The organism is Rhizobium subbaraonis (assembly GCF_900220975.1).
Classification (GTDB): domain Bacteria; phylum Pseudomonadota; class Alphaproteobacteria; order Rhizobiales; family Rhizobiaceae; genus Mycoplana; species Mycoplana subbaraonis.
Map to the genome: position 1 here is coordinate 1 of NZ_OBQD01000025.1, position 56,907 is coordinate 56,907.

56 protein-coding genes and 1 pseudogene (1 of these 57 only partly in view) are annotated in these 56,907 nt (G+C 63.9%); 45 read left to right on the top strand and 12 right to left on the bottom strand.

Features of this window, described 5'->3' with window-relative positions; genetic code table 11:
• Positions 1-264: 264 nt before the first annotated feature.
• A complete protein-coding gene (gene ltrA / locus CRO48_RS26715; protein WP_097142801.1) occupies positions 265-1,791 on the bottom strand; it encodes a group II intron reverse transcriptase/maturase in 1,527 nt (508 codons plus the stop codon).
• A gap of 692 nt (positions 1,792-2,483) precedes the next feature.
• On the opposite strand from ltrA, the gene CRO48_RS26720 reads away from it, so the two are divergent.
• The 5 genes from CRO48_RS26720 to CRO48_RS26740 all read left to right on the top strand — a co-directional run bounded on the left by CRO48_RS26720 (position 2,484) and on the right by CRO48_RS26740 (position 7,267).
• Entirely contained in the window at positions 2,484-3,446 is a 963-nt protein-coding gene (locus tag CRO48_RS26720; protein ID WP_035224529.1) for an ArdC family protein, read from the top strand.
• A gap of 251 nt (positions 3,447-3,697) precedes the next feature.
• A complete protein-coding gene (locus CRO48_RS26725; RefSeq protein ID WP_035224693.1) occupies positions 3,698-4,090 on the top strand; it encodes an A1S_2505 family phage non-structural protein in 393 nt (130 codons plus the stop codon).
• The gene (locus CRO48_RS26730) at positions 4,087-4,428 is read left to right on the top strand and encodes a hypothetical protein (protein WP_035224532.1); all 342 of its coding nucleotides are present in this window, start codon (positions 4,087-4,089) and stop codon (positions 4,426-4,428) included. Before CRO48_RS26725 ends, CRO48_RS26730 begins: the two co-directional genes overlap by 4 nt.
• 106 nt (positions 4,429-4,534) lie before the next feature.
• On the top strand, positions 4,535-6,688 hold the full coding sequence (locus CRO48_RS26735) for a ParB/RepB/Spo0J family partition protein (RefSeq protein WP_035224535.1): 2,154 nt from the start codon (positions 4,535-4,537) through the stop codon (positions 6,686-6,688).
• 102 nt (positions 6,689-6,790) lie between these two features.
• Positions 6,791-7,267: a hypothetical protein gene (locus CRO48_RS26740; protein WP_035224538.1), complete on the top strand. Its 477-nt coding sequence runs from the start codon at positions 6,791-6,793 to the stop codon at positions 7,265-7,267.
• Between the two features lie 324 nt (positions 7,268-7,591).
• Here the strand turns inward: CRO48_RS26740 and CRO48_RS26745 are convergent, their stop codons facing one another.
• Both CRO48_RS26745 and CRO48_RS26750 read right to left on the bottom strand, forming a co-directional pair.
• The gene (locus tag CRO48_RS26745) at positions 7,592-8,287 is read right to left on the bottom strand and encodes an alpha/beta fold hydrolase (RefSeq protein WP_202903081.1); all 696 of its coding nucleotides are present in this window, start codon (positions 8,285-8,287) and stop codon (positions 7,592-7,594) included.
• A complete protein-coding gene (locus CRO48_RS26750; protein WP_035224541.1) occupies positions 8,284-9,087 on the bottom strand; it encodes a helix-turn-helix transcriptional regulator in 804 nt (267 codons plus the stop codon). The genes CRO48_RS26745 and CRO48_RS26750 overlap by 4 nt, the downstream gene beginning before the upstream one ends.
• 97 nt (positions 9,088-9,184) lie before the next feature.
• On the opposite strand from CRO48_RS26750, the gene CRO48_RS26755 reads away from it, so the two are divergent.
• From CRO48_RS26755 to CRO48_RS26780, 7 genes are all read left to right on the top strand, one after another.
• Positions 9,185-10,654, top strand: a complete 1,470-nt coding sequence (locus tag CRO48_RS26755; RefSeq protein ID WP_097142802.1) for an MFS transporter — start codon at positions 9,185-9,187, stop codon at positions 10,652-10,654.
• Between the two features lie 506 nt (positions 10,655-11,160).
• Complete coding sequence (locus CRO48_RS31670) at positions 11,161-11,325, top strand: hypothetical protein (protein ID WP_102026018.1); 165 nt, start codon at positions 11,161-11,163, stop codon at positions 11,323-11,325.
• A gap of 187 nt (positions 11,326-11,512) precedes the next feature.
• Positions 11,513-12,166: a hypothetical protein gene (locus tag CRO48_RS26760; RefSeq protein WP_237681038.1), complete on the top strand. Its 654-nt coding sequence runs from the start codon at positions 11,513-11,515 to the stop codon at positions 12,164-12,166.
• Positions 12,135-12,536, top strand: coding sequence for a hypothetical protein (locus tag CRO48_RS26765; protein ID WP_097142803.1), 402 nt, complete (start codon positions 12,135-12,137; stop codon positions 12,534-12,536). Before CRO48_RS26760 ends, CRO48_RS26765 begins: the two co-directional genes overlap by 32 nt.
• Before the next feature lie 9 nt (positions 12,537-12,545).
• On the top strand, positions 12,546-12,740 hold the full coding sequence (locus CRO48_RS26770; protein WP_035224544.1) for a hypothetical protein: 195 nt from the start codon (positions 12,546-12,548) through the stop codon (positions 12,738-12,740).
• 72 nt (positions 12,741-12,812) lie between these two features.
• Entirely contained in the window at positions 12,813-13,229 is a 417-nt protein-coding gene (locus CRO48_RS26775; RefSeq protein ID WP_035224547.1) for a hypothetical protein, read from the top strand.
• A complete protein-coding gene (locus tag CRO48_RS26780) occupies positions 13,222-13,866 on the top strand; it encodes an antitoxin (RefSeq protein WP_035224550.1) in 645 nt (214 codons plus the stop codon). The genes CRO48_RS26775 and CRO48_RS26780 overlap by 8 nt, the downstream gene beginning before the upstream one ends.
• Before the next feature lie 81 nt (positions 13,867-13,947).
• On the opposite strand, the gene CRO48_RS26785 is transcribed toward CRO48_RS26780, so the two are convergent.
• Positions 13,948-14,346, bottom strand: a complete 399-nt coding sequence (locus CRO48_RS26785) for a hypothetical protein (protein WP_035224552.1) — start codon at positions 14,344-14,346, stop codon at positions 13,948-13,950.
• 261 nt (positions 14,347-14,607) lie between these two features.
• On the opposite strand from CRO48_RS26785, the gene CRO48_RS26790 reads away from it, so the two are divergent.
• The 3 genes from CRO48_RS26790 to CRO48_RS26800 all read left to right on the top strand — a co-directional run bounded on the left by CRO48_RS26790 (position 14,608) and on the right by CRO48_RS26800 (position 21,277).
• Entirely contained in the window at positions 14,608-18,966 is a 4,359-nt protein-coding gene (locus CRO48_RS26790) for a strawberry notch family protein (RefSeq protein ID WP_035224554.1), read from the top strand.
• Positions 18,966-20,012 carry a DUF7146 domain-containing protein gene (locus CRO48_RS26795; RefSeq protein WP_035224556.1) on the top strand — a complete coding sequence of 349 codons (1,047 nt, stop codon included), beginning with the start codon at positions 18,966-18,968 and terminating at the stop codon, positions 20,010-20,012. The genes CRO48_RS26790 and CRO48_RS26795 overlap by 1 nt, the downstream gene beginning before the upstream one ends.
• A 326-nt stretch (positions 20,013-20,338) precedes the next feature.
• Positions 20,339-21,277: a DUF2493 domain-containing protein gene (locus CRO48_RS26800; RefSeq protein WP_035224700.1), complete on the top strand. Its 939-nt coding sequence runs from the start codon at positions 20,339-20,341 to the stop codon at positions 21,275-21,277.
• Positions 21,278-21,392: 115 nt separating this feature from the next.
• Here CRO48_RS26800 and CRO48_RS26805 read toward each other — a convergent pair whose 3' ends face one another.
• On the bottom strand, positions 21,393-22,118 hold the full coding sequence (locus CRO48_RS26805; protein WP_141402129.1) for an alpha/beta fold hydrolase: 726 nt from the start codon (positions 22,116-22,118) through the stop codon (positions 21,393-21,395).
• A 278-nt stretch (positions 22,119-22,396) separates the two neighbouring features.
• Here CRO48_RS26805 and CRO48_RS26810 point away from each other — a divergent pair, with 278 nt between their 5' ends.
• Both CRO48_RS26810 and CRO48_RS26815 read left to right on the top strand, forming a co-directional pair.
• A complete protein-coding gene (locus tag CRO48_RS26810; RefSeq protein WP_035224560.1) occupies positions 22,397-22,813 on the top strand; it encodes a hypothetical protein in 417 nt (138 codons plus the stop codon).
• Positions 22,814-23,533: 720 nt separating this feature from the next.
• A complete protein-coding gene (locus CRO48_RS26815) occupies positions 23,534-23,935 on the top strand; it encodes a single-stranded DNA-binding protein (RefSeq protein ID WP_035224563.1) in 402 nt (133 codons plus the stop codon).
• A 204-nt stretch (positions 23,936-24,139) separates the two neighbouring features.
• Here the strand turns inward: CRO48_RS26815 and CRO48_RS33060 are convergent.
• Positions 24,140-24,226: pseudogene (locus CRO48_RS33060) on the bottom strand (hypothetical protein); the annotation flags it as partial.
• A 288-nt stretch (positions 24,227-24,514) separates the two neighbouring features.
• On the opposite strand from CRO48_RS33060, the gene CRO48_RS26825 reads away from it, so the two are divergent.
• From CRO48_RS26825 to CRO48_RS26955, 27 genes are all read left to right on the top strand, one after another.
• Entirely contained in the window at positions 24,515-24,763 is a 249-nt protein-coding gene (locus CRO48_RS26825) for a helix-turn-helix domain-containing protein (protein ID WP_035224566.1), read from the top strand.
• Between the two features lie 97 nt (positions 24,764-24,860).
• Positions 24,861-25,142, top strand: coding sequence for a DNA -binding domain-containing protein (locus CRO48_RS26830; protein WP_051796303.1), 282 nt, complete (start codon positions 24,861-24,863; stop codon positions 25,140-25,142).
• Positions 25,143-25,245: 103 nt separating this feature from the next.
• Positions 25,246-25,470 carry a transcriptional regulator domain-containing protein gene (locus CRO48_RS26835; RefSeq protein ID WP_035224568.1) on the top strand — a complete coding sequence of 75 codons (225 nt, stop codon included), beginning with the start codon at positions 25,246-25,248 and terminating at the stop codon, positions 25,468-25,470.
• Positions 25,471-25,753: 283 nt separating this feature from the next.
• Positions 25,754-26,020, top strand: a complete 267-nt coding sequence (locus CRO48_RS33065) for a DUF2285 domain-containing protein (RefSeq protein WP_237681051.1) — start codon at positions 25,754-25,756, stop codon at positions 26,018-26,020.
• Positions 26,021-26,161: 141 nt separating this feature from the next.
• Positions 26,162-26,443, top strand: coding sequence for a helix-turn-helix transcriptional regulator (locus tag CRO48_RS26845; RefSeq protein WP_035224573.1), 282 nt, complete (start codon positions 26,162-26,164; stop codon positions 26,441-26,443).
• A gap of 18 nt (positions 26,444-26,461) precedes the next feature.
• Positions 26,462-27,625, top strand: coding sequence for a replication initiator protein A (locus CRO48_RS26850; protein ID WP_035224576.1), 1,164 nt, complete (start codon positions 26,462-26,464; stop codon positions 27,623-27,625).
• Positions 27,625-28,278: a ParA family partition ATPase gene (parA, locus tag CRO48_RS26855; protein WP_035224579.1), complete on the top strand. Its 654-nt coding sequence runs from the start codon at positions 27,625-27,627 to the stop codon at positions 28,276-28,278. Before CRO48_RS26850 ends, parA begins: the two co-directional genes overlap by 1 nt.
• A complete protein-coding gene (locus CRO48_RS26860; RefSeq protein WP_035224581.1) occupies positions 28,275-29,018 on the top strand; it encodes a DNA-methyltransferase in 744 nt (247 codons plus the stop codon). Before parA ends, CRO48_RS26860 begins: the two co-directional genes overlap by 4 nt.
• On the top strand, positions 29,015-29,269 hold the full coding sequence (locus CRO48_RS26865; protein WP_035224583.1) for a hypothetical protein: 255 nt from the start codon (positions 29,015-29,017) through the stop codon (positions 29,267-29,269). Before CRO48_RS26860 ends, CRO48_RS26865 begins: the two co-directional genes overlap by 4 nt.
• Entirely contained in the window at positions 29,266-29,784 is a 519-nt protein-coding gene (locus CRO48_RS26870; RefSeq protein WP_035224585.1) for a DUF2840 domain-containing protein, read from the top strand. Before CRO48_RS26865 ends, CRO48_RS26870 begins: the two co-directional genes overlap by 4 nt.
• Positions 29,781-30,326, top strand: coding sequence for a S26 family signal peptidase (locus tag CRO48_RS26875; protein WP_035224588.1), 546 nt, complete (start codon positions 29,781-29,783; stop codon positions 30,324-30,326). Before CRO48_RS26870 ends, CRO48_RS26875 begins: the two co-directional genes overlap by 4 nt.
• 45 nt (positions 30,327-30,371) lie before the next feature.
• A complete protein-coding gene (locus CRO48_RS26880) occupies positions 30,372-30,707 on the top strand; it encodes a DUF736 domain-containing protein (protein WP_035224591.1) in 336 nt (111 codons plus the stop codon).
• Positions 30,708-31,475 carry a lytic transglycosylase domain-containing protein gene (locus CRO48_RS26885; RefSeq protein WP_051796306.1) on the top strand — a complete coding sequence of 256 codons (768 nt, stop codon included), beginning with the start codon at positions 30,708-30,710 and terminating at the stop codon, positions 31,473-31,475.
• Positions 31,476-31,718: 243 nt separating this feature from the next.
• Positions 31,719-33,458 (top strand): relaxase/mobilization nuclease domain-containing protein, encoded by a 1,740-nt coding sequence (locus tag CRO48_RS26890; RefSeq protein WP_097142804.1) that lies wholly within the window; start codon positions 31,719-31,721, stop codon positions 33,456-33,458.
• 24 nt (positions 33,459-33,482) lie between these two features.
• Positions 33,483-35,465, top strand: coding sequence for a conjugal transfer protein TraG (locus tag CRO48_RS26895; RefSeq protein WP_035224595.1), 1,983 nt, complete (start codon positions 33,483-33,485; stop codon positions 35,463-35,465).
• A gap of 5 nt (positions 35,466-35,470) precedes the next feature.
• Positions 35,471-35,899 carry a hypothetical protein gene (locus CRO48_RS26900; protein ID WP_035224596.1) on the top strand — a complete coding sequence of 143 codons (429 nt, stop codon included), beginning with the start codon at positions 35,471-35,473 and terminating at the stop codon, positions 35,897-35,899.
• 190 nt (positions 35,900-36,089) lie between these two features.
• Complete coding sequence (trbB, locus tag CRO48_RS26905) at positions 36,090-37,070, top strand: P-type conjugative transfer ATPase TrbB (protein WP_035224598.1); 981 nt, start codon at positions 36,090-36,092, stop codon at positions 37,068-37,070.
• 83 nt (positions 37,071-37,153) lie between these two features.
• Positions 37,154-37,477, top strand: coding sequence for a TrbC/VirB2 family protein (locus tag CRO48_RS26910; RefSeq protein WP_035224710.1), 324 nt, complete (start codon positions 37,154-37,156; stop codon positions 37,475-37,477).
• Positions 37,477-37,758, top strand: a complete 282-nt coding sequence (locus CRO48_RS26915) for a VirB3 family type IV secretion system protein (protein WP_035224601.1) — start codon at positions 37,477-37,479, stop codon at positions 37,756-37,758. Before CRO48_RS26910 ends, CRO48_RS26915 begins: the two co-directional genes overlap by 1 nt.
• A 14-nt stretch (positions 37,759-37,772) precedes the next feature.
• Positions 37,773-40,229, top strand: a complete 2,457-nt coding sequence (trbE, locus tag CRO48_RS26920) for a conjugal transfer protein TrbE (RefSeq protein WP_035224604.1) — start codon at positions 37,773-37,775, stop codon at positions 40,227-40,229.
• Positions 40,226-40,993, top strand: coding sequence for a P-type conjugative transfer protein TrbJ (gene trbJ / locus CRO48_RS26925; protein WP_035224607.1), 768 nt, complete (start codon positions 40,226-40,228; stop codon positions 40,991-40,993). Before trbE ends, trbJ begins: the two co-directional genes overlap by 4 nt.
• Before the next feature lie 21 nt (positions 40,994-41,014).
• The gene (gene trbK-alt / locus CRO48_RS26930; protein ID WP_035224611.1) at positions 41,015-41,302 is read left to right on the top strand and encodes a putative entry exclusion protein TrbK-alt; all 288 of its coding nucleotides are present in this window, start codon (positions 41,015-41,017) and stop codon (positions 41,300-41,302) included.
• A gap of 3 nt (positions 41,303-41,305) precedes the next feature.
• Positions 41,306-42,667 (top strand): P-type conjugative transfer protein TrbL, encoded by a 1,362-nt coding sequence (gene trbL / locus CRO48_RS26935; protein WP_035224613.1) that lies wholly within the window; start codon positions 41,306-41,308, stop codon positions 42,665-42,667.
• The gene (gene trbF / locus CRO48_RS26940) at positions 42,664-43,353 is read left to right on the top strand and encodes a conjugal transfer protein TrbF (protein WP_035224616.1); all 690 of its coding nucleotides are present in this window, start codon (positions 42,664-42,666) and stop codon (positions 43,351-43,353) included. Before trbL ends, trbF begins: the two co-directional genes overlap by 4 nt.
• Positions 43,350-44,333 (top strand): P-type conjugative transfer protein TrbG, encoded by a 984-nt coding sequence (gene trbG, locus CRO48_RS26945; protein ID WP_051796310.1) that lies wholly within the window; start codon positions 43,350-43,352, stop codon positions 44,331-44,333. Before trbF ends, trbG begins: the two co-directional genes overlap by 4 nt.
• Complete coding sequence (locus CRO48_RS26950) at positions 44,330-45,487, top strand: TrbI/VirB10 family protein (protein ID WP_035224618.1); 1,158 nt, start codon at positions 44,330-44,332, stop codon at positions 45,485-45,487. Before trbG ends, CRO48_RS26950 begins: the two co-directional genes overlap by 4 nt.
• Before the next feature lie 2 nt (positions 45,488-45,489).
• Entirely contained in the window at positions 45,490-45,711 is a 222-nt protein-coding gene (locus CRO48_RS26955; protein WP_035224620.1) for a DUF2274 domain-containing protein, read from the top strand.
• Here the strand turns inward: CRO48_RS26955 and CRO48_RS26960 are convergent.
• The 6 genes from CRO48_RS26960 to CRO48_RS26985 form a co-directional block, all read right to left on the bottom strand.
• Complete coding sequence (locus tag CRO48_RS26960) at positions 45,708-46,664, bottom strand: LysR family transcriptional regulator (RefSeq protein WP_097142805.1); 957 nt, start codon at positions 46,662-46,664, stop codon at positions 45,708-45,710. The genes CRO48_RS26955 and CRO48_RS26960 overlap by 4 nt on opposite strands.
• 68 nt (positions 46,665-46,732) lie before the next feature.
• Positions 46,733-48,475, bottom strand: coding sequence for a PHA/PHB synthase family protein (locus tag CRO48_RS26965; RefSeq protein ID WP_035224716.1), 1,743 nt, complete (start codon positions 48,473-48,475; stop codon positions 46,733-46,735).
• 91 nt (positions 48,476-48,566) lie between these two features.
• Entirely contained in the window at positions 48,567-50,897 is a 2,331-nt protein-coding gene (locus CRO48_RS26970) for a DUF3141 domain-containing protein (protein ID WP_080723203.1), read from the bottom strand.
• Positions 50,898-50,963: 66 nt separating this feature from the next.
• Positions 50,964-52,148 carry an acetyl-CoA C-acetyltransferase gene (locus tag CRO48_RS26975; RefSeq protein WP_035224622.1) on the bottom strand — a complete coding sequence of 395 codons (1,185 nt, stop codon included), beginning with the start codon at positions 52,146-52,148 and terminating at the stop codon, positions 50,964-50,966.
• 78 nt (positions 52,149-52,226) lie between these two features.
• Positions 52,227-52,973 carry an acetoacetyl-CoA reductase gene (gene phbB, locus CRO48_RS26980; RefSeq protein WP_035224625.1) on the bottom strand — a complete coding sequence of 249 codons (747 nt, stop codon included), beginning with the start codon at positions 52,971-52,973 and terminating at the stop codon, positions 52,227-52,229.
• Between the two features lie 3 nt (positions 52,974-52,976).
• Positions 52,977-53,426 carry a phasin family protein gene (locus CRO48_RS26985; protein WP_097142806.1) on the bottom strand — a complete coding sequence of 150 codons (450 nt, stop codon included), beginning with the start codon at positions 53,424-53,426 and terminating at the stop codon, positions 52,977-52,979.
• Between the two features lie 1,337 nt (positions 53,427-54,763).
• On the opposite strand from CRO48_RS26985, the gene CRO48_RS26990 reads away from it, so the two are divergent.
• Positions 54,764-56,907, top strand: the 5' portion of a protein-coding gene (locus CRO48_RS26990) for a phosphoketolase family protein (RefSeq protein WP_035224630.1). 214 nt of this gene lie beyond the right edge of the window; the window shows 2,144 of its 2,358 coding nt (coding positions 1-2,144); its start codon is at positions 54,764-54,766; its stop codon lies off the right edge, out of view.

A 56,907-nucleotide genomic window follows, 5' to 3' on the forward strand; every position in this document is an offset into this window, starting at 1 on the left:
GAGGACATTGACCGAACCAAAGCTGACTCGCCGGGTCGCCACTTGGGCGTAGCGTCCAAGCTCAGCGACATCAGGATGAGTTTCTGCACAGCCTGCCCCGCAACGCCCCCTGAGAGTGAGAGTGCGGACGGGTTTGCCGGTAGAGTAGGGATGAAGCGCCTTACCTCGTCACCGAGGCAGGTTTCTTCATCCCCCGCTCCGAACCGGACGTGCGAGTTTCCCCGCATCCGGCTCTCCATGCGTGGCATGTGCCACGGGTGGCCCTCATAATGTTTCGAGGGCGCGGGTTGCTTCCCAGAATTTGTCAGCTCCCTTCAGGAAGCGCTCATCCGGGTCGTCCCATCCGTTCGGTATGCGTAGGCCTCGGTCCGGGTATCGCAGGCGTTTGGTGTCGGCGAACCGGGCGAGTTTCTTCGCGCCCGATTGCCAACCGCCGTCTTTCCCGGTTCCCGGCACGGTATATATACGACGCAATGTCCTTCCAGACGCCTTGCCGTGTTTCTTGCCGAGCCAGGATTTCAGGCGCCAGTACAGCCACCAGTCGAGCTTGCCGAACTCCTTCCCTGATCGTGTAGCGTATCGGTAGTAGTTTCGCCAGCCGACGATGACCGGGTTGAGGTTATCAACTAGTGCGGCAAGGGTGACGCCAGTTGGCGTTTCCCGCACTCGGGCCTTGATCTTGTCGCGGAGGAACTGTGGCTTGCCCTTCGGAATGAAGAGCATGCCGACATACCGTCCTGTGGATGGCATCTTTTCCTGCGCAACCCGGTAGCCGAGAAAGTCAAAGCCTTCCCGGACATCGGTGATCTTGGTCTTCTCCATCGATAACTCCATGCGCAATTCCTCTTTCAGGAACTGCGCCAGCGCCAGACGCTCGTCTTCGGCATCCTTCTGAGTTCCCTGCACGAGGACGACAAAGTCGTCCGCGTATCGCACCACGTAGAACCCCGGACGACCACGTTGGTAGTCGGTCTGTAGGCGCTGTCGCGCCCGCACCGGTGTTTTATCCCGTGGATTGGGAATCCAGCGCCGGTATCGCTCATCGATGGCCGTCAGGTAGACATTGGCCAAGAGCGGCGAGACGATGCCCCCTTGCGGGGTTCCGGTTACCGGATGCCGACGATTGCCCTCGATCATGATGTCGGCTTTCAGGAAAGCGAGGACGAGTCGCAGGACCTTCCGGTCCCGAATGTGTCGTCGCACCCGTTCCATCAGCACATGATGATCGATGGCGTCGAAACACCCCTTGATGTCCCCTTCAATTACAAACCGGGTCCGTGAAGGACCAGCCTTTGTCGGGTCCAGTCTGTGACGCACCTTTGCGAGTGCGTCGTGGGTGCTCCGACCGGGGCGAAAGCCGTATGAGGTCGAATAGAAATCCGCCTCGAAGATCGGCTCCACCACCAATTTGAGCGCCATTTGGACTAGTCGGTCTTTGAGCGTGGGAATGCCTAAGGGGCGGAACTTTCCCGGTTTGCCCGGCTTCGGGATCAACCTCTGCCGGACAGGTTCAGGCCGGTAAGTTCCCTGCCGCAGGTCTTGCCGGATTTCCTCCAGAAAGCCTGCGACCCCATCGGGACGCCCTTCGACCGCCTTACGCGTCACGCCGTCCGTGCCCGGTGTGTTGCTGCCCCTGTTACGGGCCAGCCGTTGCCAGGCATGAAGCAGCGTGCCGCGGTCGCATACGATATTGAACAGATCCGCGAACCTCCTTTCGGGGGACGCGGCACTCCACCGATACAGCTTGCGCTGCATGTCGAGAATGAACTCGGTATTCACCGTGTCGGACATTGACGTCCATCTCCTGCTTGCAAAATGTATCCACTGCCCGCCTTCGCCATGTGGACGGCTTTCCCGCCCTCGGACTACTACGCGGGCTCCGCCCCCGCTGCGCGCGATCGCCGGTCGCTTCGGCCAGCCGTCCCGGAAGGACGGCAACGCGTGCGGGTTCCCAAGTTCCACCAACTGCCCCTTGTCCGCTGTAGGAGCCGACTCTACCCCGTGTGGAATCCGGCTTCCGGGCCTTGCAGGCTTTCCCGGAGGCTGACACCGGGTTGCTCCGATGTCCCTGACGCGCGCCCATCAATCGCGCGTCGGCGCTCCACAAGTCTTTCGACTGCCCCACCCACTTCCGAGTCGGTGCGGCGCCCTCTGACGGGGCTTCGGCCATCGGTTCGGTTTCCCTCTCCATGGCGGACTGGCTGGCCGGGCCGTTATCGGGATCGGAAGTTCCCTCACGCCCGGCGTTAGCGGGTTCTGCTGATTTATGGCCTTCCGGAAGCACCCGGACGGCCTCACCCGCTCGCTTCGCGCCCCACGCTGCACCGTGTGGCGGGAGGGTTTCTCACCCCTCGGGGTTGGTTGGTAGCTTTGCCTCTGTGTTAAAACTCCTTTCCTTTCAAAGAGTTAGAGGGCTGTGCTTGGCGCACTGACGGGTTGAGGACTGGAGGAGAGGCCTCCGGCGCCCGTCGCGGAGAACCGCGATGTCCAGACATGACCGCACCACGCGCACCGGCCAGGACCGGGCGAACCTCTATGACGAAATCACCGGCAAGATCGTCGCCGAGCTCCAGGCTGGCCGCTTCCCATGGGTCCAGCCCTGGGGCACGTCGGCCGCGAAAGCCCCGCTCGGCCTGCCGAGGAACGCCAGCAGCGGCCGCAATTACAGCGGCATCAACATCCTGATCCTCTGGGGCGCAATCGTTCAGCACGGCTTCCCCGGACAGGGCTGGCTCACCTATCGCCAGGCGGCGGCGCTCGGCGGCAATGTCCGCAAGGGCGAGCGCGGCACCACCGTCGTCTATGCCGACCGCTTCGTCCCCGAGGACGAGAAGCGGCGCGCCCGCGAGACCGGCGAGGACGCGCAGGCGATCCCGTTCCTCAAACGCTTCACCGTCTTCAACACGGCGCAGTGCGAGAACCTGCCCGACGACATCGCCGTCGCGGTCCCGCCGCCGCCTCCCGGCCTGATCGAGCCGAGGGTCGAGGCGCTCATCAGGGCGACCGGCATCGACTTCCGCATCGGCGGCGACCGGGCCTTCTACGTCCCGGCCGACGACTATGTGGTCGTACCTCCGCCTCAAGCCTACTTCGACCCGATCAATTGGCACCGCACGGCCCTGCATGAGATCGGGCACGCCAGCGGCCACCACAGCCGGTTGAACCGCGATTTCTCGACCTCCTTCGGCACGAAGAAATACGCCTTCGAGGAGTTGGTCGCGGAGATGAGCGCTGCTTTCTGCTGCGCATCGCTCGGCATCGTCCCGACCGTGCGCCACGCCGACTATATCGGTTCCTGGCTGGACGTCCTTCGCGAGGATTCCCGCGCCGTCGTCCGCGCCGCCAGCCAGGCCAGCAAGGCGGCCGACTGGATCTTGTCTTTCCTGCCGGAAGACGACGCCGGTTCGATCGCTGGCGAGCCCTCCGTCGACAGGAGGGCGGCATGATCCTCGCGACACGCCCGCCGCGCCGACGCCTGCTTGCCGATGGTTGCCAGGGCGATCTCGACCATGGCGCTGCCGCCGCTCACCACAACCGATACTCTTCCATCGTGCCGCCAGCCCCCGCGCAGTGCCAACGGCGTTGCCGTTCCCTCACGGGACGCCTTTGGCCGCCCGCCTCGGTGACTCTCCGCAGATTCCTGGGGCCGCTCGGAGCCGTACCGCTCGCGGCGAGCGGAAGCAGGCAGGAGGTCTCCATGCGTAGCTCGACGACCATCGAACCCGTCTTCGTTTTCGGCTCCAATCTCGCGGGTCGCCACGGCAAGGGCGCGGCCCTCTGGGCTCGCCGGCACCGTGGCGCGATCTACGGCCAGGGCGTCGGGCCGCAGGGACGCGCCTATGCGATCCCCACCAAGGATCGCGGGCTGCGCGTCCTGCCGCTGGCCGTGATCCGCGGCCATGTCGACGACTTCCTCGGCTACGCCCGCGGCCTCGCGAATACGCGCTTCGAGGTCACGCCCATCGGCTGCGGTCTGGCGGGCTATCGCCCGGACCAGATCGCCCCGATGTTCGCTGACGCGCCGGCGAACGTCATCCTGCCGGACGCATTCCGCGCCGTGCTGGCCGCGTCGCCACGGAGGAGGCCATGATGACGCGGGAGGCGCTGCGCGCCGCCTTGGCGCGCATGGAAGCGAGCCTCGCCGACAGCCGGCGCAATCTCGCGCTCGCCGAGAGCGCGTTGTCGCGCCGCGCCGAAACCGAGGCCATCCGTCGGCGGCCGAAGGCGCGGCATTATCACCGCCGGATGAGCCGATGGACCGGAGCCGACGAGGCCGAGTACCGCCGCATCCTCGACGGACTGCTGGCGATCGCCGGCCCCGATCTCGACCGGCTGCGGCGCAGGATCGGCCGGCAGGACGCCGCGATCGCGGCGCTGCGCCGGAAATACGGGGTGAACGAGCCGCTGCCGTCTCCGCCTGCCTGGTGACGCGGTGCGGGCGGCGGCGTTCGAGAGTGAGAGAGGGGATGGGGATTTCGTGACGGGTTGATAGCGGAGAGAGAGGCTCTCGGCGCCCGTCGCGGAGTAACCCATCATGGCCCGAGCCAAGAAGAAGCCCGTCCTCGAATTGATCGAGTTCTCGCGGGCGCGCGACATCCCCTTCAACCGCATTCGTCTGTCGAACGACAATGTGCGCGAAACCGACGTGGAAGCCGGTCTCGACGATCTCGCCGATGACGTCGAACGCCGCGAAGATCTGATCCAGGGCATCAATGTCCGTGCTATTCTCGATGCTGACGGCAACGAGACCGGCGATTTCGAGACGCCCGCCGGCGGCCGCCGCTTCCGCGTGATAGCCCGCCTCGTCGAGAAAGGCCGCTTCGCCGAGGACGGCCTGATCCCCTGCATCGTGAAGAAGGCCAATGCCAAGACTTTGGCGGTCGACGACTCGCTCGCCGAAAACACGTTCCGGCTTGCCCTTCATCCGCTCGACCAGTTCAAGGCGTTCAAGCGGATGGTCGATGGCGGCATGACCAAAGCGGAGGTCGCGAGTGCTTATTTCACTACGGAGCGCTATGTCGATCAGCGCCTCGCGCTTGCCAAGGTCTCGCCCACGCTCCACCAGGTCTATGCCGAAAACGGCATGACGCTCGCGACGCTGGAGGCGTTCACCGCCCACCCGGATCACGCGCGCCAGGAGCAGGTCTGGGATGCCATCAGGCAGTCCCATTATCGCGAGCCCTGGCGCATCCGGAACATGCTGACCGAGACCAGCGTCGCCGCCTCCGACAAGCGCGCCCGCTTCGTCGGCCTCGACGCCTACGTGGCGGCGGGCGGCCCGCTCTTGCCGCGCTATCTCTTCGATGACGACGAGGAAGGCTGGCTGGACGACGTGCCGCTCCTCGATCGACTGGTCACGGAGAAGCTGAAGTCCGTCGCCGAGGAGATAGCCGCCGAGGGCTGGAAGTGGATCACGGTCGATCTCGAGCTTCCTTACGGCTACGACTACGACCTTCGCGCGATCACCCCCACCTTCGCCGAACTAACCGGTGAGGAGCGGGCCGCTCGCCAGACGCTCCGCGACGAATATGACCGGATCGAAGCCGAACATGAAGCCGACGACGAGCTGCCGGACGAAATCGATCAGCGCCTCGGCGAGATCGAAGAGCAGCTCGAAGCCTTCGAGCGCCGCCCTGCCATCTTCGATCCCACCGACATCGCCATCGCCGGCGTCTTCGTCACCGTAGATGAGGATGGCGAACTCGTTGTCGATCGCGGCTGGGTCCGTCCGGAGGACGAGCCGACCGCGACCGTCGAAGGCAAAACGCCGGAGATCGAGGGCGACGGGGATGCGGGCGGGGTTTCCGCGCCCGACGTCCGGCACACCGCCATCACGGTCGGCGGTCAGCCGGTCGAGTCCGACGAGGAAGAAGACACGATCAAGCCTCTTCCCGAACGTCTCGTGGCGGAGCTGACGGCGCATCGCACCGTGGCGCTGGCCGATGCGGTGGCCGCCAATCCGCACATCGCCATGACGGCGCTCCTGCATCGGCTCGTGCGTGATCGCTTCAAGCAGTCCACGAAAGGCTCAGCCGTCCGGGTTTCCGTCCAGGAGGTATATTTCCCTGAGCAGGGCATCGACCTCAAGGACAGCCCTTATGCGAAGTCGGTCGCCGAGCGGCACGCGGGATGGAAGGCGGACGTGCCAACCGATCCCGATGCGCTGTGGGATTGGCTGGACGCGCTCGATGACGCCAGCCGCATGGCGCTACTCGCTCATTGCGTCTCGTTCGGCATCAACGCGCTCTACGAGCGGCCGAATCCGCACAGCGCGACCGGTATTTCCGAATACGACCTTCGGAACCGCATGACCGAAGCCGACCGCCTTGCACGCGCGACCGGGCTCGACATGGCGGAAGCCGGTTTCCGGCCGACCGTCACGAACTACCTCGGCCGCGTAACCAAACCTCGCATCCTCGACGCCGTTCACGAGGCGCTTGGTGAGGAGAATGCCCGCCTGATCGACCATCTGAAAAAGGCCGACATGGCGCGGGAGGCCGAACGTCTCCTTGCCGACTCCGGTTGGCTGCCGGAACCGCTTCGCCTCCTCGTTGAGGAACCGGGCGTCGAGACCCCGGTGGATTCCGACGAGGACGACGTCGCCCTGCCGGAATTCCTCGCCGGTGACGATGACGCGGGCGCGACCGATGCGACCGACGATCCGGCGGTTCTCGTCGCCGCCGAATGATGCGCTCCAGCGGGGCGGCTTCGGTCGCCCCGATTTTCCTTCCCCTTCCACTCCAAGGCCCGGCATCCCGCCGGGCCGTTTTCGTTTCAGGAGACCTTGTTCATGTCCGCTGCTCTCATCTTCGACGTCGCGCCGCTCGGTTCACTCGTCGCCTATTCCGACGGTACGGCCAAGCCGCCGGCTCGTTTCACCAGGAAACTCGCTGCGTGGGAACGCCGTAACGGCGCCGGCCGCCTCGTGCGCAAGGAGCCGGCCCGCGAGCGGCCGACCTATTCGAGCCCGCCATGCTTCACGCTGCACGAAGGCGATTTCGGTGAGGGTGGCATCATCCTCGTTACGATCATGCGGACTTACGGCATCGACAGCGACCTCACTTTCCGCGTGGTCGAGCGACCGAAGGTCGGCCAGGTACGCGTGCTGCAGCACGTCGGCGAAAACGCCGAGCTGATCCACCTCGCGCAGAACCGCGAAGCCGCTGAGCTCTGGCTGGCGAAGGCCGGATACAGCCGCGCCCGCCTCGAAGAGGTGACGGCCGACGAGATCGGCGCCGATGACGTTGAAGGTCGGGCAGCCGCCTGATCAGCGACGGCGAGCCAGACAGGCGATTTCATCTTTCGGCCCGGCTCTCCACAGGAGACCGGGCCTTTTCCTGTTTCAGGAGGCTACCATACGTTCATAGGCGATGAGCCGGAGATGCTGCCCGCCATTCACGGTGAGCTAGGAGTGATCGAAATCGACGGGCTGTTACGATACCAACCGAACCGATGCGCAGTGGGAGCCGGTCGCGCCGCCTATGATCCCGGACGTCTGGCCCGAAGCACCAGGCTTCCGTCCAACCCAAGGCTTGGCGAGACGGCCCAAAAACCTTCCTGGCACGGGACGAGGCGTTCGCCGCGATGTGGTTCAACTCGCTCCATCGGCGATTACTGCCGCAAGAAGCTCGGGATGTGTGAGCATTGCATCATGTGGCGCATCGATCTCGACATAACGCCAACCATCGGCGCGGGCGCGAAATGCCGATCGCTCCAGAAGAGCGCCAGGGGCCTGCGTGCAACGGATATAGGTCCTGTCTGGAACCGAGAGCGGCGGCAGGCGGATCGGCTCGAAATAGGTTCCGACCGGCTGCGCCGTGAGCCGTTCATCGACCCATGCACGGTCCGCATCGGCAACGCCGAAATTGACCGATGGTAACGGCGGAATATGCCAGTTCTCATCGCGCGATGCATGGGCCGTGTAGGCCTCGATCAGGTGCGGCGCGTGGTCGAGGAGTTTTTCGCCATCTTGCGGCAGGAAGGCGTCGAGCAGAACGAGATGGGATACGAGATCGCCAAGCCGGGCGGCGGCGGCTGTTGCCGGGAAACCACCATAGCTATGTCCCACCATCGTGATGGCTTTCCAGCCGGAAGCTCGAACATGGGCGATGACGTCCTCGATATGGGCGGACAGATCGATCTGCCGGGACAAGAGATCGGCGCGTTCGGCAAGGCCGGACAAGGTGAGCGCGCCGGCATCGTGCCCCGCCGCGCGGAGGTGATCGATCACCCGCTGCCAGCACCAGGCGCCATGCCATGCACCATGAATAAGGACGAAGGCAGTCACGATGCGTCCTCCGACCCATCGACCCGCGCATAGACGACGAGCCGCAGATGCTGCCCGCCGTCGACGGTGAGCGAGGTGTGCTCGAACTCCACAGGCTGTCCCTCCACCCTGATCGTGAGTGTTCCCGTGCAGGGCGCATGAACGTCCTGATCGCGCCACCAGCCCTTGAACTCAGGCGAAGCCGCTTCCAGCTCCGCGATCAGTCCCTTGGCGTCAGCGTCATCGCGCGCGGCCGCGAAATCGCGGCGGAAGCTGGCGAGCATGGCCGGGGCCTGTGTTTCCCAATTGACGAAGGCATCGCGCAAGGCCGGATCCGTGAACAGCAGCCAAAGGAGATTGCAGCGCCCGGAGACGTGTCGGCCGAAGCCGAACAGGCAGTCGGCGGATGGGTTGAAGGTCAACACGTCCCATCGCAGGTTGATGATGTAGGCTGCATGAGGCGCAAGATCGTCCACCAGCCTGCCAGCCAGTGAGGGCACGGTGCAGAAGGTCTTGCCGGGCTCCGCTGGCGGGCGCTCGTGGGCAAGCAGGAACAGGTGTCGCCGCTCAGCCGCATCGAGCTTTAGAACGCGGGCGAGATTGTCGAGGAAGTCGGCGGACACGCCGATCTCGCGCCCCTGTTCGAGCCATGTATACCAGGTGACGCCGACGCCTGCGAGCGCCGCCACCTCCTCGCGCCGCAGCCCCGGCGTGCGCCTGCGCCTGCCGCCGGGCAGACCGGCATCTTCCGGCGTCAGCCGCTCCCGGCGGGTTCGCAGGAACCCCGCCAGTTCGGATCGGGTGCGGTCAAGTGCGCGCATGGCTTAGCCTATGACAGAAAGTAACAGCATAAGAGGGTAAATTGTAACCGAATGAAGTTCATGGAATCCCTACTGCGTCATTACCAGAGGACGCAAGATGAATTCCGACGCCTGCACAGCCGAACCGCTTTCTTCCGTATCTGCTGAGACCACCCGACGGCCGCCATGGCTCGGTTTGTCGATCCTGCTGCTTGCGGGGTTCGTGACGATCTTCGACCTCTTCGTGGTCAATGTCGCCATTCCATCCATGCAGGCAGAGCTTGGAGCGAGCCTGTCGCAGATCGGTTTCATCGTCGCGGGTTACGAGCTGGCCTTCGGCGTCCTTCTCGTCACGGGCGGAAGACTTGGCGATCTTTACGGACGACGGCGGCTGTTCATGGTCGGCATGGCGGGTTTCGCCTTGGCGTCGTTCCTCTGCGGGATTGCACCGACCGTCGAGGTGCTGATCGGTGCGCGGGTAGCGCAGGGGCTGGCGGCGGCTCTGCTCTTCCCGCAGGTCTATGCCTCGATCCGCGTGAACTTCTCCGGCGACGACAGCCGCCGCGCCTTCGGCTTCTTCGGCATGACGCTCGGCCTTGCCGCCATCGCCGGGCAGATCGTCGGCGGGTTTCTCGTAGAAGCGAACATCCTCGATCTCGGCTGGCGCACCATCTTCCTCATCAACGTGCCCATCGGGGCCATTGCAATGCTGATGGCACGCTTCATCCCCGAAACGATTTCCCCCGACCGCCCGGCGCTAGACTGGCCGGGCGTGGCGCTGGTCAGCCTCGGTCTGACGCTCTTGCTCGTGCCGCTGATCGAAGCCCCGAGCTATGGCTGGTCGCTCTGGAGCTTTCCCGCGCTCGCCGCGGCCGCCATCCTGCTTGTCGCCTTCTATCGTCATCAGGAATGCCGCCGCAAAGCCGGCCACCAGCCGCTGGTGGACATGGCGCTGATGCGCCAGCCGCGCTTCGCGCAAGGCGGTCTTTTGGTGCTGCTGATTTATTCGACGGCTTCCTCCTTCTTTCTCTGCTTCGCGCTTCTGGTGCAGACCGGCTTCGGTCTCAGCCCATTCGAGGCCGGCAGCGTCTTTGTCCCGTGCTCCATCGCATTCGTAATCCTCTCACTCAGCGCACCGCGCCTCGTCGCGCGCTTCGGAACACCCGCGATCGCCGCAGGGGCGCTGGTCTATGCAGTCTCGTTCGGCGTGCTTATCGGCCAGGTCTGGATCACCGGGGCCGATCTCGTCGTCGCGCATCTCATCCCGGCACTGATCGTCATCGGCGGAGCGCAGGCAATGATAATGACGCCGCTGCTCAATCTCGTGCTCGGCTTTGTGGAGGAGCAGCAGGCCGGCATGGCGTCAGGCGTCATCTCGACTCTCCAGCAGGTTGGCGCGGCGCTGGGCGTGGCCGCTGTCGGCATCCTCTTCGGCATAGGGCTAGAGACGGGATCGGACGGACAAGCCGCGCTCTACGCTTCGGCCTTCGTCTCGGCCATGAGCTACAACGTCGCCGCGGCCATCATCGCCGCCGTTCTGCTGTTGCGCCTCGCAGTCCACGGACGCCAGACAAATCTGGCCTCATAATCTGACGATGCGCCGTCAGACGGAAACCACATCGGGCCGACGATGTGCAGGCGTTCATGCTGATCGCACAGGAATATTGCGCCTGTAGGGGCCGGATCGAAATAATAGCGTCCTTGGCCGGAGACGACACACCAGCGGCCAATCTCGCGTTCGACACTCCGGCGCCATCGACCACGCGGATGGCTGGCAACGGTGCAGCGGCGGCCCGGAACATTCGTCCTTCCCTGGATCAGCATGGCGACAAGGCTGACGGGCGGTGCATCTCGCACAGAGGCTGGCGGCTCCCGTCACCGGCAAGACACCACCCCCGCTTCCATTCGCTAACCTTGGTCCGATCCGGGTCTTGTTCAATCAACCCGTGAAGGGTCGGCTTACGCAAGCGTGCCGCCCTCGGGGATTCGGAAAGAGTCCGAACGCCCGAGGGTGATTGCAGCCCCGGTCAGACACTTCGGGCGCCTGTCGCGCGGGGGACGGTCCCCCGCCTCCACAGACAGGAGCCGAAACCCATGTCCTACGCAGACGCCACCGCCTTCGCCACCAGCCTCGCCGCCACCCTGATGGTCTCGATCGTCGTGTTCCAGGCCGGGGACGGCACCCACGGCGCCGCACCGGCCGGCGAGTTCGACGGCGACGAAGACATGATCGAACTCGAAATCGACCCTTGGCAATGAGGCGCTTGCGCCTCAACGACTGCCCGGATCGCCAGCGCGACCGGGCCTTCCATCATGCGGCGGCAGACCGCCGCAAGCATCGGCGCCGGGCCATCGCCCCGGCAGGAGAGGAAGAGGTCGGGCCGGTTGGCCGTGACGGGTTGAAAGGTGGAGGAGAGGCTTCCGCCGCCCGTCGCGGAGTGATCCGATGACCCGTTCCCACCCTGAAACCTTCCGCTCGATCGGACAGGTTCTCGCCGGCCATGTGCTTCCCCGCCTTGAGCATGCGCAAAAGCGCCCGCTGCGCGTCTCCTGCCTTGGCACGATCAGCTATGACGGCGCCACCGAGGCCGATTGCGTGGACCGCAGCATCCCGATCGGCGAGGCCGCTTCGCCGCAGGACGCCATGGCGCTTGCGGCCACCCGCGTCGCGCGCGGCGACATCCGCGCCATGCCCGACGACACGCTGCGCTTCCGGCCGAGGCTCATCGTCGTGCAGGACAGCGCGTCCGGCCTGGTCCTCGCCGGTGAAATCCGCGCGGGCGTCATCCTCTGGCAGCAGCCCGTCGCCAGCAAGGCCGAAGCCACCCGGATCGTGCTCGATGCCACCCGCCTGCGCGGCAGGGCCTTCGCCGCCACCGGCCGGGGCGATCACGCCGCGGCCCGCGACCTCCGGTTCCAGGCCGCCCGGCTCGAAGCGCGACTGGTCGATCCCGTCTGGCGCGAGATCGCCGCCGAACTCCGGCTGCCCGAGGCGGCGTGCCCCCGCTTTCCCCAACCAACCTTTCCGGCCCGGCCATGCGCCGCGCGCCGATCCTATGGAGTTTCCCATGCCCAGATATGTCGTCAGCAAAGGCCATGACGCCTTCGCCTACTACGAAACCGTGGTCGAGGCCGACACACCCGAACAGGCGCGACGCCTTGCCACCAGCCACAACTATGACGGCGAATGGCTCGCCACCGGCTATGTGCAGGAGTTCGACGACTACGAAATCGACGAGCACAGCGGCGTGCGCCTGCTCGAACCGCGCGAGACCATCGAAGCGTTTCAAACCATCACCGTGACGGCCCGCGAGCGCGACGCCGTGCTCGCCGGTCTTTCCACCCTTCAGCTTGCTCTTATCAATGGGCCGCTCGATCCGGTGTTCATGGACGACCTCACCAACAACGGCGCGCACGCCGGCCTCGAACTTCACGAGATCGACGAGCTGCGCCGACGCTTCAAGGTCTAGGAGGCGCCGGTGTACGCGACCTATCTCCGTCTCGACATTCTGGTCTGGGACAGCGACCGCGCCGTCATCCGGGCGGCGCGTCGCAAGCTGTCCCGCTCAGCCTGGAACGAGCCCCACAAGCGGGAGGCGCGAAAGCGCTTCTATCGCGAGATGCTAGGCCACCACGCCGAGGCTCAGCGACTTGTGGCGCACTTCCGCCTCTGACCACGACACCACCGTATCCATCGACCATCGCCCGGCCGTCGCGCCGGGCTTTCTCATTTTCAGGAGCCCGACATGGCCGACCACTTCACCCATTTCTCATGCCTGCTGGACGTCGGCACACCCGACAATGCCGCCCGCGCGCTTGCGCTCTACAATCAGCTTTCCGAAGACGGCGCATCCGAAGATCCGCCCTCGGACGGCTTCCTCTTGTCAATCCAGCCCGAGCACGGTGGCAGCAAGCTCTGGATGCGCGACGACGTCACCGGCGATCCGGAACGCCTCCTTCAGTTCGTCAGGATCTGCGCCGCGGAGTTTGGCCTGAAAGGCCGCTGGGGCTTCCATTACGCCAACTCCTGCTCGCAGCCGCGTGTCGACGCCTTCGGCGGCGGCGCGCATGTAGTCGACCTCACCACCGGCAAGACGATCGCATGGACCTACACCGATGGCTGGCTTGCGCGGGTCCTCGGCGGAGGCGATCCCGATGAGTAAGGTGATCGAGACGAAGGTCTATCAGCTTGCCGAGCTATCCGACGCCGCCAGGGAGAACGCGCGAGCATGGTATCGAGAGGGCGGCTTCGACTATGATTGGTACGCTACCATCTTCGATGATTTCGAGCAGATTTGCGAAATCCTCGGCGTTCGCCTTAAAGCCCGCGCCGTCCGGCTGATGGGCGGCGGAACCCGGCAGCAGCCACGCATCTACTTCACCGGCTTCTGGTCGCAAGGGGACGGCGCCTGCTTCGAGGCGTTCTATTCTTACCGGAAGAACGCCTCGCGCGACATCCGGGGCCATGCCCCGAAGGACGACCGCCTGCATGCCATCGCCGACGGTTTGCAGACCGTCCAGCGACGGAATTTCTATCAGCTCCACGCTGATGTCAGCCACCGTGGCCACTACTATCACGCCTATTGCATGGCGATCTCCGTCGAGCGGGACAGTCCGACCTGGCAGGGCATGACCGCCGATGCCGGGGAGATCGTGACCGAGGCGCTGCGCGATCTCGCTGACTGGCTCTACCGGCAGCTCGAACGCGAATACGAATACCTGACCTCGGATGAGTCCGTCGAGGAAACCATCATCGCGAACGAATATACCTTCACCGAAGCCGGCCGTCGCTTCGGCTGATGCTATCGAGCGTCCCGTCTCCAAGCCGGGACGCTCCTGCCATCGTCGCGTTGGCTCGCCTGGCGGGTCGTTGGGGCCGCGCTACCACTCACCCTTACCCTCATCCACCGCGTATTCGAAGCGCAGCGCCCACGGCCGGATCGCCAGATCGTCATCCGTCCGCGTCACGCGCAGGCGCGATATCCCCGGAACGCGCGTCGGCGCCGCGCCGAAAACGACGGGGATCGTATAGAACTCTCGCGCCTGACGGTTCTGGTAGCGGGCTTCCGCTTTGATGATGACGGAAGGCGCAATGTCCCAGATTTCTGACAGCGCCGCGAGAACGGCGGCAACCGCGATGACACAGCCCCGGACTGCGATCGAGATCGACCAATGCTCCGGCCCGAAATCCGGCAAACTTGAAGCGATTATCGAAGCGGCGAACGCGAGGATGACAAGCCAATAGAACCTTGGCGCTCGCGGGAGAAGTGACTTGGTCACGAGCTTATTCCCTCCAATATAGCGGGCTCGCTTTTCGACCTGCGAAGTCGAATTCGCCCGATATCCGTTCCTCTAAACAATAGATCAAAGCCGTCGCCACCACGAGGTGACGGCCGGAAACCGCCGGCGGCGATCGGTGGTCTTCGGCGACGTGCCTTTTGCGACGAGAGCGAGAGTGGGGCCGGGACGGGTTTGAGCCGTTGCGGTCGAGAGAGAGCGCTGCGCGGCTCGATCCTGTCCGCTCTCCCGAGGTTCCCCATCATGAACGTTTTATCCGCAACCGCGGCCGCCGAGATCGCTGCATCGCTTCCGCCCGTCGTCGCTTCCGGCACGGCATCGGCGATCGTCGCGGCCGCGCAGCTTCTTCTGCCTCACCTCGAACGCGGTCAGCCTATCAACGCCGCCGTGCTGCGCGGCGCGATGGAATCCGCATTCGGAGCTTCCGACACCGCCGGCGCTTGGGATTGGAAAACGGCCTACGAGGCATGCGAGGTCGCGACCGTCCTCATGCTGCGCAAATACGGAAAGCCGCTTTTCCGCAAAGCCGGCTCTCCGCAAGCGATCCTGTCGCAACTCTCCAAGATCGCCGGCCTAGTGCCGACGCACACGCGCCGTTCCGACGAGGCGCAGAGCTTCCAGCAGTTCTCGACGCCGATCCCGCTCGGCCTGGCGACGTCGGTCGCCGCGGCGATCACGCCCGCCGACCGCGTGCTGGAGCCCTCGGCCGGAACCGGGCTTCTCGCAATCCTGGCCGAGATCGCCGGGGGCTTGCTCCTGCTCAACGAGCTTGCCGACACCCGCGCCGATCTTCTCTCCCTCCTCTTTCCGGCCCTTCCCGTTACGCGCTTCGACGCTGCCCAGATCGACGATCACCTTGATCCGGCTCTCCTCCCGACCGTCGTTCTCATGAACCCGCCGTTCTCGGTGTTGGCGAATGTCGAGGGACGCATCGCTGACGCCGCCTTCCGGCATGTCGCCTCGGCGCTGTCGCGCCTCGCGCCCGGCGGCAGGCTCGTGGCGATCACCGGTGCGAACTTCGCGCCCGACGCGCCGGCATGGTCTTCGGCTTATGCCCGTCTGCAGGAACGCGGCCGCGTCGTCTTTTCCGCCGCTATCGACGGCTCGGTCTACGCCAAGCATGGCACGACCATCCCGACGCGGCTGACCGTCATTGACAAGCTTCCGGCCGACGATCCGTCCGGTTTTCCGGCCGCACCGGGGGTCGCGCCTGATGTCGCCACGCTTCTTGGATGGCTGGCCGACCATCTCCCGGCGCGCCTGCCGGTCGATCCGGCGATCGCTGTGCCGGTCGCCGCGCCTGTCGCGGCCCGGACCGTGCGCGCCTATGTCAACCGGGCGGCCAGGGCGGCACCTGCTGTGACGCATTCTCAGCCGGAGTCCGTTCCGCTCGCCTATGAGACCGTCGACTGGAAGCCCGCCGAGGCCGGACGCCTCTCCGACGCGATCTATGAGGAATACGGCCTACAGACCATCCGGATTTCCGGCGCCACGGCGCATCCAACCCAGCTCGTCCAGTCGGCGTCGATGGCGAGCGTCGCCCCGCCGAAGCCGAGCTATCGCCCGACCCTGCCGGCGAACGTGCTCGGTCTGCTGTCGGACGCGCAGCTCGAAACCGTCATCTATGCCGGCGAGGCGCATGCCGACTTCCTCGCCGGCGCATGGACGGTCGACATCACCTTCGACAAGCTGTCCGCCGCCGCCGAGGACGCAAAAGGCGCTGTCCGTCTCCGCCAGGGCTTCATGATCGGGGACGGCACCGGCGTCGGCAAGGGACGCGAGTCGGCCGCGATCATCCTCGACAACTGGCTCCAGGGCCGGCGCAAGGCGGTCTGGATCTCCAAATCCGACAAGCTGATCGAGGACGCGCAGCGCGATTGGAGTGCGCTCGGCATGGAGCGCCTTCTGGTCACGCCGCTGTCGCGTTTCCCGCAGGGCAAGCAGATCGCGCTGAACGAAGGCGTCCTATTTTTAACCTACGCCACGCTGCGCTCCGACGACCGCGGAGAGAAGGTTTCGCGGGTCAAACAAATCGTTGAATGGTTGGGCTCCGACTTCGATGGAGTGGTGATTTTCGACGAGGCGCACCAGATGCAGAACGCCGCGGGCGGTAAGGGAGAACGCGGTGATGTCGCCGCCTCGCAGCAAGGCCGCGCCGGCCTGCGCCTCCAGAATGCGCTTCCGAACGCCCGTATCGTTTATGTCTCCGCCACCGGCGCGACCACCGTCCACAATCTCGCCTATGCGCAGCGGCTCGGGCTATGGGGCGGCGAGGATTTCCCCTTCGCCACGCGCGCCGAGTTCGTCGAGGCGATCGAGGCCGGCGGCGTCGCGGCGATGGAGGTGCTCGCCCGCGATCTGCGCGCCCTCGGCCTCTACACCGCCCGCTCGCTTTCCTTCGCCGGCGTCGAATACGAGCTCGTCGAGCATGAGCTCACGGCCGAGCAGATCCGCATCTACGACGCCTATGCCGCGGCCTTCGCCGTCATCCATAACAATCTCGATGCGGCGATGCAGGCGGCCAACATCACTGGCGGCGGCGAAGGCGGGTCGGGCACGCTGAACAAGCAGGCCAAGTCCGCCGCCCGCTCCGCCTTCGAAAGCGCCAAGCAGCGCTTCTTTGGCCATCTGTTGACTTCAATGAAGACGCCGACCCTGCTGCGCTCGATAGCCGCCGATCTGGAGGCGGGACATTCGGCCGTCATCCAGATCGTCTCGACCGGCGAGGCGCTGATGGAACGGCGGTTGGCAGAGCTGCCGACCGAGGAGTGGAACGACGTCCGCGTCGACATCACTCCGCGCGAGTACGTTCTCGATTATCTCGCCCATTCCTTCCCCGTCCAGCTCTACGAGCCGTTCACGGATTCGGAGGGCAATCTGTCATCGCGCCCCGTCTATCGCGACGGCCAGCCGGTCGAAAGCCGCGAGGCCGTCGCCCGCCGCGACGCCCTGATCGCCAAGCTCGCCAGCCTGCCGCCGGTTCCCGGCGCGCTCGACCAGCTCGTCCAGTATTTCGGCACGGACCTGGTTGCCGAGGTGACGGGCCGGTCGCGACGGATCGTGCGCAAGGGCGGCGGCAGCGTCGCCGTCGACCGGCTTGTCGTCGAGACGCGCGCCGGAGCCGCCAATCTCGCCGAGACCCAATCCTTCATGGACGACGCCAAGCGCGTGCTCGTCTTCTCCGACGCCGGCGGCACCGGGCGCAGCTACCATGCGGAGAAGTCGGCGAAGAACACGCGGCTGCGCATCCACTATCTGCTCGAGGCAGGCTGGAAGGCGGACGCCGCCATTCAGGGCCTCGGCCGCACGCACCGAACCAACCAGGCGCAGCCGCCGCTGTTCCGGCCGATCTCGACCAATGTCAAGGCGGAGAAGCGCTTCCTTTCGACCATCGCCCGCCGCCTCGACACGCTGGGCGCGATCACGCGCGGCCAGCGCCAGACGGGCGGCCAGGGGCTGTTCCGCCCCGAGGACAATCTGGAAAGCCATTACGCCCGCGATGCGCTGCGCCAGCTCTACCTTCTGCTGGTGCGCGGCAAGGTCGAGGGTTGCTCGCTCGACCGCTTCGAGCGGGCCACCGGCCTAACGCTGATGGATTCGACGGGCATCAAGGACGAGCTGCCGCCGATCACGACGTTTCTCAATCGCATGCTCGCTCTCACGATCGAACTTCAGGGCATCCTCTTCACCGCCTTCGAGCAGCTCCTGACCGCCCGTATCGAGGGTGCGATCGCGTCTGGAACCTATGACGCCGGGCTGGAGACGCTGCGCGCCGAGAGTTTCGTCGTCGTCGATCGCCAGACGATCTACACGCATCCGCGCACCGGCGCGGAGACCAGCCTGCTCACGATCAACGAGCGCAGGCGCAACCGGCCGGTGACGCTCGACGCAGCTCTCGCCGAACTCGGCGATCCGCGCGCAAAACTACTCATCAACGAGCGCTCCGGCCGAGCCGCCGTCCAGATCCCCGCGAGCAGCGTCATGCTTGATGATGGCGAGGTCGAACGGCGCGTCCGCCTGATCCGCCCGACCGAGGCCCACAATATCCCGGTGCGCTTCATGGGCGAGACCCACTGGGTCGAAACCGACCGGAACACCTTCGCCTCAGCCTGGAGCGCCGAGATCGCCGAGGTGCCGGAGTTCACCGACGCGACGCTTCACATGGTCACCGGACTGCTTTTGCCGATCTGGAAACGGCTGCCGAACGATTCGACGCGCGTCTACCGGCTCCAGACAGACGAAGGCGAGCGCATCATCGGTCGCAGGGTCTCGCCGGCATGGGCGGCGACCGCCACCACGACCGGCTCGGCCACGATCACGTCGGACGACGCCTTCACGGCGCTGATGGACGGCCGGACGATCCTCGACCTCGCCGAGGGCCTTCAGCTTCGCCGCGTCCGCGTCATGGGCGCAAACCGCATCGAGCTGTTGGGCTTCGACGACACGATGCGCGAGCGCCTGACGGCCTACGGCCTGTTCCACGAGATCATTTCGTGGAAGCTGCGCATGTTCGTGCCGACCCACACGAATGGCCCGGTCGTGCTTGCCAAAGTGCTCGACCGCTTTCCGGTCGAACGCATCGGCGAACGGGAGGCCGCCTGATGTCCCGTCACGACGCCTCCGAACTGGCAATCCGCCTCGGCCATCACGCCGAAGCGGTTTGCCGCCAATACCTGTCATCCGGCCGGCGCGCCGGACGGTACTGGCAGGTCGGCGACGCCCGCAACAGCCCCGGACGCTCAATGTTCGTGCGCCTGACCGGGCCTGAAACCGGCAAGGGCGCAGCCGGCAAATGGACCGACGCATCGACGGGGGAACACGGCGATCTCCTCGATGTCATCCGTGAGGCGCTCGGCCTCATCGACTTCAAGGACGTGGCAGAGGAAGCGCGCCGGTTCCTCTCTCTCCCTCATCCCGAGTCGCAGATGACAAGAACGCCGACCGGCAGCATCTCCAGTGCGGCGCCGGCGGGATCACCTGAAGCGTCCCGGCGGCTCTTCGCCATGTCGGAACCAATCAGCGGCACCCTTGCGGAAATCTACCTCAACGGGCGGGCGATCACGTCCCTCTCCGGCGCCGCCGCGTTGCGCTACCATGGGCGGTGCTACTACAAACCGGACGCGCATTCGCCCACCGAGATCTGGCCGGCGATCGTCGCGTCGGTCACCGATCTCGACGGCAGGCAGACCGGCGCGCACCGCACCTGGCTTTCACCGGACGGTTCGGACAAGGCGCCCGTCGATTCACCGCGGCGGGCGATGGGCGATCTTCTCGGGCACGGTGTCCGCTTCGGCGTCGCCGGTGAGGTGCTGGCGGCCGGCGAAGGCATCGAGACCGTGCTGTCGCCCCGTCAGGTCTTGCCCCACATGCCGATGATGGCGGCGCTTTCGGCCGCACACCTCGCCGCCATCCTGTTCCCACTGAGCCTGCGCAGGCTCTATGTCCTCCGAGATCGCGACCCGGCAGGAGACGGCGCGCGAGACAGCCTGGTCGCCAGAGCAACGAGCCTCGGGATCGAGGCGATTTCCCTGTCGCCGAAGCTTGAGGACTTCAACGATGATCTGCGCTGGCGCGGCGTCGACGCCCTCCGGGCGACCCTGTTGGAGCAGGTTCATCCCGATGACGTCCGTCGTTTCGTGGAGGGCTGAGGCGATCGGCAGGGGACGTGGCGCGGTAAAGGCGTCTTCACCTGCCGTCTCCTCTCATCACCGCAAGCGACCTTTGCTGTCCGAGAGCCCGCAGCCACGGCCTTCTGAGAGGGCGATCGGCCCACAAACGGCCCGGCCGGGCAATGGCGCGGCGCCCGGCTATTTTCCGCCGGCGGCTGCGCCGCCTTTGCATCGCGAAGCAAAATAGCCGGGCTTGGCCATCGAGGCCCTCGCGAGAGACGAGGGCTGCCAGTCCGGTCCGCCTGTGGGCGTCGACGCCTGCGAAGGCCGCGATGGTCGCGGTCTCCAGACGAAGGACGCTCACGATGACGAACGAAGACGAAACCGCAGGCTACGAGCCGATCCACACCTCGTCCCCCACCGATCATGTCCTCAACGAACTCCAGCTCTACGGCTGGCGGCCGTATCAGGACGAACCCGATCCGAGGCCGCTTCCGGAGGGCAACGCCGTCGCCGCAGCCGTCGCCGATATCTTCGACGCCCTGATCGCCACGCTCGGCGACACGCGCCTCGAACCCGATCTCGAAGAACTGCTCTGGGGAGCCGTGAATCTCTTCCACCGCGCCACCGCTCGGGTGGAGCGCGAGCTGGACGACAACGAGCTTGCGCAGCGTCGCCTCCAGAAAGAACAGGACGGCAGCGAGGTGAAGTCGGTCGAGCTCGAACGCCTCACGGCAGAGGGCCAGACCATGATCGAACGGCGCAACAGCATGGAGCTCTTCCGCGATGTCTCCGCCGAGGCCTTCGAGCACCACACCGGCAGCGCCTGGCGGCCCCGCACCGGCTCGAAGGTCAGCCATCGCAACCTGACAGCCGCGATGATCGACTCCAGAGACTACCTTGCCGCGAAGCGCCGGGCTGAGAAGGAGGTGCTGCTGCCCGCCGGTCCGAAGGTCGCCGTCTCGGGCGGAACCAACTTCAACGACCACACCCTGATCTGGGCCAAACTCGATCAGGTCCATGCGAAGCACGCCGACATGGTGCTCATCCACGGTGGCGCGAAGACGGGCGCAGAGCGCATCGCCGCCCGCTGGGCAGAAAACCGCAAGGTGCCGCAGATCGCCTTCACGCCGGACTTCGAGAAGTATCCGGCGAAACAGGCTCCCTACAAGCGCAACGACGCTATGCTGGAGGTGCTGCCGGTCGGCGTCCTCGTCTTCGGCGGCGGCGGCATTCAGGGAAACCTCGCGGACAAGGCCCGCAAGCTCGGCATCCCGACCATGCAATTCGATGGCGGCGCGTAAGCGCCGCCTTTGCCGAGGTGCACCACTTCGTTCCTGAAGCTGTCGCCTTATTAACGACAGATCTGCTCGCCGACTATTGTGGCTCTTCGCAGCCAAGTGCGGATTGGTCCAGCGTTCAGGAATTGCCCGACGAAGCCAAGCTGTTAGCGCGATCTATAAGCGCGGAGGCTGTCGGCCACCAGACATCGAGATCGAGCAAATCCATATGCCGCCGGCCCCGTAACATTTTCAGGGAAATGCGCTCGCCAGCCAGTGGATATGCGTCCGATAGCGCTGCCTTGAACCGTGTCACACCATCCAAGGGAATATGATTATCAAATTCACACGAAATGAAGTTCAGCCATGGCCCCCTCGCATATCGGTCCAGATGCGTTAAAGGATTGAGCTGATCATAGAAGAACTGCGCGTATAGGTCCGCCTCACCGGACGCCAGCAGTTTCGCGGCGTCGACAACATCGTGCATTCCCGGCCTTTTCCAATCTGGCGTCGAGCCGACCGCAACGACAAAGGAAATCCGGGAATCGAGACCGGCAGCGGCGACCGCGATGTCCCCGCCGAGCGAGAGGCCGCTTACAAACACCGGCGCAGTTAGATTGAACTCTGCCAGCCCCCAATCGATCACCCGAGATACATCCAGTGTCGTTTGTCCGAGAATTGGCCACATATTCCGCCGGAAATTCCCGAACACGCGCGTCGTGAGCTGGTCTCGGCTTTCGCGGCCCCGTTCGCCTTGCTGCCATGTATCCATTCCGATCGCCGTAAAGCCCTTTTCGGCTAGATGGTCGAGAACCGGCCTTGTATCCTCTTTCTTTTGGCCAAAAGCAGGCAAATGAAGGAACAAGCCGCGAGCCACTCCCTGGGGCTGACTGCAAACAATCGGAACTCCATCAGGCGATATCATTTGCACGTTCCAAAAAGGGCTTTCGCTTGTCTTTCGCAAAGAAACATCAAAGCCCTCATACGTTCAACTGGTTCTGGCAAATGTAAGAACTTGACCATCGACGGTGTCGATGACTTTAATGAAGAACCCTTGCAGAACCGGCGCAGTAGCACAGTCAGAGACAGAGCCAAATCACCAGTAGCCTGTCTTGATCTTCAACCGTTCATCTGGAGGTTTCGATGTCGCTGATCCTGCTGGCTATCTCGCTGACGATAACGCTCTGCATCATCGCCTACAACTTTGCCATCTACGCCTTGCCCTTCATGGTCGGCCTCTCGGCCGCGCAGTACGCCTGGGGGGCCGGCGCCGGGGTCTTCCTGTCCGGTCTTGCCGCCATCGGCGCGGCCTTGTTGTCGATCGCGCTGGTGATCGGGGTTCTCGGCTTCGCCAGGAATCCGGCCCTGCGCCTGATCGCGCTGGCGATCTTCGCGATCCCGGCCACCATTGCGGGATACGCCCTCGTCCTTGGCCTCACAAAGAACGCGATTGACTCGACGATAGTGCTCAATCTGCTCGGCGGCGCGGGCGGTCTGTTCATCGGCATAGCCGCGATGGTCAACCTCAACGCCCTCGGCGTCTCGGTGTTTTCGCGCTGACCCGTCGACCGCGACCATCACTGCCACAAGAAAACCAGGGCGGCTTGCGCCGCCGGATGTCCGGCTTTCCCGCTCAGGTCAGGCATGGAGCGTCGACGCTGCGGCCCCGTGCCGCCGTTTCCCGTCAGCATCACCCGGTCGCTCGGGATCGCCCGACCATCGGCATGAGTCCCGGAGGCCGTGAACGTCTGTCGCCCCGCCGGTCAATCCCCTTCGCGCCGTGAAAGCGAGCCGCGATCACCTTCATTCCCACCCCCTCGCAATTCTGTCGGATCGCACCTTCCGCCATCGAAGCGGGTGCGTCGCCATTCCGTGCCATTCGGCCCGATAGCCTTGTTCGTCCTCGTCCCGGACAGCTTCCGCGAGCGAAGAGGCGGGTGGCCGGAAATGGAGGACCGAAGGCGCCGCTCTGAGCGGTGCAAGCTCATCGGGCCTGCCGTTTCGCTGCTGCCGGCAAGGACGATGGTTCGGCTGTGCGTCTCGGTTCGTATGCGTTCAGAGGCACCAATCCCTCCGACTGACTGATCCCCTAAGTCCGTTCGGTTTCCGGCCGCAACCCACGTGGCTCCGGACCGTGTTGCCGCGCAAGCGCGGCTGCCCGCCCCACTCCGGGCCTTATGGGCGAGCTGCCCGCAAGCAGGCAGTTGCAGGCGTCTCCCGCCGTCCTTGGCCGGGTCTCGTCGGAGGGATGGTCCCTCCGAGAAGCAACGGAGACCTACAATGCAGAACATCGTCATTCTCGCCGGCAACATCGGTCAGGACCCTGAAACCCGCTCCACCCAGGGCGGCACCCGGATCACCCACTTCACGCTGGCCACCTCGCGCCCCCGCTACTCGGAAGGCAAGGTTGTCCGGGATGAGAAGGGCTACCGGGTTCAGGACACCGAGTGGCACCGCATCACCGCCTTCAACGGCCTCGGCAAAACGATCCAGGAATATTGCGAGAAGGGTATGAAGGTTCTGGTTCGCGGCCGCATCCACTACACGAAGTGGAAGGACCAGGAAGGCAACGATCGCTACGGCAGCGAAATCATCGCCGAGACGGTCGACTTCCTGAGCCGGGCGCAGCAGAGCGAAACCGGAGCCGGCCAGCGCGATCTCGACGACGACATCCCGTTCTGAGCGGGAGGTCGGAAGGCCCGGCGGCACAAGCCGCCGGGTTTCTCATTTTCGCGACTTCCCGCACCCTTCCGCTGCGATGCCGCCGACAAGATTGCCGAACGGCCCCTCGCGCAAAAGAGCAATGAAGAGGTCTCACAATCGGCGTGGTCGCCTCAAGATTCGAATGCCGGACGGACGCCGAGATTTATGAAAAGCACGCCGCACCTACGCAACAGAATTTGTTACACGACGGTTGCTCCGACCCTTGTTCTCGATCTTGCTAACGCGAACAGTCCGAACCTCACCAGAGCAAGAGACATGTGTTCCTCCACATGGCTGGAGGGCGTCATGGCCGCCGCAGAATACGACGGCGAGGACGCTACCATTGTCGAGGAGCTGGATCCCTTCGCCCCGTGAGGGCGAAGGGGCGCGCCTTAGTCCCCGAAGTGGTCAGGCAACCGAATCAGTTTCCGTGCCACTTCAGGAAACGCAGCGTGGACCGTGGTTTGCGGCCCAAATTCGGCTAGCTTTTGCGCGAAGAGCGACTAAAATAGTCGTAGTTCTGGATTGCGTGCAGATCGGAGTGGGAGGTGATCATGTATGATCACCGCCCGACAGTCACGGGCCGCACGCGCGCTGCTGGGTTGGACGCAGGAGACGCTCGCTGACAAGGCCCGGGTATCGCTGACCGCGCTTAAACGCCTCGAGTCCGAGAACGGGCTCGAAGTGTTCGAATCGACTCGCGATGAAGTTCGCAGGGCGCTGGAAGCGGCCGGGGTTGTTCTCTTGTCAACGGACAAGGGAGAAGGGGTTCTGCTCCTCCACCACAGGCTCGACCGACCGAAATAACACTATGGAGCGCATATCGACGTTTCCGTGACATAAAGGCATTTTATCTTGTTTTGAGACATTCAATGAATCCGGCGCACGCGAGTACGGAAGCTTGATGGGACAGTCAATACTGGCATTTCTGGACGCACCACCGTCCAGCGACACACTCACAACTTACGACCGCGAGCATATGAAGCTCTACATGCGGCTGCTCGACGCCGAGCGGGACGGCGCCGACTGGCGCGAGGCCGTGCACATCCTGTTCGGCCTCGACCCGTATCGCGATCCCACCCGATGCCGCTCCATCCACAATGCCCATCTCGCCCGCGCACATTGGATGACCGAACACGGCTATCGCGAACTGGTTCGTGAAAGTCAGCAGAAGCCCTCTTCGTGATGCTCCGCAAGCATCACCTCTTGTTCTCTTCATGACTTCCAATTCTCAACCCGGACGTGAAATCCTGCATCCCCCAAGTAACAATAAACGTGGGAGGATCTCCATGACGCCTGACGCATCGACGTGGCGTTCGTCTGTTGAATACGAGCATCTGGATGTATTGACGCCATCCGATCTGGCCTGGGAATGGCTGCGTCGCAGCGATGCCTATGATGCCGACTTCGAAGCATCCGTGGCCGAACACGGAATCGCGACGTCCATGACGGCGCAGATTCAGCAACGATGGGGATTGCGATTTCCCTGTCGACCCTCGGACGCCACCCCCTGACGCTCCGATTTTCTGGCTCCCAAGGGAAGATACGAGCGTCGTCGTCCTGATCGAAGTACCACCCGATCTGCGGGACGACGACGGTGATCAGCCTGTCGAATCCTGGCGCCAGGAGCGGGCAACCGAAGATGGCCACGGTTCATTCCGTCTTTCTCTTTCCACCGGTGAACGTCTCCAGATCGCGGACAACATCGTCGAGGCCGGCATTGCATCTGTCGCCGCCATCCCACTCGGCATAGAGGGCTTCGATCGGATCGAAGCCGTCTATCGCCTCCTTTCGGCTCTGCACGGCCGGGCAATTCCCCCCGACACGCGGCTGACACGCCAGCAGCGCGTGCGGCAACGCCGAATGCTTCGCGCCTTTGACGGATACCGGGCCGGCGCGACGCAACAGGAAATCGCCGAGGTCATCTTCAGCATCGATCGTCTCGACCGCGACGAATGGCAGACGTCGGAGGTCCGTCACAAGATCAAGACGCTCCTGCGTGATGCCAAAGCCATGATCGCGGGCGGATATCGAAAACTCCTCCGTCATCGCCACCGACCCTAGCGCGGTCACGCCCTCTCAATGGTGGGCGAATTCGATACCCCCCAACTTCGCCCTGCAACTCGCCGGCTCTTCTCCGCCACCGTGGTCATTACCCGCCGCTGATCCGAAGCGGCCGTCCCAAACACCACGGAGGCCCGATCCATGCCACACGAACCCGTCGTTCTCCCGCCGCGCTACCTGCGAACCAAGGAAGCGGCCGAGTTCCTCAGCCTTTCGGCCCGGACGCTCGAAAAGCATCGGACCTACGGCACCGGCCCCGCCTATCGCAAGCTCGGCGGCCGCGTCGTCTACGCGATCGACGATCTCGAAACCTGGGCTGCCCGCGGCGCAGTGACGTCCACCTCCGATCCGCGCGGCTCGGTCCTGCCGGCCAAACGCCACGCGCATCAGCAGCCGGTCCACGCCGGCCGTTACGCACGCTGATCGCGGCCGGAATCGTTCATGGCGGCGCGGCGTCTATCCCTCTCGGAGCGCGGACAGCTCGACCTGTTCCGGGCGCTTCCCGGCGACTTCGCGCCACGAGACGCGCAGGATCTCATGGCCTATCCCTTCTTTTCCCTATCCAAGACCCATCGCGTCGCGCCGATCGACTTCGTCGCGGGTGGCGTGACGATCCGGGTCGAGGCTGTTCCCGATCACGGCATGGCGACCATATGGGACGCCGATATCCTGATCTGGGCGGCAAGCCAGATCGTGAATGCCCGAGATGCCGGACTCCGCACCTCGCGACTGATGGCCGCCACGCCCTACGAAATCCTCACCTATGTCGGTCGCGGCACATCGCTTCGCGACTACCAGCGCCTGAAAGCCGCGCTCGACCGGCTGCAATCGACCACGGTGTCGACCTCGATCCGGCAGCCGGCCGAGGGCCGCCGCCACCGCTTTTCTTGGATCAACGAGTGGCAGGAGCGGACCAACCACAACGGCCGGCCAGAAGGCATCGAGATGATCGTGCCGGACTGGTTCTACCGCGCCGTCCTCGACGATGCGCTCGTGCTCACCATCGACCGCGCCTATTTCGACCTCACGGGCGGCCTCGACCGCTGGCTCTACCGCCTGGTGCGCAAGCACGGCGGCCGCCAGCGCGATGGCTGGCGCTTCGACTTCCGCCACCTCCACCAGAAATCCGGAAGCCTGTCGCCGTTCAAGCGCTTCGCCTTCGAGCTGCGCGACATCATCCGGCGCCAGCCGCTGCCCGGCTACACGCTCTTCCTCGAGGCCGAAATCGGGGGCCGCACGCTGCTCGCTTTCGAGCCTCTCTCGGCCTGTGGACAGCCTGTGGACGGCCTCGTGCTATCGGGAACCCGGACTATCGTGCTATCGGGAACCCGAGGCTCGTGCTATCAGGAACCCAAACAGGGTTTAACCCACGGAAACTTCACACGAAATCGCGCCCTTAACTTAGAGTCTAACATAGACTCTAAGTTTGAAGAGCGCGCGCGCGATGTGGAAAACCTCATCCGCGAGACCGCCCGAAACCTCAGCGTCACCGCGAAGAAGACCAAAGCGGCCGCGCCGGGATCGGCGCCCAACGACGACAGCTCTTCGTCTTCCAGCGAAGCAAAAGCGCCTCGCCTTTCTCTCGACCGATCGGGGAAAAGCTGATGATCGTCGCCTTTCTCAATCAGAAGGGCGGCGTCGGCAAGACGACGCTGGCGCTGCACCTTGCCGGTGAGCTGGCGGGACGCGGCAAGCGTGTCACGCTGATCGACGCGGACCCGCAGGGCTCCGCGCTCGACTGGTCGCAGCAACGCTCACGCGAGGGCCTGCCGCGCCTGTTCGGCGTCGTCGGCTTGGCGCGTGACACGCTGCACCGCGAGGCGCCAGAACTCGCTCGTGACGTCGACCACATCGTCATAGATGGGCCGCCACGCGTTGCCGGGCTCGTGCGCTCCGCGCTGCTCGCCGCCGACCTCGTGGTGATCCCGGTGCAGCCATCGCCGCTCGATGGCTGGGCCTCGGCGGAGATGCTGGCGCTCTTGACGGAGGCGCGCATCTACCGGCCAGAGCTTGTCGCCCGCTTCGTGCTCAACCGCTGCGCCGCGCGCACCGTCATCGCCCGCGAGACAGCGGAAACGCTCGCCGATCACGATCCGCCGGTGCTCGCCAGCACCATCGGCCAGCGCGTCGTCTTCGCCGACGCCGCACAGACCGGGCGGCTTGCGTCGGACATCGACGCGCGATCGCCCGCCGCCCGTGAAATTGCGGCGCTCGTGACCGAGATCGAGCGGCTGCGCATCGGGAGGGCGACGTCATGATCGTCCTTACCGGCGACTGCCGCGAGCTCATGCCGTCGCATGGCCCGTTCGACATGATCCTCGCCGATCCGCCTTACGGTGACACCTCGCTCGCCTGGGATCGGCGCGTCGAGGGCTGGCTTCCGCTCGCGCGGGCCGCCCTCAAGCCGACCGGCTCTCTGTGGGTGTTCGGCTCGCTGCGCAGCTTCATGGTCACGGCGATCAGGTTCGTCGACGCAGGCTTTCGCATCGCACAGGAGATCGTCTGGGAGAAGCAGAACGGCTCCAGCTTCCATGCCGACCGCTTCAAGCGGGTGCACGAGCTGGCCGTTCAGTTCTATCCCGCCGAGACGCCTTGGCGCGACGTTTACAACGACGTCCAGACCACGCCGGACGCGACGGCCCGCACGGTCCGCCGCAAGCAGCGGCCACCCCATACCGGCCAGATCGACGGCGGTCACTATGTCAGCCATGATGGCGGACCGCGCCTGATGCGCTCGGTCATCTACGTGCGCAACGCCCATGGTCGCGCGATCCACCCGACCGAAAAGCCGTCGGCGCTCCTCGAAATCCTGATCCGCACAAGCTGCCCGGAAGGCAGCCTTGTTGGCGACTGGTTCGCAGGCTCGGGCGCGGCCGGGGAAGCCTGCCGGCTGTCAGGCCGGCGCTATCTCGGCTGCGAGATCGACGCCGCCATGGCCGAACGCGCCCGCGCGCGCATCGCCTCCGTGCTGCCGTTCCACGACGGAGGCGCGTCATGACGGTCCGCACGGAAAAGCGCGGCTTCGCGACGCGACCAGTCGATCCGGGCGGTTGGATCAAGGCCGGCGATGCACCGGCGACGCGTGACAACGCTGCCGCCATCTATTCCGCCCGGCTGACGATCGACATCACGCCGGCGATGCGTGGGCGCATCAAGGTCGCCGCCTTCCGCCGCGGAGTGACCGTCGCCGACATGCTGCGCGAGCTGCTGGCGCGTGAATTTCCCGAAACGTCTGGAGACCAATCATGACCGCCAATGCGACGTACCGCATGCGCGGCCGTCCGTTGCCGGACGGTCCTGCCGCATTCACCACGCTCGTCGAGCTCACCTGGATCGAGAAGCGCGTCGAAAGCTGGATCAGATTCGGGAACCAGAGCTACGAGCAGAAACTCGACCGCCAGCACAGGGTCGTCGGCTTCGCGCCGAATGCGGTCTTTTGCTTCGTTCGCTGGGCTGCGAACGAACACGGGACGATCATCTCGCGTGTCGATATTGTGCGGACTGTCGATCGCGGCGAGCCGTATCAGACGCTGCCTTTCGTGCGGCCCGGCGGCGAAATTCTCCTCAAGATCGAAGGCTGGCCGAAGGTCGAGAACGTGCTGCGTCACGTTGACGGCATCGACGCGCTCGGCATCGATCCGGCCGATGTCGATCCCGATCATTGGCGTCATGTCGCCCACTGGATGAACGCCGGCGAAGCGCCGCGTCCCTACACGTCCGATCGCCATCAGGCATGGCTCCGGCGCCGGGAGATCGTGCGATGACGCGGCTCGAATACCTTGCGGCGACCGCCTTCGGTGTCCTCGGCATTGCGCTCGCCAGTGCCACACCCTTGCCGTTGAAGCTCGTTTGGAACGCGACCGCGAGCGAGCCAGTAGGCTTCTACACCATCGATCCTGTTGGTCGTCTCGAGGTGCCCGACCTTGTCGTCGTCATGCCGCCCGAGCCCGTCGCCTCGTTCATCGTGGAGCGCGGCTACGTCGCTCGCGGCGTGCCGCTTCTGAAGCGGGTGCTGGGCCTCCCGGGACAACGCGTCTGCCGCTCCGGGCGTGCAATCAGCGTCGACGACGTTCCGCTTGGCGACGCGCTCGACCGCGACAGCAAAGGCCGCGACCTGCCGGTTTGGCAGGGTTGCCGCCGCATCGGCAGCGGAGAGCTGTTCCTCATGAACCACGAAGCCCCAGACAGCCTCGACGGCCGCTACTTCGGCCCGTTTCCCGCCACCGCGGTGATCGGTCGGGCGACACCGCTTTTCACCGACGACGACGGCGAGGGCCGCTTCGTCTGGCGCGCGCCGACGCGGTGACGGCGCGACCACTGCAATCCCGCCGCACAACAGGAGACCACGATCATGGCCAACATCGGACTTTTCACACGCACGGAATCCGGCTTCGAAGGGCGGTTCAGGGCGCTTGGCATCGACGAAGAAATCACCTTCGTCGCCGCCGAGCCTTCGGAGGCCAAGAACGCTCCAGCCTATCGCGTTCTGCTCGGCGACGAAGACGGGCTTCCGATCGGTGCGGCCTGGGCGGCCGTCGGCGATCGGGCCGGTGAATTCTTTTCCGTCGAGATCTACAGCCCGCTGTTCGGAGGCATGCTACGCGCGAACCTCTTCCGCGCCGGTGACGACGGCTCCGCCTGGGGCCTGCACACGAACCTCACTTCCAAAAAGCGGAAGGATGACTGAATGACGGCGGTCAAGCACCGCGCCAGCGTCGGCGGCTTGATCGCCGTCCGGCGCTCAGCGCTCCTCCTTCTTCTTTCCGGCCTGACCTTCACCGCGGCCGAAACGCCTGCTATTTTGGCGCAAGTTCCGTCCCCCGTCCGGGCCGCGTCCGCTCATCCGCACGCGGCTCATATCGCCGAGGCGTCGCGGCGGTTCGGCATTCCGTCGACATGGATCGTCGCCGTGATGCGCACCGAGAGCGCGGGCGACGTGCGCGCCGTCTCCTCGGCCGGCGCGATGGGACTGATGCAGGTTATGCCCGATACCTGGGCCGAACTTCGCCTCCGTTACCGCCTCGGCCGCAACCCATATAACTCACGCGACAACATCCTCGCGGGTACTGCGTACCTGCGCGAGATGTGGGATCGCTATGGCGACGTAGCCGCCATGCTCGCTGCCTACAATGCTGGCCCGGCGCGCTATGACGAGCATCGTTCGAAGGGCCGCCCGCTGCCCGCCGAAACGCGAGCCTACGTCACGTTTCTTGCCCCCGTTCTGCGCGGCGAGCGCCCTTCCAAGAGCGGTTCGGCGATTGCCCGACCGCTCGACTGGCGCGAGGCGGCGATCTTCGTCGGGCGGGATGACGGCGCCTCCGCTGGCAATCCCGCGTCTTCGGATCGCGCACTGACCGATACCCGCTCACCCGTCCAGGCGGCGCAGGAGACGCTGACCGCCGCGCAGCCAAAGGGGCTGTTCATCGCCCGCGCTGCCGCTGGAGACCGGCCATGAGCGGCCCTGCGGCAAATCGCGGCCCGTCGTGCTCTCGCGTGTCATTGAGAGCGCCAGGGGTGGAGGCAGGCGCAGCAACCGGACGATGGCAGGATAAAAGGGCGCACGGTGCGCGTCCGTCGGTCGGTTGTTTTTGTTTATGTTTTTGGTGCGTTCCGCACCGTGCAGCGCATTCGCGCACCGTGCGCCGCACGCCCATCTTACTGTTTTTGCGTGATGTTTCGCACCGCGCGGAGATGCGCCATGTCCGATGAACGCGAATTCCGCGTCCGTCCCGGGCGCATCCGATCCACCCGCGCGCAGCAGGCTCGTCCCTTTGTCGCGCAGGCGCTCGCCGCTGCGAAGAAGGCAGGCGGCGGCGTCTCACCGTCCGGCCGCGTCAACTCGGGCAATCGATCCCGCTTCGGCCGTGGCCAGCGCGCCAGCATCCAGGCCAATCGCCTCATCACGTCGCGCACGCGCGGCGCCGTCGTCAAGGCGCGTGTGGTCCGCCATACCGCTCGATCAGCGCCACTCGGAACGCATCTGGACTATCTGCGCCGCGACGGCGTGACCCGTGACGGCGAGAAGGCCCGATTGTTCGGCCCGGGAACGGAGGACGTAGACGGGCGCGCCTTCGCCGAGCGATCCGGGGACGACCGGCATCATTTCCGGTTCATCGTATCGCCGGATGACGCTCCTGAAATGTCCGACCTTCGATCCTTCACCCGCGATCTCGTCGGCCAGATGGAAAAGGATCTCGGCACGCGGCTCGACTGGGTGGCCGTCGATCACTGGAATACGCAGCATGCACATATCCATCTGATCGTGCGTGGCGTGCGCGATGACGGCCAGGACCTCGTGATCTCCCGCGACTACATCAAGGAGGGGATGCGTGACCGCGTGCGCGATCTCATCACGCACGAGCTGGGGCCGCGCACCGACCTCGATATCCGCCGCAGCCTCGAAAGCCAGATCACGGCGGAGCGGTGGACCCAGCTCGATCGGCAACTCGTCCGCGACGCCGGCAAGTCCGGCATCATCGATCTCGCCCCGCTCGCAGATCGCCAGCCTGACGAGTTTCACGCGCTGAAGGTCGGCCGCCTGCGCACGCTCGAAATCCTCGGCGTCGCCGGGCAGGTCGGCCACTCCCAATGGTTCATCAAGCCGGAAGCGGAAAACGTCCTGCGCGAACTCGGCGAGCGCGGCGACATCATCAAGCGCATGCACCGTGCGCTCACCGAGCGCGGCATCGAACGCGGATCGGCCAGTTACGTGCTGGCGGGCGAAAGCCTCGACGTGCCGGTCGTTGGCCGACTGGTCGAGCGCGGCCTTGACGACGAGCTCAAAGGCTCCGCCTACGCCGTCGTCGACGGCGTGGACGGCCGCACGCATCACATCCGGCTGCCGCACCTCGACGCAGCCGGCGACAGCCCGCCGGGATCGATTGTCGAGCTGCGCGCCTACGAGGATGCGCACGGCCAGCGCCGGGTGGCGCTCGCCGTTAGGTCCGATCTCGATCTCGGCGCCCAGGTGAACGCGACCGGAGCCACCTGGCTCGACCGGCAGGCCATCGCCCGTGAGCCGGTCGCGCTTTCCGAAGGCGGCTTCGGCTCGGAAGTCCGCCAGGCCATGGACGAACGCGCCGAGCATCTGATCGGTGAGGGGCTCGCCGATCGTCAGGGCGGACGCATCGTCTTCGCACGCCGCCTGCTCAACACGCTGCGCGAGCGGGAGGTCAATGCGCTCGGCGAAAAGCTCGCCGCCGAGACCGGGCTGCCGTTCGCTCAGGCCGGGACAGGCGAATATGTCGCCGGCTCCTATCGCCAGCGTTTTGCACTCGCCTCCGGCCGCTTCGCCATGATCGACGACGGCCTCGGCTTCCAGCTCGTGCCCTGGTCTCCCTCGCTCGAAAAGCAGATCGGCCGCCACGTCTCCGGCGTCTCGCGCGACGACGGCGGCGTCGACTGGGATTTCGGTCGGAAGCGCGGGCTCGGCCTCTAACCTCAGTCAGAAAGGATTATCGCCATGTCCGCCACCAAAATCCTTTGGGGACAGATCCTGATCGTGTTTGCGATCGTCCTCACCACCGTCTGGGGCGCGACGCAGTATGTCGCGTGGAGCCTCGGCTATCAGGCGCAGCTCGGCGAGCCGTGGTTCACGCTGTTCGGCGTGCCGGTCTACTTTCCGGCCGCCATCATGTGGTGGTGGTATTTCTACGACGCCTACGCCCCGAGCATATTCGCCGTCGGCGGCATGATCGCCGCGTCGGGTGGCTTCATTGCGATCGCCGTCGCCATCGGCATGTCGGTCTGGCGTGCGCGCGAGGCGAAGAATGTCGCCACCTACGGCTCGGCGCGCTGGGCGCAGGATCAGGAGATCCGAGACGCCGGCCTGCTCAGTCCGGACGGAGTCGTGCTCGGTCGATACGAGCGCGACTATCTGCGGCACGATGGCGCCGAGCATGTGCTGTGCTTTGCGCCGACCCGTTCGGGCAAGGGCGTCGGCCTCGTCGTGCCCTCGCTGCTCACCTGGCCCGGCTCGGCCATCGTTCACGACATCAAGGGGGAGAACTGGACGCTCACGGCCGGGTTCCGATCCCGGCACGGCAGGGTGCTGCTCTTCGATCCGACCAATCCGGAGTCATCGGCATATAACCCGCTGCTCGAGGTGAGACGCGGTGAATGGGAGGTTCGCGATGTCCAGAACATCGCCGACATCTTGGTCGATCCCGAGGGTAGCCTGGACAAGCGGAACCACTGGGAAAAAACCAGCCATTCGCTTCTGGTCGGCGCGATCCTGCACGTCCTCTATGCCGAGCCTGAAAAGACCCTCGCGGGCGTCGCCAACTTCCTGTCCGACCCAAAGCGGCCTGTCGAGTCGACGCTGAGGGCGATGATGAAGACCGCGCATCTCGGGGAAGCAGGTCCGCACCCCGTCGTCGCCAGCGCGGCGCGCGAGCTGCTGAACAAATCCGACAACGAGCGTTCAGGCGTGCTCTCGACGGCGATGTCCTTCCTCGGCCTCTATCGCGACCCGGTGGTCGCTACGGTGACGCGCCGCTGCGACTGGCGGATCAGAGACATCGTGGGCGGCGAGCGTCCCGCCACGCTCTACCTCGTCGTGCCGCCCTCCGACATCAATCGCACCAAGCCGCTGATCCGCTTGCTGCTCAACCAGATCGGGCGGCGCCTGACAGAGGACCTGCAGGCCAAGGCCGGGCGGCATCGTCTCTTGCTGATGCTCGACGAGTTTCCAGCCCTGGGCAGGCTCGACTTCTTCGAAAGCGCGCTGGCCTTCATGGCGGGCTACGGCCTCAAAGCGTTCCTGATCGCGCAGAGCCTCAACCAGATCGAAAAGGCCTATGGCCCGAACAACTCGATCCTCGACAATTGCCATGTCCGGGTCAGCTTCGCCACGAATGACGAACGCACCGCCAAGCGCGTCTCGGACGCGCTCGGCACAGCCACCGAAATGAAGGCCATGAAGAACTACGCCGGCCACCGTCTGTCGCCGTGGTTAGGCCATCTGATGGTGTCGCGCTCGGAGACCGCCCGTCAGTTGCTGACCCCGGGCGAAATCATGCAGCTTCCGCCGACCGACGAGATCGTGATGGTCGCAGGCATCCCGCCGATTCGGGCGAAGAAGGCGCGCTATTACGAGGACGCGCGCTTCAAGGAGCGGGTGCTGGCGCCGCCGGAGCCGAAACGACCTGACAGCACCGGCCCGGACGACTGGACCAGCCTGCCGATACCACCGCGCCCGGAAGAGATCGTGACGGCCACGGCCTCCTCGGAGGATGAGGACACCACAAGTTCCGAACGCCGGCTCCAACCCGAGCTGAGCCGCGTAAAGCCGGTTGAGAAGAAGACGCCCATCGAAAACGAATTCGAGATCGACCTTCCGGATGACGCCGAAGAGGAGGCCGTGCGGAACCGTCGCATGATCCGGCAGATGCAGGGCATCGCACGCCAGGTCTCTCTTGATCCCAACGACGGCATGGAGCTGTAGCCGCCATGACCGTTAGCCGAAAAAAGAGAAAGGCCACGATCTATCTCGACCCCGAGATCGAGAAAACGCTGGCGGATTTCGCAGCAAGGCGCGAGCAATCGCAGTCCATGATCGCCGAGGCCGCCATCGCATCCTTCCTTTCCCCGGACGACGCCGAACGGCGCGAGGCGATCGTTTCAAAACGCCTCGACCAGCTCGATCGTCGAATGACACGCCTCGAACGCGATGTCGGCATCGCAGTCGAGACGCTGGCGGTGTTCATCCGCTTCTGGATCACCACGACGCCGGCCCTCCCGGAGCCGGCGGCGCAGGCGGCGCGGGCGAAGTCCAGCGAGCGTTACGAAGCGTTCATCACGGCGCTGGGTCGACGTTTGGCGCAGGGGCCGAAACTACGGCAGGAACTCTCCGAGGATATCCTCGAATCGGGACCGTGATCTTCTCACGCGCGGCATCTGGTAGTGGCGCGGACAAGTTCAAGGATGTGGCGAGACCGCCGTTTTCCTGTATTTGCACGCTACGCTACTACTACGACCGAAACTTGTTGAAACGGCCTGATTCCGGGCTCTTTTAATCATCCCCGATCCGGGGATCATCTGTTGCGTCCCCACGAAACATGGGGACGAAATGGCATCCACTCACCAGAGACAGGAAGCGATCCAGCGCGGTGCACGCATGTTGCGCACCGCGCTTGGGCCCGCCATTGCGCGGTTTCTGGAAGAGCCGGCGGTGGTCGAGGTCATGCTGAACCCGGACGGCCGGATCTGGGTCGACCGGCTTTCTGAAGGGCTCGCCGACACCGGCGAGACGATGACGGCCGCTGACGGCGAACGCATCGTGCGGCTCGTCGCGCACCATGTCGGCGCCGAAGTGCATGCGCGCTCCCCGCGTGTCTCTGCTGAACTGCCCGAAACCGGCGAACGGTTCGAAGGCTTGCTGCCTCCCGTCGTTTCGTCGCCCGCTTTCGCCATCCGGAAGCCTGCCGTCGCTGTCTTCACCCTCGACGACTACGTAGCGGCGGGCGTCATGACCGCCGATCAGGCCACCGCCCTTCGACTGGCAGTCGATTCCCGCGCGAACATCCTCGTCGCGGGCGGCACATCGACGGGCAAGACAACACTCACGAACGCACTGCTGGCCGAAGTGGCGAAAGGCGCCGATCGCGTCGTCATCATCGAAGACACACGCGAGCTCCAATGCGCCGCGCCGAACCTCGTCTCGATGCGGACGAAGGACGGCGTGGCGACGCTCTCGGATCTCGTCCGCTCCTCGCTGCGCCTGCGACCCGATCGTATTCCGATCGGCGAGGTACGGGGCTCCGAAGCCCTCGACCTTCTCAAGGCGTGGGGCACCGGCCACCCCGGCGGCATCGGCACGATCCACGCCGGTTCCGGCATCGGCGCGCTGCGCCGCCTCGAGCAACTCATCCAGGAAGCCGTCGTCACCGTCCCGCGCGCGCTGATCGCTGAGACGATCGATCTCGTCGCCGTCCTCTCCGGTCGTGGTTCCGCCCGCCGGCTGGCCGAGCTCGCACGCGTCGAAGGGCTCGGTCCGGACGGCGATTACCGCATCACCACCGCAACCACCCCGAACGGAGAAGCTGAATGAATTCGCCCGCCATTCCGGATGTCACCAATCCGCCCGTCCTGTCCAGGATCCCCGCCCATCGAGAGCCGCCGCCCGGCTCGATCATGCGCGGCGCTTACAAGCGACTTTCTGCGTCGACGGCGCTCCTCACCATCATGACGCTGGCCACTATGCCGCCAGCCTATGCGTCCGGCTCATCGATGCCCTGGGAGCAACCCCTTCAGCAGATCCTCCAGTCGATCGAAGGGCCGGTCGCCAAGATCGTCGCGGTGATCATCATCATCGCGACGGGCCTTGCGCTCGCCTTTGGCGATACGAGCGGCGGCTTCCGTAGGCTGATTCAGATCGTCTTCGGCCTCTCGATCGCATTCGCCGCGTCGAGCTTCTTCCTGTCGTTCTTCTCCTTTGGCGGCGGAGCGCTCGTCTGATGGCGGTCGCGTTCGAACAATTGGACGAGGTGCCGGGTTACACGGTGCCGGTCCACCGCGCTCTGACCGAGCACATCCTGCTCGGCGGCGCCCCGCGATCGATCGCCATCATGAACGGCACGCTGGCCGGAGCGGTCGGCTTAGGCCTGCGGCTCTGGCTGGTCGGGATCGCCATCTGGGCAATCGGCCATTTCATCGCAGTCTGGGCCGCCCGCCGTGACCCGCTCTTTGTCGAGGTCGGCCGCAGACACCTGCGCATCCCGGCTTTCCTCGCGGTCTGAGGGAGGCGGTGCCGATGATGAACCTTGCCGAATATCGCCGCTCAGCGTCGCGTCTTGCGGACTATCTGCCCTGGGTCGCGCTCGTTGCTCCAGGCGTCGTGCTCAACAAGGACGGATCGTTCCAGCGCACCGCGAAGTTTCGCGGTCCCGATCTCGATTCCGCGGTCGCGGCCGAACTGGTCGCCGTCGCCAGCCGCATCAATAACGCCTTCCGTCGGCTGGGCTTGGGCTGGAGCATCTTCGTCGAAGCGCAGCGTCACGAAGCCGACACCTACCCGGACAGCAGCTTTCCCGATCCGGCTTCCGGCCTGGTCGATGCCGAGCGCAAGGCCGGCTTCGAGGAAGCGGGCGCCCATTTCGTCTCCAGCTACTTCCTGACGTTCCTGTTTCTTCCGCCCGCGGAGGAAGCCGCGCGCACCGAGTCGTGGCTGTACGAAGGACGCGACCGTTCGGGCATCGATCCGCATGAGATCCTCCGCGCCTTTACCGACCGCACCGACCGCGTGCTGGCGCTTCTCGACGGCTTCATGCCCTCCTGCCGCTGGCTCGATGACGGCGAGACGCTGACCTACCTGCATTCGACGATTTCGACGAAGCGTCACCGCGTCCGCGTCCCCGAAACCCCGGTCTACCTCGATGCGCTTCTGGCCGACCAGCCGCTGACCGGCGGGCTGGAACCGCGCCTTGGCGACCAGAACCTGCGCATTCTCACAATCATCGGGTTCCCGACGGCAACGACGCCCGGGTTGCTCGACGACCTCAACCGGCTGGCCTTTCCATATCGCTGGTCGACGCGCGCGATCCTGCTCGACAAGACCGACGCGACGAAACTCCTGACCAAGATCCGCCGGCAGTGGTTCGCCAAGCGCAAGAGCATTGCGGCGATCCTGAAAGAGGTGATGACGAACGAGCAGTCCGTGCTCGTGGACACCGACGCGGCGAACAAGGCGGCGGACGCCGATCTCGCGCTGCAGGAGCTCGGCGCGGACGTGGCCGGGCTGGCCTACGTCACGGCGACCATCACCGTCTGCGACGCCGACGCGCGCCTTGCCGACGAGAAACTGCGGCTGGTCGAGAAGGTCATTCAGGGTCGCGACTTCACGGCCATGATCGAGACTGTGAACGCCGTTGACGCATGGCTCGGCAGCTTGCCGGGCCATGCCTACGCCAATGTCCGCCAGCCGCCGATCTCGACACTCAATCTCGCCCACATGATCCCCCTGAGCGCCGTGTGGGCGGGGCCGGAACGGGACGAGCACTTCGATGCGCCCCCCTTGCTTTACGGCAAGACCGAAGGCTCGACCCCGTTCCGGTTGTCTCTGCATGTCGGCGACGTCGGCCATACCCTGGTGGTCGGCCCGACCGGCGCGGGCAAGTCCGTGCTGCTCGCCCTCATGGCGTTGCAGTTCCGCCGCTACGCGCGCAGCCAGGTTTTCGCGTTCGATTTCGGCGGGTCGATCCGGGCGGCCGCGCTCGCCATGGGCGGCGACTGGCATGATCTTGGTGGCGGCCTCACCGAAGGCTCCGATGTCTCGGTCTCCCTCCAGCCGCTCGCCCGCATTCACGACACCTACGAGCGCGCCTGGGCCGCCGACTGGATCGTCGCGATCCTGTCTCGCGAGGGCATCACGATTACACCCGAGGCGAAGGAGCACATCTGGACCGCTCTGACCTCGCTCGCATCCGCGCCGATCGAGGAGCGGACGATCACGGGCCTCAACGTCCTGCTCCAGTCGAACGACCTCAAGCAGGCGCTTCGTCCCTATTGCGTCGGCGGCCCCTATGGACGGCTGCTCGACGCGGAGACCGAACATCTTGGCTCGGCCGACGTGCAGGCGTTCGAGATCGAGGGCCTTGTGGGTACGGGCGCCGCGCCCGCCGTGCTCGCCTACCTGTTCCATCGCATCGGCGACCGGCTGGACGGCCGCCCGACCTTGCTCATCATCGACGAGGGATGGCTTGCCCTCGATGACGAGGGCTTCGCCGGCCAGCTCCGCGAATGGCTGAAGACACTCAGAAAGAAGAACGCCTCGGTCATCTTCGCTACGCAGTCGCTGTCCGATATCGACAATTCGGACATCGCGCCGGCGATCATCGAGAGCTGCCCGACTCGGCTGCTGTTGCCGAACGAACGCGCCATCGAACCGCAGATCACGGCGATCTACAGGCGGTTCGGCCTCAACGACCGCCAGATCGAGATCCTCGCGCGGGCGACCCCGAAGCGGGACTACTACTGCCAGTCGCGCCGCGGAAATCGCCTGTTCGAGCTCGGCCTTTCCGAACTCGGCCTCGCGCTTTGCGCCGCATCCTCGAAATCCGACCAGACGCTGATCGCCAACCTCGTCGCCGAACACGGCCGCGACGGCTTCCTCCCCGCATGGCTCGATGCCCGCGACGTCGGCTGGGTCATCGATCTTCTTCCCGGTTTTCAACCGCTTACCCCCCAGCCCGAAAAGGAGCTTCAGCCATGATCGTCCGTCGTCTTCGCAAATCCTCTGCCGTTCTCGCAGCGTCCATGCTGGCGGCTATGCCGCTCGCGATGTCGCCGCTTGCGATGTCGCCCGCCTATGCCTGGAGGATTGTCTACGACCCCACCAACTACGCGCAGAACGTCCTGACGGCCGCGCGTACGCTTGAGCAGATCAACCATCAGATCACCTCGCTTCAGAATGAAGCGACCATGCTTATCAACCAGGCGCGCAATCTCGCGAGCCTGCCGTTCTCCTCGCTCCAGACGCTTCAGCAGAATGTTCAGAAGACCCAGCAGCTCCTGAAGCAGGCGCAGAACATCGCCTTCGACGTGCAGAACATCGATCAGATGTTCCAGCAGCAATACGGCAGCGTCTCGATGTCGGCGAGCGATCAGCAGCTCGTCAGCGCCGCGCGCAGCCGCTGGCAGAACACCGTCGGAAGCCTGCAGGATGCGATGCGCGTCCAGGCCGGCGTCGTCGGCAACATCGACAGCAACCGCACGCAGATGAGCGAACTGGTGAACCAGAGCCAGGGCGCGACCGGCGCGCTTCAGGCGACACAGGCCGGCAACCAGCTCCTCGCCCTCCAGTCGCAGCAACTCTCGGATCTCGTCGCGCTGCTCGCAGCCAACGGCCGTTCGGGCGCGCTGACGGAGGCCGAGCGCACCGCGGCCGCCGAGCAGGGGCGTGAGCAGCGCCGCCGCTTCCTGACGCCCGGTTCCGGCTATCAGGCCGGCAGCGCGCGGATGTTCAACGGCAATTGAGGGCCAGAAAGGAGCACCGTCATGGACAGCAAGATGCTGGCCCGGCTGGCCGCTGTCGTCTTCGTCGCCATCGCCATCACGGCGGCGGTCGTCGAGATGACCCACAAGGACGAGGCGCCGGCGGGACTGTCGGCGCCTATCGTCGAGCCCGCGCGCGATCCGCTGCGCGAGGGCCAGCGCCGGTGCCAGCAGCTTGGGGCAACGGCCGCGAGCGACAGCGAATGCCTGCGCGTCTGGGCCGAGACACGTGATCGCTTCCTAGGCCGTCCGGCTGCGCCTGTATCGCCGTCGTCAGACGACAGGCGGTGATCCATGGGCGGCTCAGGGGTAATCGACAGCTTTCTTGGGACATTCACTCAATACATCGACAGCGGCTTCGGCCTGCTCAGCGGCGAGGTGACCTTCATCGCGACCACGCTGATCGTCATCGATGTCACACTCGCGGCGCTGTTCTGGAGCTGGGGCGCCGATGACGACATCATCGCACGTCTCGTCAAGAAGACGCTGTTCGTCGGTGTGTTCGCCTATCTGATCTCCAACTGGAACAACCTCGCCAAGATCGTCTTCGACAGCTTTTCCGGCCTCGGTATGAAGGCCTCGGGCACGGGCTTTACCGCGCAGGATCTCCTTCGCCCCGGCAAGGTCGCGCAGACTGGCCTCGACGCGGCCCGGCCATTACTCGAATCCATCTCTGACCTGATGGGCTGGATCGCGTTCTTCGAGAATTTCATCCAGATCGCCTGCCTGCTTTTCGCCTGGGCGCTCGTCATCCTCGCCTTCTTCATCCTGTCCGTGCAGCTCTTCGTGACGCTGATCGAGTTCAAATTATCCACCTTGGCCGGCTTTGTTCTGATCCCGTTCGGCTTGTTTGGAAAAACCGCCTTCATGGCCGAGCGCGTGCTCGGCAACGTGATCTCCAGCGGCATCAAGGTCCTCGTCCTCGCCGTCATCGTCGGCATTGGTTCGACGCTCTTCAGCCAGTTCACCCAAGGGTTCGGTGGCCAGACCCCAAGCATTGACGACGCAATGGCGGTCGTGCTCGCCGCGCTCTCGCTCGTTGGCCTCGGTATCTTTGGACCCGGTATCGCGTCCGGCCTCGTCAGCGGCGGTCCGCAGCTTGGCGCAGGCGCCGCGGTCGGCACGGGTCTCGCCGTGGGCGGCGCTGCGCTCGCCGCTGGCGGCGGTGCGATGCTCGCCGCAAAGGGAGGAGCAGCCCTCCTTTCCGGCGGGGCTGCGGTCGCCCGTGGCGGAGCAGCGGCCGCTGGGGCGGCATCGTCAGCCTATACGCTCGGTTCCATGGGGCAATCCGGTGCGTCGGGCGTGGCATCCGGCGTCGGCGGTGTCGCACGCGCGGCCGGTTCAGGCGCCACATCACCCTTGCGTCGCGCCGCCTCGCGCGCGTCCGAGAGCATGAAATCCAGTTTTTCCGACGGCGCCCGCGCCGGGCTCAGTGCCACCGGCGGCACGTCCACGATGGGCTCGGTCGGCGGCGAGGCAGAGCCTTCTCCCGTCGCGCCCGCGACGACAACCGACCAGCCCCCCGCATGGGCTCAGCGCATGAAGCGCGGCCGCCATGTCTCCCACGGCGTCAGTGCCGCCGCACACGCCGTTCGCTCGGGCGACGGTCATGGGTCCGGTGCCTCCGTCAATCTCTCTGAAAGTGACCGTTCATGAATCTCTTCAAAAGGCCAGCCGTTCACTACGGCAAGACACCGCAACCGGAAACGCCTTACCAGAAGGCCGCGCAAGTCTGGGACGAGCGAATCGGCTCGGCCCGCGTCCAGGCGAGGAACTGGCGCACCATGGCTTTCGGCTCGCTGATCCTGTCGGCCGGCTTCGCCGTCGCACTGGTCTATCAGTCGGCGCGAGGAACCGTCGTCCCATGGGTCGTTCAGGTCGACAATCTGGGGCAGGCGCAGGCGATCGCGCCCGCCACCGCCGATTTCCGGCCGACCGATCCACAAGTTGCCTGGCACCTCGCGCGCTTTATCGAACAGACGCGGAGCATTCCGGCCGACCCGATCATCGTCCGGCAGAACTGGCTTCGAGCATACGAATGGACGACGGATCGCGGCGCGGCGGCACTCAATGACTACGCCCGCGCCAACGACCCATTCACAAAGGTCGGCAAGCAGCAGATCGCCGTCGAGGTCTCCAGCGTCATACGCGCATCGCCCGACAGCTTCCGTGTCGCCTGGACAGAGCGGCATTTCGAGAACGGCCAGCTCTCCACGACCCAGCGATGGACAGCGATCCTGACCATCGTGATCCAGCCACCGCGCGACGCCGAGCGGATCAAGGTCAATCCGCTGGGGATCTACGTCAACGCCATCAACTGGTCGCGGGAGATGGGCCAATGAAGCCGGCTTTCCGCAACTGCGCCATTCCGGCTTTCCGTAAATCCGTGCTTCCGGCTCTGCTTCTTTCCGCCACTACGTTGGCCGGCTGTGCGACGCCACAGAAGCCGCCGGAGATCAGCTACGATCGCGATGTGCCGGCGTTGCCGGCCGTGCCCGTGGCTGTGACCGACGACCGGCCGCGCCCGATTCATATCCCTCCGGGCTGGACACCGGCGAAAGGCGGCACGGCCGCCACCACGCCGACGGCCCGCGTCGAGAACGCCAACGCCGCAGCGCGGGTGCAGCCGCGCCGGGAGGGCTATTTCAACGCCCTCCAGGTCTACCCATGGTCCGAAGGCGCGCTCTATCAGGTCTATGCCGCTCCCGGGCAGATCACGAACATCGCGCTGGAGCCCGGCGAGAGCCTGACCGGGGCCGGCCCGATCGCCGCCGGGGATACCGCACGCTGGATCATCGGCGACACCGAAAGCGGCGCCGGCACGACCCGGCGTGTCCACATCCTCGTGAAACCCAGTCGCGTGGACATATCGACGAACCTCGTGGTGACGACCGACCGCCGCGTCTACATGATCGAGCTGCGCTCAGGCGCCAAACCCTACATGCCTTCGGTGGCATGGTCATACCCGCAGCCACGAGGCGGACAGGGCCAGACCGTTCCGGCGACGCCGGTCATCCCAGCCGTCGCCTCCCGCAACTACCGCTACGGCCTGAGGGGTGGCAACCCGCCCTGGAGGCCCGTTTCCGTCTATGACGACGGACGTCGCGTTTACATCGAGTTCCCTCGCGGCATCGTCCAGGGCGAGATGCCGCCGATCTTCGTGATCGGACCGGAGGGGGAGGCCCAGATCGTTAACACCCGCGTCCACCGACACATTCTGATCGTTGATCGCCTGTTCGGCGCGGCCGAACTGCGCCTCGGAAGTGGCGATCGGCAGCAAACGGTAAGGATTGTCCGTACCGACGGGAGGCCCGCATCATGAGCGAGGAAAACAGCAATACGAGCGCTCCGATGCGCCTGCGAGCCGAACCGCCGCGCGTCACCCGACTGTCGCGCAAGGTGCTCGCGAGCGTCACGGCCGTCGCTCTGGTCGGGATAGGCGGCGCGCTGATTTACGCACTTCAGACCCGGAATGCCGGCCGCGACGCAGAGGAGCTTTACTCGACCGCCAACCGCCAGACCGCGGATGGTCTCGCCGGATTGCCGCGAGACTACACCGGCCCCGTTCTCGGCCCGCCCTTACCGGGCGATCTCGGACGACCTATTCTCGACGCGCAGACTCGCGGCCAGCCCGTCATACCTCCGACGATCACGACGCCGACTGTCGACGAAGCCGAACAACGCCGCATTGCGGAGGAAGAGGCCGCGCGCACGTCGCGCGTCTTCTTCCAGACCCAGCCGGGCACGATCCCGGCAGCGCCGGGAGGTTTAACCACACCGGGCACTCCCGGTGTCGATCTCGCCGCCTTGGCGGGTCAAGCAGGTCAGCAAACCGCCCAGGATCGACAGAACGCCTTCCTCAATGGGCCGGTCGACCGTCGCACAACCTCGTCGGATCGCGTAATGGCTCCCGCTTCGCCCTTTGTGCTCCAGGCCGGCGCGGTTATCCCGGCAGCTCTCATCACGGGCATAAGGTCTGATCTTCCCGGCCAAATCACCGCGCAGGTGACCGAAAACATCTACGACAGCCCGACCGGCCGCAGTCTCCTCGTCCCGCAGGGAACGAGGATCATCGGCCAGTACGATAACAATGTGCAGTTCGGCCAGAGACGGGTCCTGCTGGTCTGGAGCCGCCTGATCTTTCCGAACGGCCGATCTATGGTCCTCGAACGCCAGCCGGGCGCCGACACGCAGGGCTATGCCGGGCTTGAGGATGGCGTCGATTATCACTGGTGGGATCTCATGAAGGCGGCCGGGCTGTCCACGCTACTCGGCATCGGAACCGAACTTGCGACCGACGACGAGGACCGCCTGATCCGAGCCATCCGAGACGGGGCGCAGGACACCATCAATCAGGCCGGACAGCAGATCGTCCAGCGTCAGTTGCAGGTCGCACCGACACTGACCATCCGGCCCGGCTTCCCGGTCAGGGTCATCGTTACCCGCGATCTTGTGCTCGAACCCTACAGGAGTTGAACATGACAAAGCTCAAACTCGGTCCCCTGGCCGACGACAAGCCGGTGAAGGTGGCCATAGAGCTTCCTGCGCAGCTTCACCGCGACCTCACTGCCTATGCCGAGATCCTCTCTCGTGTGTCTGGCCAATCCGTCTCAGATCCAGCAAAGCTGATCGTTCCTATGCTGGAACGCTTCATCGCGACGGATCGCGCCTTCGCAAAGCTCCGGCGTCATATTACTTAGATCGGAAGGTATCCAACAATCGATAAGCATGGGACAAACGATCGTGACATTTTTCTGGCCATGCTGAGGAGGCGTCGTAGAGCTGGATTATCATTCCTCCTGGACCACACCGCGCTGAACGGAAGGATGTCGTCGAGGATTGGACGATAGGTGATACCGGGCATCTGAGCGGCAACCATCGCTTCGCTGACGATCGTCAATCCCTGCCCGATCGCCACAAGAGACAAGAGATTGTCTCGACCTACATATTGCGCCTGAATATCTGGATGATAGCCAAGAGTTGCCAACCGCCGTACCAGATGATCCCGTATCTCTGGGCCGGGAGCCGCATCGCTTACTACAAACGATTCGAATACCAAGTCAGGCCATTCCAAAATCTCTCGTCCTGAAAGGTTATGTCCCACCGGCAAGACTGCAAAAACGCGCTCCGACCAGAAATGAGTGGTCCCGCACTCAGGCCAATCCTGGGTGCCCGTAAGAAAAGCAACGTCCATATCGAACTTGCGGATAGCGGTAACGTGTTGGTTAGGGTGGCCTTCGACGAACTCTATTTTAACTTTGGCGTGGCTCTTGTCGTAGGCACTGAACAGTTCGGCCAGAAATCCCGATGCGATCGACGAGAATATTCCTATCCTCAGACGCCCATTCTCCACGCGCCCGATATTACCTAAATCCTCGATGCTCTGCTGAATGAATCGAAGCACTCTGCGTGCTTGAGGCAGAAATCGCTCTCCCGCGAACGTGAGGGTGACGCCAAAATTATGACGGTGAAATAGTGACGTCCCTATATGATCTTCCAGATCACGGACGCACCTGCTCATTGTTGATTCCTGTATTTTTAGCGCTTTACTCGCCTTTCGAAAACTTCCTTGCTCCGCTGACGCAATGAAGTAACGCAAATGACGAATTTCAATGATCCAAGATGCATGAGATTTTTTGATCTTATTGGCCATGTATCCTATATTCTATTTAATTGTAGTGGCGATGTGTTATTTGACGTTATTACGAGCGATTCGTGATATTATGGCATTCTAATGTAGTCGCCTGGGGCGTCTGCAAGCGGCGTAATGACCGTGCTGGCATTCAAGTGTCGCGCGGATGCGTCTCGCGCTTGAGACCTCTCGGCCATCCAATCCGCCCATTCCGGCCACCACGATCCTGGCTTGACGGGCGTTTTCTCCACCCAATCGTCGGGAGAGACATAGGTGTCGCCGCGCGCTCGCCTACTGATCTGATACTGGCGCCGCGTGCGGCCCGGCTCACTGACGATTCCTGCATTGTGACCTCCATTCGTCAGAGCGAAGGTGACCTCCGTCGGTGTAAGAAGATGCAGTTTGTAGACAGAGCGCCAAGGCGCAACGTGGTCGGTGATTGTGCCGACACAGAATATGGGGAGACTGATATCTCCAAGGGAAATCGGCCGCCCTCCGACCTGATAGCGACCGGATGCCAAGTCATTTTGAAGATAGAGCCGGCGCAGATACTGTGAGTGCATCATGGCGGGAAGGCGGGTTCCATCGGCGTTCCAAGCCATCAAGTCGTTCATCGGCCTGCGTTCACCTAGGAAATACTCATTGACGATACGCGACCAGAATAGGTCGTATGAGCGAAGCAACTGGAAGGCGGCTGTCATCTGCTCGGCGTGCAGGTAGCCCACCTCGGCCATCTGCGCTTCGAGAAGGGCGATCTGGCTTTCGTCGATAAGAAGACCGAGTTCGCCCGGTTCACTAAAGTCGGTCTGGGCCGCGAGCAGGCTTACGGAGGCCAGCCTGTCGTCAAGGTCGCGGGCCATGGCGGCTGCGGCGATGGAAAGGAGCGTTCCGCCGAGGCAATAGCCGGCCGCATGCACTCTCGCTCCGGCCGCAATTGTGTTGACGGTCGAGAGAGCGGCGTGGAAACCAAGGTCGAGATACTCGGCCATGCCCATGTCACGGTCTCCGGCATCCGGGTTCTTCCAGGAGATGCAGAAGACGGTGAATCCCTGATCGACAAGGTAGCGGATCAGGGAATTGCGGGGCGACAGATCAAGAATGTAGTACTTCATAATCCACGCTGGAACGATGAGGATAGGTTCCGGATGGACCATTTCCGTTGTCGGCTCGTACTGGATCAGCTCGATTAGCCGGTTCCTGAACACGACCTTGCCCGGCGTTGCGGCTACGTCCTTGCCGACGACAAAATTCTCCGTTCCTGCCGGGGGCTGATTGGCCATTCGCCGTGCGATGTCGTCGAATAGGTTGGACAAGCCGCGCGCCAGATTGGCTCCGTTCTCATCGAGGCTTTTCCTGATGACGACCGGATTGAGCGGCGCGAGATTGCTGGGAGAGAACATCTCCATCCATTGCTGCACACCGAAGGCGACGAGGCGCTGATGATGCGGGTCCACGCCCCAGACGTCGCGCGTGGCTTCCTCCCACCAGCGGCGCTGCATCTCGAACGACTGGCCGAACAGATTGAAGGGCCATTGGCCCCATGAGGGATCGGCAAAGCGTCGGTCTGACAATTGTGGCACGGCACCAGCACTCGGACCATCGTTGCCTTGGGAAAGACCTGCCGTGATGATCGTCTGGATTCGCTCCAGTTGATCGAGCGCCAATCGCGAGAGTTCGGCGCGCTTGCCCGGACTTGTCGCGAGATGGCTTGCCCAGTCCATCCACGCGAGCAAGGGCGATTCCGGCGAAATCGAAGACCATGCACGCGACCATGCTGCGTGCGCTTCTTCGTCCACTTCCCTGCTCGACTTTTCTTCTTTTTCCGATTCCATGCCAATCACTTCCACTGGCGCCGCGGCTATCAGCGGGGCCTTGTAACCATCTTGGTTCATGGCCAGAGTTAAGGCCGGCCCAGATATCAGGTCACGTTTTCCGGGGGCGTCCACGCTTCGAAGGGTATTTCGCCTCCGATGTGGCGGTGGTCGGCGCGCGCGTCATCGGGGCGGAAGGTGCGGCAGGTTCCGAACCCGTTGCCGACGCTGGTTCCGTTGCAACCGCCTTTGCCTGCCGGGCTTTCTCCGCGGCATACACAAACATTTGCGTCACGCGCTTAAGGGCCGCATCGCCCGCAATCGCGAGCGTTTCGCCACCAGCATATGCCAGTTCCGAAATAACCATCGAAACCCTGTCGATTTCGTCGGCGTCTGCCCCATCGAGCAGGGCAGGAAGCGCCTCGACCGCCGCATTGCCCTTATAGGCAAGCAACAGCGCCTGCTCGCGCACGAGAAACCGGAAGGATCCGGCATCGTAACCGGTAACCACATCCTTCTCCCGGAAGCGAGCAGCGTGGTGATAGTGGCGCTCGTCAATCCCGCCGCGCCTATCAAGCACGTAGAACAGGGCGCGTAGCGCTGCTTCTGGCAACCCGCCTTCATTGAGCCGAGCATCCAGGCGGGCAATCGTCCGACCGACCATCTCGTGGTGCTCCGGCGTGTCCCCCGGATGAGGGCGGGCCGGCTGATCATCGTCGAGCGTCTGACCGGCGAGAGCCTTGAGCCCAGGCGAGCCGTAAAGGACACCGAACCACATCGCGTAGATCTGGTCTCGGTGGTCGCGATATCGATCCAGAAAATGCTCGACCGCACGCGACACATCCTGTTCCATGACAAGAAACGGATTGTCGGACGGTGCCAACTGACGGTTCTGGCGAACCTCGGATGCGAGCTCGCTGACCGTGCTTGCCAATGGATGGTCACTCGACCACAGTTCGAACGATGCCCGTAGTGGATGAAGCGCCTGCATCCATCGGGCGGAATAGGATGTCGAAAACGCCCGTATCCAAGGTTGCAGCGTATTGCGGTACAAAGCGACGTTGATGTCGGAGACCCGTGCTGCCGCGGCGAAGCGGCGGTCCGATTCGGGATCCGGGCGGACGATATCGCGAACCTCCTCGACGCTGCTGCGCCTGATCGACATCAGGTAGGGATCCGCGAAGTTGCGAGCGCCTTCGGGTGTCGTGTCCACGCTCGCCCGAAAGATGCCAGCCGGAAAAAGGTCGATCTGATCAATCATGCTCGCGAACTTGCGGTGCTCCTTCTGGCCGACGCTACTCGATACGAAAATTCCGAGATGTCCGATGCTGTCATGCGTAGTGTAGAGGATGGTCTGGTCGTGGCTGAGCACCTCTTCGTCGCTTCGATAAAGGTCGGTGATCCAGCCTAGCGCCTGCGGTGGCGGGGTGATGTTGTCGCCATAGGAGCAGAAGACGACGATCGGCGAGCGGATGTTGCGAAGGTCGATGCGCAATCCGTCGGAGGTCATGAGCTGCGCGGTGGAGAGCTTGTTGCCAACAAACAGGTTGTCGACGATGTATTGCATCTCGACATCGTTCAGGAAGACGTAGCCGCCCCAGTATTTCTCGAAGTCGATATAGCGTTCTGCTTCAGTATCGGCCTTGGCGTAGACGTTATATTGCTTCGACCACAGAGTGTTGGCAGGATCAAGGTTTTCGAAGTTCTCTACGAGCCACGCCCCATCGAAACGACCGGCGCCGATATCGCTCGTCAGCGCGGTGAGCCAGCTCCCGCCGAGCAGGCCGCCGGCATAGCGCATCGGATTGTCGCCCGCCCAGTAGGACAACGGCGTGCCGGCCACGATCAACGGCCCGAACAGCTCCGGCCAGACCGCCGCCGCCATCAGCAATTGCCAGCCCGCCTGGCAATTTCCGATCACCGCCGGCTTGCCCTCGCTTCCGGGATGCAACCCGGCGACCCGCTCGACGAAGGCCGCGAAGGTGCGCATGACATCCTCGATGGTCTGACCGGGAACTGGATCGGGCAGGAAGCCCACGAAGTAGCACGGATGACCTGCCTTGATCGCGGCGCCGATCTCGCTGTCGGGCTTAAAACCGCCGATGCCGGGCCCATGTCCAGCGCGGGGGTCGATGACGACGAACGGGCGCCGCGTCTCGTCGGCCGCCTGGCCGGCGGGCGGTATGATCCGCACGAGCGCATAGTTTGTCGGTCGCGGCAGGTCCGCCCCCGACATGACGAATTCGAAGGGGAAGTTGAGGACGCCGGGACTGCCTTCGCGCAGCTTGTCGCGATACTGGTCGCCCACCTGTCTCTCAATATCCGCATACAGGATCGCGCGCTGCCATGCATCGATCCCATAGGCATAGGCCGCTTGCAGCAGCGCCAAAGGACCGCCATGCAAATTCGACCATTGCGTTTTTGAGGTTGTCGGCTCGGACATGGGTTCCCTCCGATGCATCGCCATTTGACAAGGACAGGACGAAGGCTCGCGCCTTAGCCTGACGGTTCAGTTCGCCTCCAGCGCCAGAGCCACGCCCTGTCCGCCCCCGATGCACAGCGTCGCCAGACCTTTCCGCGCGCCACGTCGCTGCATCTCATGAATGAGCGTCACAAGGATGCGCGCGCCCGAGGCGCCGATGGGATGCCCGAGCGCGATCGAGCCGCCGTTGACGTTGACCTTCGAAGTATCCCAGCCGAGCTCCTTGTTCACAGCCAGCGCCTGCGCCGCGAAAGCCTCGTTGGCCTCGATGAGATCGAGATCGTCGATGGTCCAGCCGGCCCGCTTGAGCGTGCGCTGCGTGGCGCTGACCGGGCCGATACCCATGATGGCGGGATCGACGCCGGCGCTGGAATATCCTCTGATCCAACCCAGCACGGGCAGCCCGAGGGTCTTCGCCTTGGCGGCGCTTGCGAGAACGAGCAGGGCGGCGCCATCGTTGATCGTCGAGGCATTACCGGCGGTGACCGTGCCGTCCTTCTTGAAGGCCGGCTTGAGTTTCGCAAGCCCTTCGGCTGTCGTGTCCGCGCGTGGCTGCTCATCGGTGTCGAATACCACCGGATCCCCTTTGCGCTGCGGAATTTTAATCGGGAAGATTTCATTCTTGAAGTGGCCAGTCGCGATCGCTTCGGTGGCCTTGCCCTGTGATGCGGCAGCGAAGGCATCCTGGTCTTCACGGGTAATCGAATAGCGTTCCGCGAGGTTCTCGGCCGTGATGCCCATATGATAGTCGTTAAAGGCGTCCCAGAGACCATCGCGGATCAGGCTGTCCTCGACCTGTGCGTGGCCGAGCCGAAGCCCCGTGCGTGCCTTGGGCAGCAAATAGGGAGCAAGCGACATGTTCTCTTGGCCGCCGGCCAGGACAAGATTAGCGTCTCCGGCGCGGATCGACTGAGCCGCGAGATGGACCGCCTTGAGGCCGGAACCGCAGACCTTGTTCAGGGTGAGCGCTGGCACGGCATGGGGGAGGCCAGCGCTGACGGTCGCCTGACGCGCAGGATTCTGCCCGCTTCCGGCCGAGACGACCTGTCCGAGAATGACCTCATCGATTTCTTCCGAGGCAATTCCGGTCTGCTCGAGAACGCTGCGGATCAGTGCGGCACCCAGATCCGAAGCCGGAAGGATGGAAAGGCTGCCCTGAAAGGCACCAATGGCCGTTCGTGTAGCTGCCAAAACGGCGACATCTTTGCTCATTTTCAACTCAACTCCTTGAAAGTCGGCGGTGTACACGGGACGACGCGAGACCTATGCCCCGTGGGTGCCGGCGCGGCGTCAGTACATGTGCTGACCGCCGTTCATTGAAAGATTGCTGCCGGTCATGTAGGCTGCCGTGTCACTGGCGACGAAGGCGACGAGCGCCGCGATTTCGTCGGGTTCACCGAGGCGCCCGACCGGGATGGCGCCGACGATCTTGGCGAGCACATCCTCGGGGACCGCTGTCACCATCTTGGTGGCGAGATAGCCGGGCGAGACCGTGTTGACGGTAATTCCCTTCCTGGCAACTTCCTGAGCCAACGCCTTGGTGAAGCCATGCATACCTGCCTTCGCGGCAGAGTAGTTAGTTTGCCCGAACTGGCCTTTGCTCCCGTTGATCGACGAGATATTGATGATCCGCCCCCAGCCGCGTTCGAGCATACCGTCGATGAGCGGCTTGGTAACATTGAACACGGAGTCGAGATTGACCCGCAGGACCGCGTCCCAGTTTTCCTTCTCGAGCTTGCGGAACGTGGCGTCGCGGGTGATGCCCGCGTTGTTGACGAGAATGTCGACCTGATGGCCGTCGGCGCTGATGCGCTCGGCCATGCGCAGGCATGACTTGAAATCGGCGACATTCACGTCGTAGGAAATGAAACTGTAGCCTTTGGCTTTCTCGGCGGAGAGCCATTCGCGTGCGGAATCCTCGGCGCGTGCATGGGTCACGAGCACCTTGTGGCCTGCGTCGTGTAGAGCCCGGGCGATTGCCTCGCCCAGGCCTCCCATGCCGCCGGTCACCAAAGCAGTCCTTGGTTCAGTCGACATCGTTCACGCGCCACCGGATTTGTCAGAAGTCTTCACGCCCGGAACAGGCCAGAGGTTGGCCCACTGCTTGAAGATGTCCCGCATCGGTTGCGCCGAACCCACGCCGCCCACAGTCTCGCTGACAGCTTTTTGCCAGGTTTCGATCGCCTCCTGGAGGCCACTGGTGAACGCCGCCTGATTGCTGATCGCGACTTGGGTAAGCTCCTGCGTATCTCCGACACGCTGCTGCAACTGCCGCCAGAACGATTCGCCTGGCAGTGTCGCGAGGCTTTGCCAGTTCTCGGCTTTGCGAAGGCCTTCGATCTCGGCCTTGACCTCGGCGATGCCTTCGGCGCTTGCCTGGCAAGCAACATCGACCCACCGCTTGCCGCCCTCCTGGAGGAGGCGGTTGATCTGAATCTGCAATTCAAGGTTGGCTTTGTGCAGGTTAAGGGGCACAACGTCGACACTCATAGCAATCTTCCTTCGTTTTGGATTTGCCCGGGGGCGGGATTTTAGACCATCGCTTCAATGGCCCGGCGGAGTCGCTTGCATCGCGCATCGGCGCAGCCGAGAAAAGAACGCTGCGGCAAGGCATATGAGACGAGTTGTCGCGTGATCTTTCGGTTGGACCTGAATTTGGTTCCTGGCAAACCTGCTTCTCGCGGAGATTGTGACAGAGATCAGCGGTTAGCGTGTACCAGTCCGGATCAGGGGATGCCCACAAGCTCCTCCAAACGGTCCAGAAACAGACCTAAGTCTACAGCGCCGGCGGTCTCGAACCGGCAACAGAAGTTCTATGTTTGTTTTAGACTATAAGATTTGTATTATTCGCCGTATTGCGGGTATTGCTCTAAAATTCATCGCTTTGACGCTCATGTATGACTCCAGAATCTAGGGTATTTCTAGAATATACTTTCGATAAACTAGAGATAGTTCTTTAACATCAACCGTTGACGACTCAATCATCAGCTGATGACAGTAGGCGAACCATATGTAAATCTTGTTCGGCTTGTCAATAGCGTTAAAAACAATGACCGCTTGCGCATCGGGTGCCGTCGACCCGGGATCGCGGCGGACCAACGAACATTTCCGCGGAGTTGACCGCGTAATCCATCGACCCGTTACGTTTGACGCTAGCTACGACCTTCTACGAGCTTGATCGCGGCAAGGTGGTTTTGTGCGTGCCTGTTGTGCTTGGTTGCGATCGTCCAAAACTTTTGATGCGATTGGAAAAGCGCTCGACGAGATCTCGCTGGCGGTAGCGCGTTGCGGAGAGGCATAGGTGACCTTGCTGTTTGCCTTGAGGGGAAGAGGAAATCAGCAGGGGACATTCAGATCGTCAGAATTGTGGAAACTGAAGACGTCCGTCGGCTTAAAGCACCGTAGTTTCAGCGGCCGTGCAGCGGTTTATCGCGTGTTATCGATGCTCTGCGGCAATGGGTCTCCGGTTATGTCTCAGACTGGCGGGGACCTCTGTTCATCAGCGCCGCTGCCGCGATGATTTCCAGCCTCTTTCTGGCGACTGGGAGGGTTGCACTCAGGGAATGAAACCTGACGGGCGTTCGGTGCGAAGGAAGGACCGACTAACCGCCCCCAAATATCCGATGCTGTTGATTTCGACTCCGGAGCGCGAGGCCAATATCAGGCGACATGCCCACAGCTCAGCTATCGTCATCAGCCGTTGACCGTCGAGTATTAGAGCTATACCGTGCGGTCGGTCGTTCACTTGCGGATTGTATCGCCAGTGATGTTTGCGCAGATCGTTTCCAGTTCTCGCGCTTAGCAATGTGGATGTAACAAGGAACATTATGTCGCTTGACAACAGAAACTTATCGCTAATTGATCGCTACTGGCGTGCGGCCAATTATTTATCCGTTGGCCAGATTTATCTGATGGACAATCCGTTGCTCCGCGAACCGCTGAAACCGGAGCATGTCAAGCCGCGCCTCCTTGGACATTGGGGGACGACTCCCGGGCTCAACTTCATCTATGCGCACTTGAATCGGATCATAACAGAGCGCGACGCGGACATCCTTTATGTCTGCGGGCCTGGGCACGGCGGCCCTGGCATGGTTGCGAACACCTGGCTGGAAGGCGTCTATTCCGAAACCTATCCCGAGATCGGTGATGACGAATCGGGAATGAGACGGCTGTTCAAGCAGTTCTCGTTCCCGGGCGGCGTTCCAAGCCACGTTGCGCCAGAGACGCCAGGCTCGATCCATGAAGGCGGAGAGCTGGGCTATGCCCTTGTTCATGCCTATGGAGCTGCGCTCGACAATCCCGATCTGATTGTAGCCTGTGTGGTGGGCGACGGCGAGGCGGAAACTGGCCCGCTCGCGACCGCATGGCATTCCAACAAGTTCGTTAATCCAGCCCGCGACGGCGCGGTTCTGCCGATCCTGCATCTCAACGGCTACAAGATCGCCAACCCAACCGTTCTTGCGCGGCTTTCCGACGACGAGTTGAAGCATCTTTTCATCGGCTACGGCTATGAGCCGTTCTTTGTCGAGGGTAGCGAGCCCGCTGAAATGCATCAGCAGATGGCCGGAGTGCTCGATACCGTCTTTGACCGGCTCGCAGCAATCCGAGGGAACGCGTCCTCAGCATCGATGCGCCCGCAGTGGCCTATGATCATTCTGCGCAGCCCCAAGGGCTGGACAGGACCTAAGGTCGTGGACGGCAAGATGGTGGAGAACCACTGGCGCTCTCATCAGGTGCCGGTCGCGAATTGCCGCGAGGACGAAGGACACCGTGCTATCCTCGAGGGGTGGCTGCGGAGCTACGGCCCGGAGGACTTGTTCGATGAAAGGGGCGCACTGAAGGCAGAGCTCAAGGCCCTGGCACCGAAGGGTCCGCGGCGCATGGGCGCCAATCCGCATGCCAACGGCGGCCTTCTGCGCAAGGAACTGCGTACACCCAACTTCCGCAGCTATGCCGTGGAGGTCGGCCGGCCCGGCGCGACGGAAGCGCAGGCGACGAAAGTTCTCGGCGACTATCTGCGCGACGTCCTACGGCTCAACGATGACGAGCGGAACTTCCGTGTGTTCGGGCCGGACGAGACGGCTTCCAACCGGCTCGGCAGCGTGTTCGAGGCGACGGACCGGGTCTGGATGGCCGAAACACTCGAAACTGACGATCATCTGTCGCCCGACGGGCGCGTTATGGAAGTGCTGTCCGAGCATTTGTGCCAGGGATGGCTTGAAGGCTACCTGCTCACTGGCCGTCACGGGTTCTTCTCTTGCTACGAGGCGTTCATCCACATTGTGGACTCCATGTTCAACCAGCACGCCAAATGGCTGAAGGTTTCGCGGGAATTGGAATGGCGCAAGCCGATCTCCTCGCTGAACTACCTTCTGACTTCTCATGTCTGGCGGCAGGATCATAACGGGTTCAGTCATCAGGATCCCGGCTTCATCGATCTCGTCGCAAACAAAAGCGCCGACATCGTCCGCGTCTATCTGCCCCCGGATGCGAATACCCTGTTGTGGGTCGGCGATCATTGCCTCAAGACGTGGGATCGGGTGAATGTCATTGTCGCCGGCAAACAGCCCGCGCCTCAATGGTTGACCATGGCGGAGGCCGAGCAGCACTGCGAGGCGGGCCTTGGCATCTGGGACTGGGCTGGAACCGAGGACGGATTAGAGCCAGACATCGTGATGGCCTGCGCCGGCGACGTGCCGACCATGGAAACGCTCGCCGCTGTCGACCTCTTGCGGCAGGCTCTGCCACATCTGCGAATCCGAGTCGTGAACGTCGTGGACCTGATGGCGCTGCAATCGCCGCAACACCACCCGCATGGTATTTCTAACGAGAAGTTCGACAGCATCTTCACACGCGACCGACCGGTGGTCTTTGCGTATCACGGTTATCCCTACCTGATCCATCGCCTTGTCTACAAACGCGCCAACCATCCAAATTTCCATGTGCGCGGCTTTATCGAAGAGGGGACCAC

Coding starts and splice junctions, on each gene's coding strand:
- CRO48_RS26955 (WP_035224620.1), top strand. CDS start 45,490: ATGACAAAGCTCAAACTCGGTCCCCTGGCCGACGACAAGCCGGTGAAG.
- CRO48_RS26870 (WP_035224585.1), top strand. CDS start 29,266: ATGACCGCCAATGCGACGTACCGCATGCGCGGCCGTCCGTTGCCGGAC.
- trbK-alt (WP_035224611.1), top strand. CDS start 41,015: ATGGACAGCAAGATGCTGGCCCGGCTGGCCGCTGTCGTCTTCGTCGCC.
- CRO48_RS26890 (WP_097142804.1), top strand. CDS start 31,719: ATGTCCGATGAACGCGAATTCCGCGTCCGTCCCGGGCGCATCCGATCC.
- trbB (WP_035224598.1), top strand. CDS start 36,090: ATGGCATCCACTCACCAGAGACAGGAAGCGATCCAGCGCGGTGCACGC.
- phbB (WP_035224625.1), bottom strand. CDS start 52,973: ATGTCGACTGAACCAAGGACTGCTTTGGTGACCGGCGGCATGGGAGGC.
- CRO48_RS26790 (WP_035224554.1), top strand. CDS start 14,608: ATGAACGTTTTATCCGCAACCGCGGCCGCCGAGATCGCTGCATCGCTT.
- CRO48_RS26960 (WP_097142805.1), bottom strand. CDS start 46,664: ATGGCCAATAAGATCAAAAAATCTCATGCATCTTGGATCATTGAAATT.
- trbE (WP_035224604.1), top strand. CDS start 37,773: ATGATGAACCTTGCCGAATATCGCCGCTCAGCGTCGCGTCTTGCGGAC.
- CRO48_RS26735 (WP_035224535.1), top strand. CDS start 4,535: ATGGCCCGAGCCAAGAAGAAGCCCGTCCTCGAATTGATCGAGTTCTCG.
- CRO48_RS26725 (WP_035224693.1), top strand. CDS start 3,698: ATGCGTAGCTCGACGACCATCGAACCCGTCTTCGTTTTCGGCTCCAAT.
- CRO48_RS26815 (WP_035224563.1), top strand. CDS start 23,534: ATGCAGAACATCGTCATTCTCGCCGGCAACATCGGTCAGGACCCTGAA.
- CRO48_RS26740 (WP_035224538.1), top strand. CDS start 6,791: ATGTCCGCTGCTCTCATCTTCGACGTCGCGCCGCTCGGTTCACTCGTC.
- trbJ (WP_035224607.1), top strand. CDS start 40,226: ATGATCGTCCGTCGTCTTCGCAAATCCTCTGCCGTTCTCGCAGCGTCC.
- CRO48_RS26800 (WP_035224700.1), top strand. CDS start 20,339: ATGACGAACGAAGACGAAACCGCAGGCTACGAGCCGATCCACACCTCG.
- CRO48_RS26880 (WP_035224591.1), top strand. CDS start 30,372: ATGGCCAACATCGGACTTTTCACACGCACGGAATCCGGCTTCGAAGGG.
- CRO48_RS26720 (WP_035224529.1), top strand. CDS start 2,484: ATGTCCAGACATGACCGCACCACGCGCACCGGCCAGGACCGGGCGAAC.
- CRO48_RS26885 (WP_051796306.1), top strand. CDS start 30,708: ATGACGGCGGTCAAGCACCGCGCCAGCGTCGGCGGCTTGATCGCCGTC.
- trbG (WP_051796310.1), top strand. CDS start 43,350: ATGAAGCCGGCTTTCCGCAACTGCGCCATTCCGGCTTTCCGTAAATCC.
- CRO48_RS26780 (WP_035224550.1), top strand. CDS start 13,222: ATGAGTAAGGTGATCGAGACGAAGGTCTATCAGCTTGCCGAGCTATCC.
- CRO48_RS26750 (WP_035224541.1), bottom strand. CDS start 9,087: ATGCGCGCACTTGACCGCACCCGATCCGAACTGGCGGGGTTCCTGCGA.
- ltrA (WP_097142801.1), bottom strand. CDS start 1,791: ATGTCCGACACGGTGAATACCGAGTTCATTCTCGACATGCAGCGCAAG.
- CRO48_RS26950 (WP_035224618.1), top strand. CDS start 44,330: ATGAGCGAGGAAAACAGCAATACGAGCGCTCCGATGCGCCTGCGAGCC.
- trbF (WP_035224616.1), top strand. CDS start 42,664: ATGAATCTCTTCAAAAGGCCAGCCGTTCACTACGGCAAGACACCGCAA.
- CRO48_RS31670 (WP_102026018.1), top strand. CDS start 11,161: ATGTCCTACGCAGACGCCACCGCCTTCGCCACCAGCCTCGCCGCCACC.
- CRO48_RS26975 (WP_035224622.1), bottom strand. CDS start 52,148: ATGAGCAAAGATGTCGCCGTTTTGGCAGCTACACGAACGGCCATTGGT.
- CRO48_RS26755 (WP_097142802.1), top strand. CDS start 9,185: ATGAATTCCGACGCCTGCACAGCCGAACCGCTTTCTTCCGTATCTGCT.
- CRO48_RS26845 (WP_035224573.1), top strand. CDS start 26,162: ATGCCACACGAACCCGTCGTTCTCCCGCCGCGCTACCTGCGAACCAAG.
- CRO48_RS26760 (WP_237681038.1), top strand. CDS start 11,513: ATGACCCGTTCCCACCCTGAAACCTTCCGCTCGATCGGACAGGTTCTC.
- CRO48_RS26875 (WP_035224588.1), top strand. CDS start 29,781: ATGACGCGGCTCGAATACCTTGCGGCGACCGCCTTCGGTGTCCTCGGC.
- parA (WP_035224579.1), top strand. CDS start 27,625: ATGATCGTCGCCTTTCTCAATCAGAAGGGCGGCGTCGGCAAGACGACG.
- CRO48_RS26900 (WP_035224596.1), top strand. CDS start 35,471: ATGACCGTTAGCCGAAAAAAGAGAAAGGCCACGATCTATCTCGACCCC.
- CRO48_RS26765 (WP_097142803.1), top strand. CDS start 12,135: ATGCCCAGATATGTCGTCAGCAAAGGCCATGACGCCTTCGCCTACTAC.
- CRO48_RS26970 (WP_080723203.1), bottom strand. CDS start 50,897: ATGTCCGAGCCGACAACCTCAAAAACGCAATGGTCGAATTTGCATGGC.
- CRO48_RS26795 (WP_035224556.1), top strand. CDS start 18,966: ATGTCCCGTCACGACGCCTCCGAACTGGCAATCCGCCTCGGCCATCAC.
- CRO48_RS26865 (WP_035224583.1), top strand. CDS start 29,015: ATGACGGTCCGCACGGAAAAGCGCGGCTTCGCGACGCGACCAGTCGAT.
- CRO48_RS26860 (WP_035224581.1), top strand. CDS start 28,275: ATGATCGTCCTTACCGGCGACTGCCGCGAGCTCATGCCGTCGCATGGC.
- CRO48_RS26850 (WP_035224576.1), top strand. CDS start 26,462: ATGGCGGCGCGGCGTCTATCCCTCTCGGAGCGCGGACAGCTCGACCTG.
- CRO48_RS26830 (WP_051796303.1), top strand. CDS start 24,861: ATGGGACAGTCAATACTGGCATTTCTGGACGCACCACCGTCCAGCGAC.
- CRO48_RS26895 (WP_035224595.1), top strand. CDS start 33,483: ATGTCCGCCACCAAAATCCTTTGGGGACAGATCCTGATCGTGTTTGCG.
- CRO48_RS26910 (WP_035224710.1), top strand. CDS start 37,154: ATGCGCGGCGCTTACAAGCGACTTTCTGCGTCGACGGCGCTCCTCACC.
- CRO48_RS26730 (WP_035224532.1), top strand. CDS start 4,087: ATGATGACGCGGGAGGCGCTGCGCGCCGCCTTGGCGCGCATGGAAGCG.
- trbL (WP_035224613.1), top strand. CDS start 41,306: ATGGGCGGCTCAGGGGTAATCGACAGCTTTCTTGGGACATTCACTCAA.
- CRO48_RS26915 (WP_035224601.1), top strand. CDS start 37,477: ATGGCGGTCGCGTTCGAACAATTGGACGAGGTGCCGGGTTACACGGTG.
- CRO48_RS26825 (WP_035224566.1), top strand. CDS start 24,515: ATGATCACCGCCCGACAGTCACGGGCCGCACGCGCGCTGCTGGGTTGG.
- CRO48_RS26810 (WP_035224560.1), top strand. CDS start 22,397: ATGTCGCTGATCCTGCTGGCTATCTCGCTGACGATAACGCTCTGCATC.
- CRO48_RS26965 (WP_035224716.1), bottom strand. CDS start 48,475: ATGGAATCGGAAAAAGAAGAAAAGTCGAGCAGGGAAGTGGACGAAGAA.
- CRO48_RS26775 (WP_035224547.1), top strand. CDS start 12,813: ATGGCCGACCACTTCACCCATTTCTCATGCCTGCTGGACGTCGGCACA.
- CRO48_RS26835 (WP_035224568.1), top strand. CDS start 25,246: ATGACGCCTGACGCATCGACGTGGCGTTCGTCTGTTGAATACGAGCAT.
- CRO48_RS26985 (WP_097142806.1), bottom strand. CDS start 53,426: ATGAGTGTCGACGTTGTGCCCCTTAACCTGCACAAAGCCAACCTTGAA.